Source organism: Aeromonas sp. XH (assembly GCF_033348475.1).
Classification (GTDB): Bacteria; Pseudomonadota; Gammaproteobacteria; order Enterobacterales; family Aeromonadaceae; genus Aeromonas; species Aeromonas sanarellii.
In genome coordinates this window covers 2,095,464-2,153,134 of sequence record NZ_CP137630.1, presented here as the reverse complement: position 1 = coordinate 2,153,134, position 57,671 = coordinate 2,095,464, and the positions used below count along the sequence as shown (strand labels likewise).

General features: G+C 62.8%; 45 protein-coding genes and 1 other annotated feature (2 of these 46 cut by a window edge). Of the genes, 16 read left to right on the top strand and 29 right to left on the bottom strand.

Annotation, left to right across the window (positions count from 1 at the left end; all coding sequences use genetic code 11):
- On the bottom strand, positions 1-474 hold the 5' portion of the coding sequence (locus R2B70_RS10000; RefSeq protein WP_318163301.1) for an START domain-containing protein. 186 nt of this gene lie to the left of the window's left edge; only the first 474 of its 660 coding nucleotides appear in the window; its start codon is at positions 472-474; its stop codon lies off the left edge, out of view.
- 174 nt (positions 475-648) lie between these two features.
- Between R2B70_RS10000 and R2B70_RS09995 the strand changes: the two genes are divergently transcribed.
- Entirely contained in the window at positions 649-1,230 is a 582-nt protein-coding gene (locus tag R2B70_RS09995) for a Maf family protein (protein WP_216990267.1), read from the top strand.
- 58 nt (positions 1,231-1,288) lie between these two features.
- Here R2B70_RS09995 and rluC read toward each other — a convergent pair whose 3' ends face one another.
- Positions 1,289-2,233: a 23S rRNA pseudouridine(955/2504/2580) synthase RluC gene (rluC, locus tag R2B70_RS09990; RefSeq protein ID WP_318163300.1), complete on the bottom strand. Its 945-nt coding sequence runs from the start codon at positions 2,231-2,233 to the stop codon at positions 1,289-1,291.
- A gap of 414 nt (positions 2,234-2,647) precedes the next feature.
- Here rluC and rne point away from each other — a divergent pair, with 414 nt between their 5' ends.
- The gene (gene rne / locus R2B70_RS09985) at positions 2,648-5,809 is read left to right on the top strand and encodes a ribonuclease E (RefSeq protein WP_318163299.1); all 3,162 of its coding nucleotides are present in this window, start codon (positions 2,648-2,650) and stop codon (positions 5,807-5,809) included.
- 778 nt (positions 5,810-6,587) lie between these two features.
- Here rne and R2B70_RS09980 read toward each other — a convergent pair.
- The 4 genes from R2B70_RS09980 to apbC form a co-directional block, all read right to left on the bottom strand.
- Complete coding sequence (locus R2B70_RS09980; protein WP_209792311.1) at positions 6,588-8,060, bottom strand: inorganic phosphate transporter; 1,473 nt, start codon at positions 8,058-8,060, stop codon at positions 6,588-6,590.
- A 305-nt stretch (positions 8,061-8,365) separates the two neighbouring features.
- Entirely contained in the window at positions 8,366-8,947 is a 582-nt protein-coding gene (gene dcd / locus R2B70_RS09975) for a dCTP deaminase (RefSeq protein WP_010674732.1), read from the bottom strand.
- Positions 8,948-9,010: 63 nt separating this feature from the next.
- Positions 9,011-9,655: a uridine kinase gene (gene udk / locus R2B70_RS09970; RefSeq protein ID WP_042076317.1), complete on the bottom strand. Its 645-nt coding sequence runs from the start codon at positions 9,653-9,655 to the stop codon at positions 9,011-9,013.
- A gap of 108 nt (positions 9,656-9,763) precedes the next feature.
- Complete coding sequence (apbC, locus tag R2B70_RS09965; protein WP_042076319.1) at positions 9,764-10,846, bottom strand: iron-sulfur cluster carrier protein ApbC; 1,083 nt, start codon at positions 10,844-10,846, stop codon at positions 9,764-9,766.
- 185 nt (positions 10,847-11,031) lie between these two features.
- Between apbC and metG the strand changes: the two genes are divergently transcribed.
- A complete protein-coding gene (gene metG, locus R2B70_RS09960; protein ID WP_318163298.1) occupies positions 11,032-13,065 on the top strand; it encodes a methionine--tRNA ligase in 2,034 nt (677 codons plus the stop codon).
- Positions 13,066-13,140: 75 nt separating this feature from the next.
- Here metG and R2B70_RS09955 read toward each other — a convergent pair whose 3' ends face one another.
- Together R2B70_RS09955 and R2B70_RS09950 are read right to left on the bottom strand one after the other, a co-directional pair.
- Complete coding sequence (locus tag R2B70_RS09955) at positions 13,141-13,881, bottom strand: CHAD domain-containing protein (protein ID WP_318163297.1); 741 nt, start codon at positions 13,879-13,881, stop codon at positions 13,141-13,143.
- 9 nt (positions 13,882-13,890) lie between these two features.
- Positions 13,891-14,163, bottom strand: coding sequence for an acylphosphatase (locus R2B70_RS09950; RefSeq protein ID WP_042076323.1), 273 nt, complete (start codon positions 14,161-14,163; stop codon positions 13,891-13,893).
- 85 nt (positions 14,164-14,248) lie between these two features.
- Between R2B70_RS09950 and R2B70_RS09945 the strand changes: the two genes are divergently transcribed.
- Positions 14,249-15,679: a methyl-accepting chemotaxis protein gene (locus tag R2B70_RS09945; protein WP_318163296.1), complete on the top strand. Its 1,431-nt coding sequence runs from the start codon at positions 14,249-14,251 to the stop codon at positions 15,677-15,679.
- 199 nt (positions 15,680-15,878) lie between these two features.
- Entirely contained in the window at positions 15,879-17,072 is a 1,194-nt protein-coding gene (locus R2B70_RS09940) for a class I SAM-dependent methyltransferase (protein WP_209792296.1), read from the top strand.
- A gap of 72 nt (positions 17,073-17,144) precedes the next feature.
- Here R2B70_RS09940 and R2B70_RS09935 read toward each other — a convergent pair whose 3' ends face one another.
- Positions 17,145-17,789 carry a glutathione S-transferase family protein gene (locus R2B70_RS09935; RefSeq protein WP_318163295.1) on the bottom strand — a complete coding sequence of 215 codons (645 nt, stop codon included), beginning with the start codon at positions 17,787-17,789 and terminating at the stop codon, positions 17,145-17,147.
- A gap of 268 nt (positions 17,790-18,057) precedes the next feature.
- Here R2B70_RS09935 and selD point away from each other — a divergent pair, with 268 nt between their 5' ends.
- Genes selD through R2B70_RS09920 form a run of 3 tightly spaced genes read left to right on the top strand, consistent with a single transcriptional unit; the run spans position 18,058 to position 20,860 of the window.
- Complete coding sequence (gene selD, locus R2B70_RS09930; RefSeq protein WP_219144240.1) at positions 18,058-19,095, top strand: selenide, water dikinase SelD; 1,038 nt, start codon at positions 18,058-18,060, stop codon at positions 19,093-19,095.
- On the top strand, positions 19,092-20,222 hold the full coding sequence (gene mnmH, locus R2B70_RS09925) for a tRNA 2-selenouridine(34) synthase MnmH (RefSeq protein ID WP_216990260.1): 1,131 nt from the start codon (positions 19,092-19,094) through the stop codon (positions 20,220-20,222). The genes selD and mnmH overlap by 4 nt, the downstream gene beginning before the upstream one ends.
- A complete protein-coding gene (locus R2B70_RS09920) occupies positions 20,216-20,860 on the top strand; it encodes an MBL fold metallo-hydrolase (RefSeq protein ID WP_318163294.1) in 645 nt (214 codons plus the stop codon). The genes mnmH and R2B70_RS09920 overlap by 7 nt, the downstream gene beginning before the upstream one ends.
- Here R2B70_RS09920 and R2B70_RS09915 read toward each other — a convergent pair.
- The 8 genes from R2B70_RS09915 to R2B70_RS09880 form a co-directional block, all read right to left on the bottom strand.
- Entirely contained in the window at positions 20,836-21,852 is a 1,017-nt protein-coding gene (locus R2B70_RS09915; RefSeq protein WP_042075996.1) for an HD domain-containing phosphohydrolase, read from the bottom strand. The two genes, R2B70_RS09920 and R2B70_RS09915, sit on opposite strands and share 25 nt — an antisense overlap.
- Complete coding sequence (locus R2B70_RS09910; RefSeq protein ID WP_318163293.1) at positions 21,849-25,019, bottom strand: response regulator; 3,171 nt, start codon at positions 25,017-25,019, stop codon at positions 21,849-21,851. Before R2B70_RS09910 ends, R2B70_RS09915 begins: the two co-directional genes overlap by 4 nt.
- Before the next feature lie 204 nt (positions 25,020-25,223).
- Positions 25,224-25,511 carry a 50S ribosomal protein L25 gene (rplY, locus tag R2B70_RS09905; RefSeq protein WP_041205748.1) on the bottom strand — a complete coding sequence of 96 codons (288 nt, stop codon included), beginning with the start codon at positions 25,509-25,511 and terminating at the stop codon, positions 25,224-25,226.
- Positions 25,512-25,674: 163 nt separating this feature from the next.
- The gene (locus R2B70_RS09900) at positions 25,675-26,502 is read right to left on the bottom strand and encodes a hypothetical protein (RefSeq protein ID WP_318163292.1); all 828 of its coding nucleotides are present in this window, start codon (positions 26,500-26,502) and stop codon (positions 25,675-25,677) included.
- 69 nt (positions 26,503-26,571) lie between these two features.
- Positions 26,572-30,471 carry an ATP-dependent RNA helicase HrpA gene (gene hrpA / locus R2B70_RS09895; protein WP_318163291.1) on the bottom strand — a complete coding sequence of 1,300 codons (3,900 nt, stop codon included), beginning with the start codon at positions 30,469-30,471 and terminating at the stop codon, positions 26,572-26,574.
- 190 nt (positions 30,472-30,661) lie between these two features.
- A complete protein-coding gene (locus tag R2B70_RS09890; protein WP_042077777.1) occupies positions 30,662-31,084 on the bottom strand; it encodes a CBS domain-containing protein in 423 nt (140 codons plus the stop codon).
- 83 nt (positions 31,085-31,167) lie between these two features.
- A complete protein-coding gene (locus tag R2B70_RS09885; RefSeq protein ID WP_042077776.1) occupies positions 31,168-32,238 on the bottom strand; it encodes a helix-turn-helix transcriptional regulator in 1,071 nt (356 codons plus the stop codon).
- A 397-nt stretch (positions 32,239-32,635) separates the two neighbouring features.
- A complete protein-coding gene (locus R2B70_RS09880; protein ID WP_318163290.1) occupies positions 32,636-33,529 on the bottom strand; it encodes a LysR family transcriptional regulator in 894 nt (297 codons plus the stop codon).
- Positions 33,530-33,622: 93 nt separating this feature from the next.
- Between R2B70_RS09880 and R2B70_RS09875 the strand changes: the two genes are divergently transcribed.
- Together R2B70_RS09875 and ycaC are read left to right on the top strand one after the other, a co-directional pair.
- The gene (locus R2B70_RS09875) at positions 33,623-34,489 is read left to right on the top strand and encodes a pirin family protein (RefSeq protein ID WP_318163289.1); all 867 of its coding nucleotides are present in this window, start codon (positions 33,623-33,625) and stop codon (positions 34,487-34,489) included.
- Between the two features lie 235 nt (positions 34,490-34,724).
- A complete protein-coding gene (gene ycaC, locus R2B70_RS09870; RefSeq protein ID WP_042077773.1) occupies positions 34,725-35,351 on the top strand; it encodes an isochorismate family cysteine hydrolase YcaC in 627 nt (208 codons plus the stop codon).
- Positions 35,352-35,806: 455 nt separating this feature from the next.
- Here the strand turns inward: ycaC and R2B70_RS09865 are convergent, their stop codons facing one another.
- The 4 genes from R2B70_RS09865 to R2B70_RS09850 form a co-directional block, all read right to left on the bottom strand.
- Positions 35,807-36,136 (bottom strand): YbaB/EbfC family nucleoid-associated protein, encoded by a 330-nt coding sequence (locus R2B70_RS09865; RefSeq protein ID WP_042077772.1) that lies wholly within the window; start codon positions 36,134-36,136, stop codon positions 35,807-35,809.
- A 125-nt stretch (positions 36,137-36,261) separates the two neighbouring features.
- Positions 36,262-38,772, bottom strand: coding sequence for a DNA polymerase III subunit gamma/tau (gene dnaX, locus R2B70_RS09860; protein ID WP_318163288.1), 2,511 nt, complete (start codon positions 38,770-38,772; stop codon positions 36,262-36,264).
- 173 nt (positions 38,773-38,945) lie between these two features.
- Complete coding sequence (apt, locus tag R2B70_RS09855; protein WP_318163287.1) at positions 38,946-39,491, bottom strand: adenine phosphoribosyltransferase; 546 nt, start codon at positions 39,489-39,491, stop codon at positions 38,946-38,948.
- A gap of 133 nt (positions 39,492-39,624) precedes the next feature.
- Positions 39,625-40,002, bottom strand: coding sequence for a YbaN family protein (locus R2B70_RS09850; protein WP_209792277.1), 378 nt, complete (start codon positions 40,000-40,002; stop codon positions 39,625-39,627).
- Positions 40,003-40,179: 177 nt separating this feature from the next.
- Here R2B70_RS09850 and dusC point away from each other — a divergent pair, with 177 nt between their 5' ends.
- Entirely contained in the window at positions 40,180-41,124 is a 945-nt protein-coding gene (gene dusC / locus R2B70_RS09845) for a tRNA dihydrouridine(16) synthase DusC (protein ID WP_318163286.1), read from the top strand.
- A 96-nt stretch (positions 41,125-41,220) separates the two neighbouring features.
- A complete protein-coding gene (locus R2B70_RS09840) occupies positions 41,221-41,589 on the top strand; it encodes a TraR/DksA family transcriptional regulator (protein WP_042077763.1) in 369 nt (122 codons plus the stop codon).
- A gap of 154 nt (positions 41,590-41,743) precedes the next feature.
- Here the strand turns inward: R2B70_RS09840 and R2B70_RS09835 are convergent, their stop codons facing one another.
- Entirely contained in the window at positions 41,744-42,415 is a 672-nt protein-coding gene (locus R2B70_RS09835; RefSeq protein WP_318163285.1) for a response regulator transcription factor, read from the bottom strand.
- A 173-nt stretch (positions 42,416-42,588) separates the two neighbouring features.
- Between R2B70_RS09835 and R2B70_RS09830 the strand changes: the two genes are divergently transcribed.
- The gene (locus tag R2B70_RS09830; RefSeq protein ID WP_318163284.1) at positions 42,589-42,915 is read left to right on the top strand and encodes a PilZ domain-containing protein; all 327 of its coding nucleotides are present in this window, start codon (positions 42,589-42,591) and stop codon (positions 42,913-42,915) included.
- 88 nt (positions 42,916-43,003) lie between these two features.
- Positions 43,004-47,566, top strand: coding sequence for a beta strand repeat-containing protein (locus R2B70_RS09825; protein WP_318163283.1), 4,563 nt, complete (start codon positions 43,004-43,006; stop codon positions 47,564-47,566).
- A gap of 266 nt (positions 47,567-47,832) precedes the next feature.
- On the opposite strand, the gene rnd is transcribed toward R2B70_RS09825, so the two are convergent.
- From rnd to R2B70_RS09790, 7 genes are all read right to left on the bottom strand, one after another.
- On the bottom strand, positions 47,833-48,945 hold the full coding sequence (gene rnd, locus R2B70_RS09820) for a ribonuclease D (RefSeq protein WP_209792269.1): 1,113 nt from the start codon (positions 48,943-48,945) through the stop codon (positions 47,833-47,835).
- A gap of 98 nt (positions 48,946-49,043) precedes the next feature.
- Entirely contained in the window at positions 49,044-50,720 is a 1,677-nt protein-coding gene (gene fadD, locus R2B70_RS09815; protein ID WP_318163340.1) for a long-chain-fatty-acid--CoA ligase FadD, read from the bottom strand.
- Between the two features lie 196 nt (positions 50,721-50,916).
- Complete coding sequence (locus R2B70_RS09810) at positions 50,917-51,759, bottom strand: alpha/beta hydrolase (RefSeq protein WP_318163282.1); 843 nt, start codon at positions 51,757-51,759, stop codon at positions 50,917-50,919.
- Positions 51,759-52,271 carry a Slp family lipoprotein gene (locus R2B70_RS09805; protein ID WP_042078700.1) on the bottom strand — a complete coding sequence of 171 codons (513 nt, stop codon included), beginning with the start codon at positions 52,269-52,271 and terminating at the stop codon, positions 51,759-51,761. Before R2B70_RS09805 ends, R2B70_RS09810 begins: the two co-directional genes overlap by 1 nt.
- 67 nt (positions 52,272-52,338) lie before the next feature.
- On the bottom strand, positions 52,339-53,040 hold the full coding sequence (tsaB, locus tag R2B70_RS09800; protein WP_042078703.1) for a tRNA (adenosine(37)-N6)-threonylcarbamoyltransferase complex dimerization subunit type 1 TsaB: 702 nt from the start codon (positions 53,038-53,040) through the stop codon (positions 52,339-52,341).
- Between the two features lie 95 nt (positions 53,041-53,135).
- Entirely contained in the window at positions 53,136-55,046 is a 1,911-nt protein-coding gene (locus R2B70_RS09795; RefSeq protein WP_318163281.1) for an ATP-dependent DNA helicase, read from the bottom strand.
- Between the two features lie 67 nt (positions 55,047-55,113).
- On the bottom strand, positions 55,114-55,362 hold the full coding sequence (locus R2B70_RS09790; protein ID WP_042078705.1) for a hypothetical protein: 249 nt from the start codon (positions 55,360-55,362) through the stop codon (positions 55,114-55,116).
- 190 nt (positions 55,363-55,552) lie between these two features.
- Positions 55,553-55,677, top strand: a sequence feature (His leader region).
- Positions 55,678-55,706: 29 nt separating this feature from the next.
- Between R2B70_RS09790 and hisG the strand changes: the two genes are divergently transcribed.
- Positions 55,707-56,603, top strand: a complete 897-nt coding sequence (gene hisG / locus R2B70_RS09785) for an ATP phosphoribosyltransferase (RefSeq protein ID WP_209792259.1) — start codon at positions 55,707-55,709, stop codon at positions 56,601-56,603.
- Between the two features lie 12 nt (positions 56,604-56,615).
- Positions 56,616-57,671, top strand: the 5' portion of a protein-coding gene (gene hisD, locus R2B70_RS09780) for a histidinol dehydrogenase (protein WP_318163280.1). It continues 243 nt past the right edge of the window; the window shows 1,056 of its 1,299 coding nt (coding positions 1-1,056); the start codon lies at positions 56,616-56,618; the stop codon falls past the right edge of the window.

Genomic DNA, 57,671 nt, shown 5'->3' with positions numbered 1-57,671 from the left:
CAGGGTGGTGCCATCCGGCCTGGGCTGCGCCTCCCACCGACCCGAGCTTTCCTGGATCCGGAATCGCCCGGCCCGCACTGGCAGCGCATTGGGCTCGGCCCAGACCTCGAGCGTCAGCCCGCAATCGGCTCCCCTGCTCAGATGGGAACGGGTGATCAACTCCCTGTCCTGAACCGGCCAGGGGGCAGACAATCGGGTGTACACCAGATCATCGTCGGGACCGGACCTTGCCAGCAACCTGACTTCGCGGCTTCGGGGCAGCCACTCCTGGTGGCGCGCCGTGTTGCGCAGCACCTTCAGCAGCGCGGCGGGATCCGCATTGACCTGCATCTCCAGACGCAGCGCCAGAAAGGGCGACGGAGGTCGAGCCTGAGTCCAGAGCAGGATCCCCTCCTTCCCCGGCCGTAATTGCCACCCCTCCCCCCAGCCTGCGAAGGAAAGCAGCATCAGGGCCAGCACCGCGTATCTTGCCATCTCTCTCGGCCTCATCGTATCGCTCTATGTCATTGTCAGCCGCCGGGACGCCTGCTTCCAGCCCGGCTCCTAAGTCGCCCACTCAGAGGCAGGCAGATGATCGACGCAATTTGCGCAGCCCTGTTCGCACGGATAGAATCAAGCAATTGATTTATAAATGGATATCATCAGAAGATGCAAACGCCCTTGATCCTCGCCTCCACCTCTCGCTATCGCAAGGCGCTGCTGGAAAAACTTGGCCTGCGGTTTCAGTGTGCCTCACCCGAGGTGGACGAGACCCCTCGACCCGGGGAAACGGCAGACACCCTGGTCCGCCGGCTGGCCCATGCCAAGGCGAGCGCCATAGCACGTCAGCATGATCAGGGGTTGATCATCGGATCGGATCAGGTGTGTGTCTGCGACGGGCGCATTCTCGGCAAGCCTGGCACGGTGGAGAATGCGGTGGCGCAGTTGATGCTGGCCCAGGGCAGGAGCGTCACCTTTCATACCGGGTTGTGTGTCGTCAATGCCGCCAACGGCCATGTCGAGCAGCTCGTCGAACCCTTTACCGTGCATTTTCGCTCCCTCGGCGAGGCCGCCATCCGCCGCTATGTGGAAGCCGAACGTCCTCTGGATTGTGCCGGCAGCTTCAAGTGCGAAGGGATGGGCATAGTGCTGTTCAAGGCCTTGGAGGGGCGCGATCCCAACGCCCTTGTCGGTCTTCCCCTCATCGGCCTGATCGACCTGCTGGCATTGCATGGACTTCATCTGCCTTGAGACAAGGGCTGTACCAACGATGAAAAACGGGAGCCAAGGCTCCCGTTTTTCATTCGTGTCAGCGTGGCAGCTTGGCGAGGAACGCCTCAAGCTCCGGTGACAATGGCGCTTCCACCTGCATCTCCCGATCATCCACCGGGTGCGTGAAAGTAAGCTTCCAGGCGTGCAGGAACAGTCGTTTCAGACCCTGGGTCCGCATCTTTTCATCGAACGCGGCCTCACCGTACTTGTCATCGCAGGCGATGGGGTGGCCGGCGTGCTGGGTATGCACCCGGATCTGATGGGTCCGGCCGGTGATCGGGCTGCACTCCACCAGGGTCGCCTCGGCAAACGGGCGGGCAATCCGGAAACGGGTCTCGGAAGGCTTGCCATCGCTGCTGACCCGCACCACCCGCTCGCCGGATTGCAGATCGTTCTTGCGCAGCGGCGCATTGACCACCTTGACGTGGGGTTGCCACTGGCCACGCACCAGCGCCAGGTACTGCTTGCGCATGGTCTTGACCCGCAGTTGCTCGTGCAGGCTGCGCAGGGCACTGCGCTTCTTGGCGACCAGCAGCACGCCGGAGGTGTCGCGATCGAGCCGGTGTACCAGCTCCAGGAAACGGGCCTCCGGGCGCAGGGCGCGCAGCCCCTCGATGACGCCAAAGCTCAAGCCGCTGCCACCGTGCACCGCCATGCCGGACGGCTTGTTCAGCACTATCATGGCGTCGTCTTCAAACAGGATCTGGCTCTCCAGACGCTGGATGCTGCCGAGGTTGGCGGAGGGCAATTCGTTCTTCTCGGCGACGCGCACGGGGGGCACGCGCACCTCGTCGCCGGCACAGAGCTTGTATTCCGGTTTGATGCGCTTCTTGTTGACGCGCACCTCCCCTTTGCGAAGGATGCGATAGATCAGGCTCTTGGGGACGCCCTTTAACTGAGTCTTGAGAAAATTGTCGATGCGCTGCCCGTCATGCTCAGCTTCGATGGTGAGCAGCTGCACTTGTTGATGTATCTGTGTCATGGCGCGGATTTTAACACCGCCGACAGCCCTTGGCTGCATGCTTTGTTAAAAAATGGCGTCTTGCTATAAAAGTGATTTAAATGGGATAATAAACAAGGTTTTGTCATTGTGTTCAAGCCTTGTACTAAGTGGCCAAAATGTATGCCACCCAATCCCGAAACACCGTGTATACAAGAACATGACGGTTCCCGGGTGCGAGGTACAACGCATGGAGAACGCAAACAGAGCCGATGTAAATTGTCTCCACACCGGTATCCTTAATTCACGCCCTCTCGAGATGGCTGAACCAGAGTGCCCTTAGTTTGCGCCTCATGCATACCCCAACCGGGAGGTTGTCCAAGCATGCTGAAGACCCGAGGCCGGCGCCGGCAGGATCCTGTGGAGGAATCAAAATGACAAAATAATGAGAACTCAATGAAAAGAATGCTAATCAACGCGACTCAGGAAGAGGAGTTGCGCGTAGCGCTGGTTGACGGACAACAGCTCTACGATTTGGATATTGAAAGTCCGGGGCATGAGCAGAAAAAAGCGAACATTTACAAGGGCAAAATCACCCGCGTAGAACCCAGTCTCGAAGCTGCTTTTGTCGACTATGGCGCCGAGCGCCACGGTTTCCTGCCGTTGAAGGAAATCGCCCGCAATTACTTCCCCTCCGGTTACTCCTATCAGGGTCGTCCCAACATCAAAGAAGTGGTCCGTGAAGGCCAGGAAGTGATCGTCCAGATCGACAAGGAAGAGCGTGGCACCAAGGGTGCGGCCCTCACCACCTTTATCAGTCTGGCCGGCAGCTACCTGGTGCTGATGCCGAACAACCCCCGTGCCGGCGGCATCTCCCGTCGCATCGAGGGTGACGAGCGGACCGAGTTGAAGGAAGCCCTGAGCGGTCTGACCGTGCCGGACGGCATGGGCCTCATCGTGCGTACCGCCGGTGTAGGCAAGTCTCCGGAAGAGCTGGAGTGGGATCTGAACGTCCTGCTCAACCACTGGGACTCCATCCACAAGGCGTCACAACAACGTTCCGCCCCGGTGTTGATCCACCAGGAGAGCAACGTCATCGTGCGCGCCATCCGTGACTACCTGCGTCGCGATGTGGGCGAGATCCTGATCGACAATCCGGTCATCTTCGAACGCGCCAAGTCGCATATCGAGCTGGTCCGTCCCGACTTCCTCAATCGCGTGAAGCTGTACAAGGGTGATGTCGCCCTGTTCAACCACTTCCAGATCGAGAGCCAGATCGAATCGGCCTTCCAGCGCGAGGTGCGTCTGCCCTCCGGTGGCAGCATCGTCATCGATCCGACCGAGGCCCTGACCTCCATCGATATCAACTCCTCCCGCGCCACCAAGGGCGGCGATATCGAAGAGACCGCGCTGCAGACCAACCTGGAAGCGGCCGACGAGATTGCCCGTCAACTGCGCCTGCGCGACCTGGGTGGCCTGATTGTCATCGACTTCATCGACATGACCCCGGTGCGCCATCAGCGCGAAGTGGAAAACCGTCTGCGTGAAGCCGTGCACCAGGACCGCGCCCGCATCCAGCTGGGCCGGATCTCCCGCTTCGGTCTGCTGGAGATGTCTCGCCAGCGCCTGCGCCCCTCCCTCAACGAGTCCAGCAGCCATATCTGCCCCCGTTGCCAAGGCCAGGGGGTCATCCGTGACAACGAATCCCTCGCCCTCTCCATCCTGCGTCTCATCGAAGAAGAGGCCATGAAGGACAACACCGAGCAGGTTCACGCTCAGGTGCCGGTCGATGTGGCCGCCTATCTGCTCAACGAGAAGCGTACCTCCATCGCCAATCTGGAACAGCGCAATGATGTGCGTGTCTACATCATTCCGAACCAGCATCTGGAAACCCCGCACTACGAAGTGACCCGCATCCGTCAGAACGAGATCCCGGAAGCGGCCAGCTACGAGCTCAAGACCGAGATCGCCAAGCCGGTCTATCAGCCTCGCCAGGCGCAGGTGATCGAACGCGAACAGCCGCTGTTGCAGGGCTTCGCACCGGCTCCTCAGCCGGTCGCCCCCGTCGCCGCCCCGACGCCTGTTGCGGCTCCCGCTCCGGTTGCAGAACAAACCGGCTTCTTTGGCAAGCTGGCCAAGGCCTTCTCCGGTCTGTTCGGCTCCTCCACCGAGGCTGCTCCGGCCGAGACCAAGGCTCCTGCCGAGAAACCGGCCGCCCAGCGCGACGCGCGCAAGGACGAAGGCCATCGCCATCAGCGCGATGAGTCCCGCAGCCGTGGTCAGCGTGGCCGTCGCGACGACAACCGCGGCAGTCGCAATGCCGAGGCCGGCGAGAAGCGTGAAGGCGCAGCCAGCCGCGAGAGCGGTGATCGCAATCGCCGTCCGCGCAAAGAGCGTGAGCCTCGTCAAGAGCGGGAACCGCGCCAGGAACGGGAAGCCCGTGGTGAAGTGCGCAGCGAACAGCGCATGGAACGTGAGCCCCGCGAGCCTCGTCAGGAGCGTGAACCTCGCGCCCCGCGCCCGGCCCGTGAGCCGCGCGCTCCCCGTGAACCCCGTGCCGAGGTCGTGGTTGAGGCGGTAGAGACCCAAGCTGCTATTGCCGCCGTCGATGCCGAACCGCACCAGGAGAAAGAGCAGAAGGTGGCCGAGCGCCGCGAACGTCGTCAGCTGCGCAAGCAGATCCGCGTCGATGTCGCCGCAACCGACTCCCCTGCCCTGCCGGTTGACGAGCAGGCAGGCGATATCGCCGTGGTGCAAGCCGCAACCGTCGAGCAGCAGGACGAGCAGGGTGAAGGCCAGCGCCGTTCCCGTCGCACGCCTCGCAGCCAGCGAATCGAAGGCCAGCGTCGCAAGCGCATCAACGAAGATGCACGCGGTCAGCGTGACGACGAGCCTCAGGGCGAGGTGCAACTCACCACCGCCGCCCAGGCGGATGCGGCCCAGGTCAATGTGGAAGAGCCCGCCGTGCCTGTCGTCACCATTCCGAGCGCGGAAGCCGTGGCTGCAGCGCTGCAAGCCTCTGCCGCCCTGACCGAGCACGTGGTTGCCGAGGCCATTGCCGAAGAAGCTGCCGAGCAGGCACAAGCCGCCTTGGCCGCCAAACCTGTCACCGAGACTGCCGAGCGGGCGGTTGAACCGGCAGCCGTAGTCGCAGTAGCTGCGGTCGAAGAAGCAGCTGACGTCGTGACTGCCGAACCCGTGGTTGCCGACGTGGTGGTCCAGGCCGATGAGGCCCAGCCCAGTGCTGCCGTCGTTGCCGAACCCGTGATGAACGAGGTCGTCGCCGAGGTGGAAGCGGCCCCCGCAGTTACCGCCGAGCCGGTGGCCCCAGTTGTAGCAGCCGAGGCCGAAGTCGTCACAACCCCCGAGGTTGTGGTGGCCCAGCCTGCGCCCGTTGCCGTACCTGCGGCCAAGACCCTGAGCAAGGGTGCCGGCGTGCTGGCCCGTGCTCGCATGGCCTCTGCCCCCATGGCAACACCGGCGGCCGCCCCAGCACCGGCGCCTCGCGCACCGGTTGAATACGAACCTCTGGTGCGCAGCGCAGTGACGACCTCTGGTCGTCACGGTGGCAGCACCGCGGCCAGCAACGTGGCAACCAGCCCGGCCGGTCGCCCCTGAGCGGACTCGCTAACCTGATCAAAGGGCCACACACTGTGTGGCTCTTTTTTTGCGCGCCGATCTGTCTCTCCCTGTCCCCCCTTTATCATGGTGATGGCGCCCGCTCTCAATACCAGGGCGAGTGCCAGCGTTGTCGACGATCCCGACTTGCCCTTCTGACAGAGTCGCGAAGAAGCCCTCGGTACCCCGCATCCTCTGATTGCACTCTCACCCTGGATATCCTACTCGACACTCCTGAGCCCCCGTGCTTATCCCACTGACCCAGCTTGACCATCCATGGCCCGGCAGAGGTCCAGGTCAAATGCCCGAACCATATGCCGGCAGCCCTCTTTATCTCCTCTGTATGGGCGTCTTGGCTGTCCATCCAGGCCCCTGGATACGATATGTCCGCCCCCTCCATCTACTGAACGTGTCACCTCCCCGGCTTTCGAGTCGGCCAAGGTTTGCCAGGGTTGCAAAACAGGGGTTGACCATGGACAAGAGGAGTAATGGAGTGTAGATATGGTTTATTAAGAGTTTAGTTTGATGGCATACAAATACCCATCAGGAGGTCGCAACAACAGGGGTCAAGTACACAGCCATCACTTTCTTGCAAGGATCCGACGTCACTGGGTCGCTCACCGGCAGAATGTCGTGCCAAGGATCGGCGGCTAAAGCCTGGGCAGCCACCTGTCCGGCTCGAGGAACGCTGCTAGTCCTCCCCATCTGGCTAATCCCCTTTCTTGACCCAAGAAAAAAGGGCCCGTAGGCCCTTCTTATTCGAGAGAATGCTTGGCGGTCAGCCGCCAAACAGATGGTTGCTCAGCAGGAACAGACCGCCGGAGAGCAGCATGGTCAGCGGCAGCGTCAGCACCCAGGCCAGCAGTATGGTCTTGATGGTCTGGGTCTGCAGGCCCGACTTGTTTGCCACCATGGTCCCCGCCACCGCGGAGGAGAGGATATGGGTGGTGGAGACCGGCATGCCGGTCAAGCTGGCCACGCCGATGGAGGCGGCGGCGGTGATCTGGGCGGCGATCCCCTGGCTGTAGGTCATGCCGGAGGAACCGATCTTCTCGCCTACCGTGTAGACGATACGGCGCCAGCCCACCATGGTACCGCAGCCCAGGGCCAGGGCGATGGAGACAATGACCCAGGTCGGTGCATATTCGGCGGTCGCAGTCAGATCCTTGCGCCATTTGGCGAGATCGGTCAGCTCCTTGGCCGGCAGCGGCAGCTTGGAGACCTTGCGCGCGGTGTCGTCGATGCACAGCAGCAGGCGACGCACCTCGCGGCGATCGACCAGGCTCATCTCCTCGTAGGTGCGCACCTGGCCGAGACGATTGTCGAGGGTGGCCATGGCCTGCAGGGCCTCACCGGCCTCACAGTGGGTCATCAGCTCTTCCTGGGCCTGGGCCGGTACGCTGAAGTTCACCAGGTGGGAGACCTGCTCATGGTTGCGCTGGTAGATTTCCATGATGCGCTGGTTGGCATCCTGGGTACGGTCCAGATCGTAGGAGCGGCTGTTCATGTCCAGAGCAAAATAGGCGGGGGCCATGCAGATCAGCACCAGCATCACCAGACCAATGCCCTTCTGGCCGTCGTTGGAGCCGTGCACGAAGCTCACGCCCATGGCGGAGGCCACCAGGGTCAGACGTGCCCAGAACGGCGGATGCTTCTTGCCGTCCACCAGCAGGCGCTCTTCAGGGGTCTTGTGGATCTTGCTGCCCAGCCAGACTCGCTTCATGGCGAACAGCAGCAGGGCGGCGATAATGAAGCCCACGGTGGGAGAAATAATGAGAGAGAGCATGATGTCGATGGCTTTGCCGACGTTGATGCCCTCTTTCAGAGGTTGATGGCTGATCAGGGCATAGGCACCGCCCACCCCCAGGATGGAACCGATCAGGGTGTGCGAGCTGGACGCCGGAATGCCGAAGTACCAGGTCCCCAGGTTCCAGACGATGGCTGAAAACAGCAGGGAGAAGACCATGATCAGGCCCTGGGTGGAATCCATGCCGAGCAGCAGATCGATGGGCAGCAGATGAACGATGGCATAGGCCACCCCCAGTCCACCCAGCATGACACCGGCAAAATTGAACAACCCGGAAGCCACTACCGCCATATGGGCCGGCATCGCCTTGGTATAGATAACCGTTGCTACCGCGTTGGCGGTATCGTGAAAGCCGTTGATGAACTCATAGGCCAGCACAAAAAAAACGGCCAATACCAAACCGATTGACCACCACAAACCCAAACCACTAAACATTTCAAACATAAAAACGAACCTGTTTATGAGTTGCGGCGGATTATGCCAGAAGGCTCGATGCGCCATACCCGTTGTTGAAATATTTCAGTAAGAAAAAAAAAGGGCATTCCGTCAAAAAATGTCTTAGACCCTGACGGAATGAGACTTGTCATCGATTAATTAAAGCCCGTGGCAACCCGGTGAACGAGGTTCAAACAGGGCTATCAGTGGCAGCCCTCCCATGCCTGAACGCCGCTTCATACCTCCCGTCACCTGCCACAGGGTGAGAAAAAGGGTGCCGCGGCACCCTCCTTATATAAGCAATGGCGTCAAGCTCAGTCCTGGTTGATCCGGCTGGCCACCGCCCCTTGCTGGCTCTTGTACTTGGCATTCTCCCGCTTGTTGTACGGGCGAGCCGCGGTGCCGGAGAGCATCTCGAAGTTCAGCGCCCCTATCTTCATCTTGGGGCGCAGGGCCAGGGGCAACTTGCCGCCGTTGTAGAACTCCAGCACGATGCGGCCGGACCAGCCCGGATCGATGCGGTGCGCGGTGACGTGCACCATGAGGCCCAGGCGGGCCAGGGAGGAGCGACCATCCAGCCAGCCGACGATATCCGCCGGCAGGGTCACGGATTCATAGGTCACCGCCAGTGCCAGCTGACCCGGGTGCAGATAGAAGGCTTCGCCGTCCGGCACGTGGATCTCCTCGCTCATCACCCGCTCGATGGCATCGGCCATCTCGGCACTGGTACCCCCGAGGTCGATATAAGGCGCGGTATGATCGCGAAACACCCGAAACTCGTTGCCCAGCAGCACGTCGACGCTGACGCCGCTGATCCGCTCAACACCGGGCCGCGGCTCGATGACGATCTTGCCTTCATCCAGATGCCGTTCGATATCGGTATCACAAAGACGCATTCTGCGACTCTCCTGACAAATGATTCATTTAAAAAAGCCGGGCATCACCCGGCTTGTTTTCTCTCAACCAATCAGCATGTGGCGGATACGCGCCTTGAGCATGTCGATGGCGATGCGGTTCTTGCCGCCACGGGGCACGATCACGTCGGCATACTGCTTGGACGGGTCGATGAACTGCATGAACATGGGACGCACCGTCTTCTGATACTGCTTGAGCACGGAGTCCATGGTACGGCCGCGCTCCTGCACGTCGCGCACCAGGCGGCGCAGCAGACAGATGTCGAGGGGGGTGTCCATGAAGATGGAGGCATCCATCAACTCGCGCAACCGGCTGTCGGTCAGCAGCAGTATCCCTTCCAGAATGATGACGCGGCGCGGCGCGAAGACGGTGACGTCACTCATCCGCGTGTGCTCGGTATAGGAGTACTGGGGGATATTGACCGCCTCCCCCTGCATCAGCTGGGTCAGATGCTCAACCAGCAGATCGTGATCCAGGGCATTGGGGTGGTCATAGTTGGTCTTGACCCGCTCTTCCATGGTCAGGTGGGTCTGATCACGGTAGTAGCAATCCTCGGTGATCACACCAATCTGACCCGCCCCCAGCTCGGCCACCAGCTCTTCATAGATGGTTTGGGCGATAAGACTCTTGCCGGAAGCGGATGCACCAGCAATACCGATGATCACACAGGAATGTTGAGTATCAGACATTGAAAATACCTAAAGAGAAGAGCACTGGGGATTGTTTAAACCGATCCATTATATGAAAAAGGGTGGGCCATGCCCACCCCAAATCCGCCTGTGACGGCCGACAGCCGATTATTCGTCCAGCGCCACCGTGTAGAGCGGGGTCGCAATCGGTTTACCGCTGAAATAGAGCTCGGCCCCCACCCGGCGGGCCAGTTTCAGATAGGCCTGTGCCAGCTCTCCGTCCGGCGCCCCGAACACGGTTGGACAACCGTCGTCCATGTGCTGGCGAATGTCGATGTGCAGCGGCAGCTGGCCAAGCAGCGCCACTTGATACTGCTCTGCCATCTTCTTGCCGCCACCGGTGCCGAACAGCGCCTCGTGATGACCGCAGGCACTGCAGACGTGGTAGCTCATGTTCTCGACAATGCCGAGCACGGGCACCTGGACCTTGTTGAACATGGCGATCCCCTTGCGGGCATCCGCCAGCGCCACGTCCTGGGGCGTGGTGACGATCACGGCGGCCGTGGTCGGCACCTGCTGGGCCAGGGTCAGCTGAATGTCACCGGTGCCGGGTGGCATGTCCACCACCAGGTAATCCACCTCACCCCAGCGGGTCTCATGCAGGATCTGCCCGAGCGCCTTACTCGCCATGGGGCCGCGCCAGATGGTGGCATCCTGCTCGGCCACCAGATAACCGATGCTGTTGCTCTTGAGGCCGCACGCCATCACGGGCTCCATCAGCTTGCCATCGAAACTGACGGGACGCTCCTTGAGGGTCCCGGTCATGGTCGGAATGGAGGGGCCATAGATGTCCGCATCCAGGATGGCGACCCGCGCCCCCTCCTTTTGCAGCGCCAGCGCCAGGTTAACCGCGGTGGTGGACTTGCCCACCCCCCCCTTGCCGGAAGCGACCACCAGGATGTTGCGAATGCCTTGCACCGCCGCGAGCTGCTGGGCGCGCGGCATGCTGGCCACGTCGATCTCCCCCGTCCAGTCGATGCGGGTCGCGCCCGTGGCGCTGCGCAGCCGCGCATCGAAGGCGGCTTTTATCTCGTCAAACAGGGATTGGCCGGCAAAGGGCAGCACCAGCTTGATGGTCAGGGTCTGCCCCTGATGCGCTATGGTGCGCACAAAACCGGCTGCCACCAGATCCTTGCCCCATCCGGCCGGCTTAAATTCGGCCAGGATCAGTTTTACTGAATCAATCACCATTAACTCCCCATTATGTTGTCGTTATGCTGAGGTGAACGGTTACCGCACACAAATCAGTGGCTTGCCGACGTTCCAGCGATGCCGCCGGCCTGTGCCCTGCGGGCCACAACCCTAGGCAGGCCGCCCCCAATTCGGGTAACATGCTCGGCACTGTATCATCCCAACAGGCACATAAAGAACGTATTATGGCAACTGATCCTCGTAGAATGCTGGTAACCTGCGCCCTCCCCTATGCCAACGGCTCCATCCATCTTGGCCACATGCTGGAACACATCCAGGCCGATATCTGGGTTCGTTATCAGCGAATGCGTGGCCATCAGGTGCATTTCGTCTGCGCCGACGACGCCCACGGTACCCCCATCATGCTCAAGGCGCAGCAGATGGGGATCACCCCGGAGGCGATGATCGCGGCGGTCTCCGAGGAGCATCAGAGCGACTTCGCCGGCTTCAACATCAGCTTCGACAACTACCACTCCACCCACAGCGACGAGAACCGCGAGCTGGCGGGCGTGATCTATGGCCGTCTCAAAGAGTCCGGCAAGATCAAGATCCGCACCATCTCCCAGCTGTTCGATCCGGAAAAGTCCATGTTCCTGCCGGATCGCTTCGTCAAGGGCACCTGTCCCAAGTGCAAGTCCCCCGACCAGTACGGTGACAACTGCGACAGCTGTGGTGCCACCTACAGCCCGACCGAGCTCATCGACCCGAAATCCGCCGTCTCCGGCGCAACCCCGGTGATGAAGGACTCCGAGCACTACTTCTTCGACCTGCCCCAGTTCGAAGCCTGGCTCGCCGACTGGGTGCGCGGCTCCGGCGCCATCCAGGAAGAGATGGCCAACAAGATGCAGGAGTGGTTCGAGAGCGGCCTGCAGCAGTGGGACATCACCCGCGACGCCCCCTACTTCGGCTTCGAAATTCCCGGGGCGCCGGGCAAGTACTTCTATGTCTGGCTGGATGCCCCCATCGGCTACATGGCCTCGTTCAAGAACCTGTGCAACAAGCGCGGCGACATCGACTTCGACAGCTACTGGAAGGCGGACTCCGACGCCGAGCTCTACCACTTCATCGGCAAGGACATCGCCTACTTCCACTGCCTGTTCTGGCCGGCCATGCTGGAAGGCGCGAACTTCCGCAAGCCGACCAAGGTCAACGTGCACGGCTACGTGACCGTCAACGGCGCCAAGATGTCCAAGTCCAAGGGCACCTTCATCAAGGCATCCACCTATCTCAAGCACCTGGATCCGGAGTGCCTGCGCTACTACTACGCCGCCAAGCTCAACAGCCGCATCGACGATCTGGATCTCAACCTGGAAGACTTCGTGCAACGGGTCAACGCCGACGTGGTCAACAAGCTGGTCAATCTGGCTTCCCGCAACGCCGGCTTTATCGCCAAGCGCTTTGACGGCAAGCTGGCGGCCACCTGCGCCGAACCCGAGCTCTATAGCGAGTTCGCCAACGCCAGCGCCGCCATCGCGGAAGCCTACGAGAGCCGCGAGTTCAGCCGCGCCATCCGCGAGATCATGGCGCTGGCCGACAAGGCGAACCGTTACGTGGACGACAAGGCCCCCTGGGTCATCGCCAAGCAGGAAGGCGCAGACGCCGAACTGCAAGCGGTCTGCTCCGTCGGCATCAACCTGTTCAGGGTGCTGATGGCCTACCTCAAGCCGGTCATGCCCGAGCTCGCCGAGCGCGCCGAGGCCTTCCTCGGCGAGACCCTGACCTGGGACGGCATCGCCGCCCCCCTGGTCGACCACACCGTCGCCCCCTTCAAGGCGCTCTTCTCCCGCATCGAGCCGGCCAAGATTGATGCCATGATCGAGGCCTCCAAGGAAGATCTCGCCAAGGAGCAGGCGCCGAAGGTGACCGGTCCCCTGGCGGACGACCCCATCAGCGACACCATCGCCTACGAGGACTTCGCCAAGATTGACCTGCGGGTGGCGCTGATCAAGAAGGCCGAAGCAGTGCCGGAAGCGGAGAAGCTCCTGAAGTTGCAGCTCGACATCGGGGGCGAGACCCGCCAGGTGTTCGCCGGCATCAAGTCCGCCTACAATCCCGAAGACCTGGAAGGCAAGCTGACCGTGATGGTCGCCAACCTGGCACCGCGCAAGATGCGTTTCGGCATGTCCGAGGGCATGGTGCTAGCGGCAGGCCCGGGCGGCAAGGATCTCTGGATCCTGGAGCCCCAGGACGGTGCCCAGCCGGGCATGCGCGTCAAGTAAGGGCAAGCCCCGCAGAAGAGAGAGGCCGATGGCCTCTCTTTTTTTGCATTCCTTTTTATCAGCCGCGCCGGCGAACTACCCCTGGCGCAGCAACGCCATCCTGAGCCCCACCAGCTCCGCCTGCTGGCAATCGAGCTGGCGCAGCTGGCAGCGCATCGCCTCTTCCAGGGCTCGCCTCCGCTTGCCACGCCCCTTCTGATCCCCCAGACGCCTGAGCCATTGCCGCGTATCCTGCAACTGGCCCAGCCTGTCCTGCCACTCCACCAGCATGGGCAGCCAGGCCGGATCTCCCTCCCCTTGCCCGATCAGCAGCTCCACCCCATAGCGGATCTGCTTGAGCACCAGCCGCAGCCTGTGCCAGTGGCGCAGCCGCGCCTTGCGACCGTCAGAAGAGGACAATCCGGGCGCCGCCAGGGCATCGGCCAGGCTGAGCGCCAGATGCAGCTGAAAGAGCGGCAAGGGATCCACCCCAGCGGGCACCTCCTCCAGCCTCGCCAACCAGCGCGCCAGGCGTCCCGCCAGCCCGGGCACCCTGGTGGGCACCTGCTCCTGGTGGGAGGGGCCGCCAAAATGTGCCGCATAGACCTGGGCATCGCGCAGGGCGGAGAGCCGTCCCACCGCGCGGCTCAACCGCGACTCCAGCTCAGGGGCGTGGATGAGGGGCCGCCACAGGGCGAGCAGGGCCAGCAGACGGCGGGCCGCAATCCGGTAGGCATGCACCTCGTCCGCCCCGACCCGCTGGCGCAGGGCCTGCGTGGCCGCCCCGTACTGTTCGATGAGCCGGCGGGCCTGCTCGACCCCCAGTGTCGTCATCATCCGCCCCGCTCAGTTGGTATGAAAACCTGACCCGGTAGGAGGCAGCGCGTTGGCGCACTCCATCCTGGTCACGGTGGCGGTGCGGGGTCCGTGCTCCAGCCAGCCCAGCATCATCTGCACCTTCTGTTCAGGTCCGGCGATCAGGATCTCCACAGACCCATCCTCCAGGTTGTAGGCATGACCCCGCAACCCCAGCTGCAGCGCCCGCTCCCGGGTGAAGTAGCGAAACCCCACCCCCTGAACCTGGCCCCACACCCGAACGACAAACGATTGCTCTCCCATTTATCACACCTTTCCCTTAAGTAATTTTTCCCCGGGGCGATAATGAACGCGACACTCTCCTCCCCTTGCAGGACGCAATATCATTATGAAAGAAGTTAAATTCCGGTGGGTTGACCGTTATCTCATTCACCTCACGATCAGCGAGAAATTTCTCATCACCTTCTGGTGTCCCCTGTTGTTCATCGCCTTCCTCACCTGGTACCTGCTGGCCGACAGCCATGATCAACAGATGCAGCTCAGGCTGGATCAGCTCAAGCAGCGGGTCGAGACCACGGCCCAGCTGGTGAGCCAGCAACCGACCCTAACCCTGCCTGCGGATCTCGTCCTGACGCCGACCGCCACGGCCGGCCTGAACCAGCAGGGAGAGCTCTATCACTACGGCGTCAGCGCGGGTCAGGCCGGCTTCGTGACCGGCACCCTGGACACCGCCCGCTACTCCATGTGGGATGGTCAGGGCAGCACCCTCACCATCATCGCCGTGCTGGCCGCCCTGCTGGCTCTCATCACCCACTATCTGATGACCTTCGTCTCCGGGGCGCTCTACTCCACCAACAAGGCGCTGCAGACGGTGGCGGGCGGTGATCTCACCTTCCGCCTCAACTTCTTCCCGGTACGGGACGAGTTCTCCATCCTGGCGGGCAGCATCGACAAGTTCACCGATCGCCAGCACAAGATAGTACAACTGGTGGAAGAGTCCGCCGAGGCGCTCACCCTGGCGGCGGACGAGTTTCGCGAGCACGCCAGCGATGGCGAGACCCAGGCCCGCGCCCAGCGCCAGCACATGGACTCCCTGGCCGCCGCCATGGAGCAGATGTCCGCCGCCATTCGCGAGGTGGCCCGCAATGCCAATGACACCCTGCAACAGACCCGCCAGTCCAGCGAGGAGGCCGCCAACGGGGCAGCGCGGGTCTCACGCACCATCAACGCCATCGCCACCCTGGCCGACGAGATAGGCAACGCCTCCGGCGCCGTGGAGCGGCTGACCCAGAACGCCAACCGCATCAACGAAGTGGTCAATGTCATCAACGCCATCTCCCAGCAGACCAACCTGCTGGCCCTCAACGCCGCCATCGAGGCCGCCCGTGCCGGCGAGCAGGGTCGCGGCTTTGCGGTAGTGGCGGACGAGGTGCGCACCCTCGCCAGCCGCACCCAGCAGGCGACCGTGGAGATCCAGCAGATGATCGAGGAGCTGCAGGCCGGCACCGGTGCCCTGAACGACATCATGGAGAAGACGGTGGGCCGCGCCGCCAGCAGCCAGCAGCTCATCACCGAGGTAGGGCTCGACATCGACAAACTCAGCAGCCACAGCGACGCCGTGCTGGAGATGAGCACCCAGATCGCCACCTCGAGCGAAGAGCAGAGCTCGGTGGCCGAGGAGATCACCCGCAACCTGGACAGGGTACGCCAGGAGGCGTGCCAGGTGGAGGAGTCCGCCAGTGCCGCCGTGGCCGGCACCACAGGCCTCAAGGGCACGGCCAGCGAGCTCGGTCGGGCACTGACCGGCCTGCGGATCTGATCCTCGCCATCCCCACGGGCCATCTTGCAGATGGTCCGTGTTTTTTCGGGGTTCCGTTGGCCTGAAACAGCACGATTTTGCCCGCCCCTGGATGCAACCCCTCCCACTGAGGCCACTTATCGCTGCGGTGCGGCTTGCACCCAAACCCTGACAACCCCTACTATATGCCCCCTTCTGTTCCTAGCATCGGCAACTACCCATGAGCGCTTCCATCTATCTCGTCAAAGGCCGCGAAAAATCCCTGCTGCGCCGCCACCCCTGGATCTTCTCCAAGGGCATAGAGCGGGTTCAGGGCAACCCCATCGACGGTGACACCGTCGAGATCTTCACGAACGATGGCAAGTGGCTCGCCCGCGGCGCCTGGTCCGGCAGCTCCCAGATCCGCGCCAGGGTCTGGACCTTCGACAAGGACGAGACCGTCGATCTGGACTTCTTTATCCGCCGGCTGAAATACGCTCAGGAGTCCCGGGATCCGCTGATCAAGCGTCAGGGCCTCACCGGCTATCGTCTGTGCGCCGCCGAGTCCGACGGCCTGCCGGGCCTGACCATAGACCGCTACGCCGATTTTCTGGTGTGCCAGATCCTCTCCGCCGGCGCCGAGTTCCAGCGCGAACTCATCACCCAGGCCCTGCGCACCCTCTACCCCGAGTGCAGCATCTACGAGCGTTCCGACGTGGCGGTGCGCAAGAAGGAGGGGCTCAAAGAGCGCACCGGCGTCATCCATGGCGAGACCCCGACCGAGCCCGTGGTCATCGAGGAGAACGGCGGCGTCAAGATCCTGGTGGACATCCGCAACGGCCACAAGACCGGTTTCTATCTGGATCAACGTGACAACCGTCAGGCGGCCGCCAAGTACACCGAGGGCAAGCGGGTGCTCAACTGCTTCTGCTACACCGGCGGTTTCGGCGTCTACGCCCTCAAGGGGGGCGCCAAGGAAGTGGTCAACGTGGATCTCTCCCAGAATGCGCTGGACATCGCCCGCCAGAACGCCGAACTGAACGGCCTGGACGTCACCAAGGCCCAGTTCATCCGCCACGACGTGTTCAAGCTGCTGCGGGAATACCGCGACAAGGGCGAGAAGTTCGACGTCATCGTGCTGGATCCGCCGAAGTTTGCCGAGAGCAAGGCCCAGTTGCTGGGGGCCTGCCGCGGTTACAAGGACATCAACATGCTGGCGTTCCAGCTGCTGGCGCCGGGCGGCGTGTTGCTCACCTACTCCTGCTCCGGCCTGATGGAGCAGAGCCTGTTCCAGAAGATAGTGGCCGATGCGGCGCTCGATGCCGGTCGCGATGCCCAGATCCTGGAGCTCTTGTCCCAGGCCTCGGATCACCCCATCGGCACCGCCTACCCGGAAGGCTTCTACCTCAAGGGCTTGGTGGTCCGCGCCCGCTGATCATCCAAGGCACAGACATATTGATCACACAGGCCCGCATCGCGGGCCTGTTTTTTATCGGGGCTTGGTGCCTCAGTCCCGCGCGGGGGCACCCAGAGGAAAGTAGTGGCGATAGGGCCTCGCCTCGTCCACCACCCGGGCGATGGCAGGACGGGCCAGCAGGCGGGCGCGATAGGCGCGAAGCCCGGCGCAGGCAGGCGGGATCTCGTGGGCCCAGTCGGCATAGAAGAGCGAGGGGGCGGCGGCGCAGTCGGCCAGGGTGAACGCCTCTCCCGCCGCCCAAGTCCGCCCGGCGAGGCGCTCATCCAGCCAGGGGTAGATCTTGTCCAGCATCTCGCGGGCCTGGGCCACCCCGTAACCGTCGCGCTCGGTGGCCGGGCGCATCCTGTCCAGCACCACCTTCTGCATCGGCGTCATCACATAGTTGTCGAACAGGCGATCCAGCATGTGCACCTCGATCCCCTCCTCCCCCTCGGGCACCAGGCAGTGGGGGCCGGGATGACGGTACTGGAGATACTCGATGATGGTGCTGCTCTCGAGCAGGGTGCGCTCCCCGTCCACCAGCACGGGGAAGCGCTTGAGGGGCCAGAGGAGCGCGAGCTCGGCCTTCACCGTCGCGGACTCCAGGTTGAGGTAATCGAAGGCGATGTCATTCTCGTAGAGGCCGATCAGCACCTTCTGGCTGTAGGACGAGAAGGGATGGGCGTAGAGTTTCATCGGGATCACTCCTTGTATGGGGATGTCCTGACCAGTCTATTCCCAACCGGGCGCCTCTGCCGGGCCCCTCTCTTCACGTCTCTGGCACGGGCAGCGGACTCCCCACACGCTTTGTGGCATAATGCGGCGTTTCGTGATCCCGCCCGGCCCTCCTAGGCCTGGTCCTGCGGCTCCTCGGCCCTGTCCGGGATCACTACTGTCGTGGACCATGAGTGTGGTCGCACCCCGGGGTGCGAGCCGACACCAGCTTGAACCAAGAGGGGTATGTATGCCTGCCATTCGTCTCACCCAGTACAGCCACGGCGCCGGCTGTGGTTGCAAAATCTCCCCCAGGGTGCTCGACACCATCTTGAAGAGCCAGATCCCGGGCTTTGACGATCCCACCCTGATCGTCGGCAACAGCAGCAAGGATGACGCCGCCGTGGTGGACATCGGCAACGGCCAGGGCATCGTCTCCACCACCGACTTCTTCATGCCCATCGTCGATGATCCCTTTACCTTCGGCCGCATCGCCGCCACCAACGCCATCAGCGACATCTATGCCATGGGCGGCAAACCCATCGTCGCCATCGCCATCCTCGGCTGGCCCATCAACACGCTGGCGCCCGAGATTGCCCAGCAGGTGATCGACGGTGGCCGCCAGGTGTGCCACGAGGCGGGCATTTCGCTCGCCGGCGGCCACAGCATCGACGCCCCCGAGCCCATCTTCGGCTTGGCGGTGACCGGCATAGTGCCGCTCGATGCCATCAAGCAGAACGACACCGCCCGGGTGGGCGACACCCTCTATCTGACCAAGCCCCTTGGCATCGGCATCCTCACCACGGCCCAGAAGAAGGGCAAGCTCAAACCCGAGCACGAGCAGCTGGCCCCAGAGGCCATGTGCACCCTCAACAAGATTGGCCAGCGCTTCGCGGCCCTGCCCGGGGTCCACGCCATGACGGACGTGACCGGTTTTGGCCTGGCGGGCCACCTGCTGGAGATGTGCGAAGGCTCAGGGGTTTGCGCCCGCCTCGACTTCAAGGCGCTGCCGCTGCTGCCCGAGGTGGATCACTACCTGAGGGAAGGCTGCGTGCCGGGCGGCACCCTGCGCAACCACGACTCCTACGGCCACAAGCTGGATACCATGGATGAGCGCACCCGCAACATACTGTGCGATCCCCAGACCAGCGGCGGCCTGCTGGTGGCGGTGGGCTCCCAGAGCGAGGCCGAGCTGCTGGCCATCGCGCGGGAGGAAGGGCTCTCCCTCACCCCTGTCGGGGCAATGAAGCCGCTGGAAGGCACGCGCTTTATCGAGGTTGTCCAATGAGTGCACTGCCGCTCGAAACGAACCTGGCGCGCATCTTCCTCGAGGATGTTCCGCTCATCGATCTGCGCGCCCCCGTCGAGTTCAATGAGGGGGCCTTCCCCAATGCCGTCAGCCTGCCGCTGATGACGGACGAGGAGCGTGCCCGGGTCGGTACCTGCTACAAGCAGCAGGGTCAGGCCGCCGCCATCGCGCTGGGTCACCGGCTGGTGGGGGGCGAGGTGCGCGCCGCGCGCATCGAGGGATGGCTGGCCCAGCTGCGCCAGCAGCCAGATGCCCTGCTCTATTGCTTCCGTGGCGGCCTGCGCTCCCAGACGGTGCAGCAGTGGCTGGCCGAGGCCGGCGTCACCCGTCCCCGGGTGGATGGCGGCTACAAGGAGCTGCGTCGCTTCCTCATCGACACCCAGGCGAGCGCCTCGACCGAGTGTCGCTGGACGGTGCTGACCGGCATGACCGGCTCCGGCAAGACCCACATGCTTGGCCACATTGCCCAGGCGGTGGATCTGGAGGGGCACGCCCATCACAGGGGCTCCTCCTTTGGCCAGCTGCCGGGGGGCCAGCCCAGCAACATCAACTTCGAGAACCGGATCGCCATCGAACTGCTCAAGCGCCGCCACCGGGGGGAGACGCATTTCGTGGTGGAGGACGAGAGCCGCCTCATCGGTCGCTGCGCCCTGCCGCTGAACCTCTATGAGGCCATGTGCCGGGCGCCCCTGGTGGTGGTGGAGGTGTCACAAGATGAACGCGCCGAGCAGATCCGCATCGATTATGTGCAGGATCTCTGGCAGCGCTACCTGGCAATGTATGGCCAGGAGGCGGGCTGGCCGCTCTTTGCCGGCTACCTCACCGACGCCATGGCCCGGCTCAAGCGCCGGCTCGGGGACAAGGACCACCGCGAGCTGGATGGCTTGTTGCAGGCCGCCCTCACCGAGCAGGCCGAAAGCGGGGAGACCACACTGCACCTCGCCTGGATCCGCCTTCTGCTGACCCGCTACTATGACCCCATGTACCGCTATCAGCTGGACAACAAGCGCGAGCGGATCCGGTTTCGCGGCGACAAAGAGGCCTGCCTCGCCTTCTTCGCCGAGCAGCACGCCCTTCAGACCCATCAGGAGAGTCCCACATGTTGAAGTTCGAGGTGATCCCCGTCACCCAGTTCGCCCAGAATTGTTCCCTCATCTGGTGTGACGAGACCCGCCAGGCGGCGCTGATCGATCCCGGTGGCGAGGCGGACAAGCTGCTGGCCGCCATCGCCAGGCACGAGTTGCGGCTGGTGAAGATCATCCTGACCCATGGCCACCTGGATCACGTGGGGGCCGCCGCCGAGCTGCGCACTCGTACCGGCGTCAGCATTGTCGGCCCCCACCGGGAAGATGCCTTCTGGCTCGACATCCTGCCCCAGCAGAGCCAGATGTTCGGCTTTGCCCATACCCCGGCCTTCACCCCGGATGGCTGGCTCGCCCAGGGGGACAAGGTTCAGCTTGGAAATTGCGAGCTGGAGGTCTATTTCTGCCCGGGCCACACCTCGGGTCATGTCGTGCTGCTCAGCCAGGCCGAGCGCCTGGCCTGGGTGGGGGACGTGCTCTTTGCCGGCAGCATAGGCCGTACCGACTTCCCGCGCGGAGATCATGCCACCCTGATCCGCTCGATCACCGAGACCCTGCTGCCGCTCGGGGATGACATCGTCTTCATCCCGGGCCATGGTCCCAGCTCCACCTTCGGTCGCGAGAAGGCCAGCAATCCCTATCTGACAGCGCCCATCTGGTAATCCCCCCGCGCCTCGCGGGCATCCCATTGAGCCTTGAGGCGCAAGATCTCCGGCATGATCTCGAGAAAACGGGCGAGCAGCCGGGGATCGAAGTGCTGGCCGGCCCCATCACGCATGGTCGCCAGCACCCTGTCCAGAGGCCAGGGCTCCTTGTAGGGGCGGCGCACGCTCAGGGCGTCAAACACATCGGCAATGGCCACGATCCGCGACGCCTCGGGGATCCCCTCGCCGGTCTCGCCGGCGGGATAACCCGAGCCGTCCCATTTCTCGTGGTGATGCAGGGCAATTTCCGCCGCCATGCGAAAGATGGGGGCATCGGATCGCCTCAGGATCTCGTAACCGATGCGCGGGTGACTGCGCATGATGACCCACTCCTCCTCGGTGAGGGGACCGGGCTTCTTGAGGATGTGATCGGGGATACCAATCTTGCCCATGTCGTGCATGGGGGCCGCCAGCTCCAGCAACTCCGACTGCTCCGGACTCCAGCCCGCCGCATCGGCCAGGGCCCGGGCGTAAGCGGCCATGCGCCAGATATGCACACCGGTGTCGGTGTCGTTGTAGTGACCCGCCTCGCTCAGCATGACGATGGCGGTGCGATAGCTGCACTCGAGCTGATCGAGGCGCACCAGGGAGAGGTGATTGCGCACCCGGGCACGCACCGTGCTCGGGCAGACCGGCTTGTAGATGTAATCCACCCCGCCCGCCTCAAACCCCTGGCTCTCGCTGTCTGCGTTGTCGCTCGCGGTGATAAAGAGTACCGGGATCCCGGCGTGGGCCGGATCGGCCTTGAGCCGGCGGCACACCTCGTAGCCATCCATGTCGGGCATGCGCACATCAAGCAGGATCAGGGCCGGCTCGTGGCGCCCCACGGCGGCCAGCCCCTCCTCTCCTCCCTTGGCAAAGAAGAGGTTGTACTCCTCCTTGAGGATTTGCCGCAGCAGCCCAAGGTTGCTCGGCTCGTCGTCGATGATCAGCACTCGCGGTCGATTCATGGCGCAGGTTCCTCCCGATCCTCCAGATAATCCTCCAGCTTGCGGGTGGCGAACGGGATATCGAACAGCTCCAGGGCCGCACTTATCTCGCTCACCAGCTCGCAAGGCAGGTAACTCCTGGCCTGACTCAGCGCCGGCTCAATCAGCTCCAGATCCTCGCTCACCAGGGCCTGATGCAGGGCGTGCAGGCAGACCTCCCGCGCTTCCCCCTGGGCCAGCGGGGAGCTGACAGCGCCCGGCTCGCGCCCGGCATAGGTATCGATGGCGTGTTGTGCCTGCTCCAGCGCCTCGAGGAAGGGGGCGATGAGCTGACTGGTGTCGCCCCCCTGCTCGATGGCCTCGTTCAGCTCGGCGCTGATGCGCGCCACATCCGTGAGCGACAGACTGCCCGCCACCCCCTTAATCTTGTGCGTCAGGCTTGCGGCCGCATCGGTCTCGTGCTGGGCGATATAGTCCGGCAACACGGTGCCGACCGTCATGTAGTCATCGCGGAAACGGCGCAGGTACTTGAGATAGACCGAGGCTTCACCCCAGTTGCGAAGTCCGGTATCGATATCGATGCCGGCCACCGGCTCCTGGGCGCGTGGCTCGTCGCTCACGGTGAGCGGCAGGACACAGTCCGGCAGATAGCGCAGCAAGGTCGCGATGAGCTGCTCCACATCGAGCGGCTTGGCGATGAAGTCGTTCATGCCAGAGGCCAGCGCCGCTTCGCGCTGATCCTTGAATACCCCGGCGGTGAGTGCCAGCACGGGAGTCTCTCCGCGTCCCGGCAGCTGACGCAGGCGACGGGTCGCCTCGTAGCCATCCATCACCGGCATCTGCACATCCATGAGCACCAGATCGATGCGCCGTGCCGGATCGGCGAGACAAGCCAGGGCCCGCTCCCCGTCGATGGCGGTGATCACCTCGGCCCCCTCCCGTTGCAGCAAGCGGGTCGCCACCTCCAGGTTGATGTCGCTGTCATCGACCAGCAGGACATGCACGCCCGGCAGGCGCAGACGGCGCTGGCCACTCTCAAGCGGCTCCACGTGCTCGCGCTTCTCGTGGATGAGGCGTGCCACCGCGTTGTAAAGACTGGAGCCGGTCACCGGTTTGTGCAGCACCAGATCCACCTGCTCCGAGCCGGGGCAGTGCATCAGCTCATCCTGGGAGTAGGCGGTCGCCATGATGATGATGGGTGAACGCTCCTGCCGCTCGAAGGCGCGGCGAATGGCCAGGCAGGTCTCGAGTCCGTCCATGCCCGGCATGATCCAGTCGAGCAGGATCACATCGAAACGCTCCCCCTGGCGCAGCAGATGGTGCAGCGCCTGCTCACCGGACTCCACCACCCGTGACTGCCAACCGAGGGAACCCACCGTCATCGACAGGGCGTCACGGGTCACCTGATTGTCGTCGGCGATGAGCAGCGAGATGTGCTGCAGACGCTCGTTCAGGGCCTCGGGCCGCTCCACCTGCTCCAGCCGGACGCGGAACCAGAACTCGCTCCCCTTGCCCAGTTCGCTGGTGACGCCGATATCCCCCCCCATCAGGTTCACCAGGCGGCGACTGATGGTCAGACCGAGCCCGGTCCCTCCGAAACGGCGGCTGGTGGAGGAGTCTGCCTGGGAGAAAGCATTGAAAATATTGGCCTGCTGCTCGGGGGGAATGCCGATCCCGGTGTCGCGCACCCGAAACAGCAAGGTGGCCATGCCCTCTTGCTCGGCTTCCAGCTCGACCTTGACCTCCACCTCCCCGCGCTCGGTAAACTTGATGGCATTGCCGGTCAGGTTGAGCAGCACCTGCTCGAGGCGCAGGGCGTCCCCGATCAGATGGGAGACCTGCTCGGGAGCGCTGCTCACCACCAGTTCCAGGTGCTTCTGGCCAACGCAGGTGGACATGATGGCCGCCACGTGATCGAGCACCTCTTCCAGACTGAATGGCACCCGCTCAAGCTCGAGCCGGCCCGACTCAATCTTGGAAAAATCGAGAATGTCGTTGATGATCCCGAGCAGCGCCTGCCCGGCCTGGTGGATTTTGCGCACCAGGACATGCTGGCCATCGTCGAGCCCTCCCTGCTCGAGCAGGTAAGTCAGCCCCATGATGGCGTTCATGGGGGTGCGGATCTCGTGGCTCATGTTGGCGATGAAATCCCCTTTGACCTGTGCCAGCCTGGCTGCCTCCTGCTGGGCCAGCTGCTCCCTGTGCCTGCTGCGCACCAATGCGGCCACCCCGGCACCAAACAACAGCAGCAGCATCGCGCAAGTGGCCGAGATGATCCCCCAGATGTGAGTGCGAATGGCCAGCAGCTCGCTGCGCGGCACCAGGGAAGCGGCTTTCCAGATCAGCTGATCATGATTCTGTGCCGGGTACAGAGTGGTCCAGCTCCACAGTCCGTCGGCAGACTCCATCTGGCCGTTTGATGCGCCCCACAACGCCTGCCAGGCCTGGGGGGACGTGTGCTTCAGGGTGAGATCCGGACGTTCGAGCATGAAGCCCCATTCCTGGGATGGGTCCGGGCTGTGCAGCCAATATCCGTCCTGGTTGAACAGCATGGTGTGATCGGCCGCCTTGCCGCTGCTGTCGGCAAACTCCTTGAGCATACGGGCGGCCTGCACGTTGATAAGCAGCAGACCAAGATCTCGTCCCCCAAGGCGCATACGTTTGGCAATGCGGATCATGGGGTTGAAGGGGCGTTCGATCACGCCGTGTTCAACGTTGAGATCGAGCGGCGAGACGTAGACCCGCTCCCAGGGCAGCGCCATGGCGTCGCGAAAATAGTAACGTTCCCCCTTGTTCTGCAACTGGTCGTCCGTCACACGCCACACACGCTGTCCCTGACGATCGATGCGCACCAACTCCATGCCATCCGGGGCAAGCCAACGCACCTGGGCATAGTCGGGATTACGGTTCATCAGGATGGTGAACTGGACGGCCAAGGTGTCACGGTCATTGCGACCCGCCGCCTCGAGCAGAATGGGCTCTTCCGACATGCTGCGCACATGACGCAGCGGCACCGCCAGCTCGCCGTCAAGGCGGCCGCTGGCAAGCGCCAGGAAGGTGCTCTCATCGCTGCGAACGCGGTAGAGCTCGCGCTCGATCAGTGCATTGCCCAGCAGATAGCCCCCCGCCAGGACCAACAGCAGAATAGGTGAAAACAGCAGGAAATATGTCCGTACGATTCCCTTCATAACGGTCAACATCACCCCGAAAAATGGATTTGTTCGAGCACCTTGTGGACATCAGAGCATCACAACACGTGACCTGCTGTCAATCATGCCTACAAGTAAAGACCAATAGTGCTGTTTGAGTATTTTATTTTCCCGGCAAAAATGCTGTAAAAACAAAGAGGCCACCCGATTGGGTGGCCTCTTCACAGGAACATTCGTTGTCGATTAGACGCGAACGAAGTCCAGGTGAACCAGCTTGTAGCGAACCGGGTGACGCTGGATAGCCTTCACGTTCACTTTCACTTCTTCGCCGTTGATGACCAGGGTCAGCTCGGAGGAGTAGAACTCCGGCTTCTCTTGGGCCAGGATCAGCTTCTTGTGGTCCAGGGTAACGGACACGGCTTCTTTGCCTGCACCGTAAACGATGGCAGGAACTTGGTCAGCATGACGCAGGCGGCGGCTCGCACCTTTCCCCAGGTCAGAACGGACTTCAGCTTGGAATACGAAAGACATAGTAAGTATCTCTTTTAGATGAATGTATGGTGTTGACTGCGACCGGTCAGCACCTCGCAAAACGAGCGCGAATACTAGCACGGGCCCGGGGTGGATACAAGGGACGAACCGCTTGCCATCGCACTGGCGGATGCCGAGGCTCTCCCCTGCCCCGACGCGCCCCTCAGCGCCCCTGCTCTAGGCGGGCAAACTGCTGCTGGCGCTGGGCCGGGCTCAGGGCCTCAAACTGCGCCAAGGTCTCCGCTTTCGGGCAATAGAGTCGCTGGCCGGTCTGCACCCGGATCCCCTTGCCCATGGCGGGACGGTTCTCCGCCACCAGCGCCAGCAGATAGCTGTAGGTGTCGGATCCGCTACCCGCCTGTGCCTGCAACTGGCTCGCGATACGCCAGAGTGTCTCCCCCGCCGCCACCTGATGACAGACCCGCCCATCCCCCCCTGCCGCCGTGGCGGAGAGGGTCAGGATGGCGCCCTCTGGCGACGGGCTGGCTGCGGCAAGCTCCACGCTCCCGCCCGCCCCGGACAGTGACGGCACCGCCAGCCTGGCCAGCGAGGGCTCCCCCTGCGCCATCCGGCCTCTGCCCGTCATGGCACCAGGCAAGGAGAACTCGGCAATAAAGGCACTGGCCCCCGGCGCCTCGAAGGAGGGTTGATACAGTGCGGCCGCAGTCGGTTGCGATTGATGGGGGGCCATGCCATAGGCCATCTCGTCGATGCGCTTGAGCCTGGCCAGGTAGGCCTTGGAGAGCTGGGCCTCCCCCTCGAACAGATCGAAGGGGGGCACCAGACGGGCGGGAAAGAGGATCTGCCAGCGGCCGTTCTTCTTTTTCTGCTCCAGCGGCGGGAACTGATTGCCCCGCCAGGCGGCGAAGATGGGCGGCACGGCGCGGTGCACCGGATAGAACTCCGGGTTGAGCTGCACCCAGGTTTGCTCCGCAATGGGCTGGTAACCGCTGATATTGACCAGCGCCACCCCCAACCAGATCCCCAGCATATGATGGCCTCCCTTCCCTTCAAGCCTTCTCTGTTCTTATTCTATCCAATAAAACAGATAGATAGCAGCTTAGCACTGGGCGATGGCGCTCTGCACCCGTTTATCCGAGATGGGGTACGGCGTCCCCAGCTGCTGGGCGAAGAAGGAAACTCTCAGCTCCTCTATCATCCAGCGGATATTGGCCACCTCGGGTGGCATCGGCTGGGATTTGGGGATCTTGGCCAGCAGCGCCTTGTACTCCGACTCCACGCTCTGCACCTTGAGCATGTAGACCCGATCCCGGTTGGGATCGATGGCAAGCTTCTCCAGACGCCGCTCGATGGCCCTCAGGTAGCGCAAGAGATCCGGCAGCCGCTGCCAGCCGGTCTCGGTGACGAAGCCTTTGTGGATGAGCTTGTCCAGCTGCAGCTGGATGTCCGACATGGCAAAGGCGGTATCGAGCTGCATCTTGCCCTTGAGCCGTTTCTTGATCTCATGGGACAGCGTCAGCACGGCTTCCACCTGCTTGGCAACCTCCACCACGGCGTCGTTGAGCTCGGCGCGGACATACTCCTTGAGCGCCTCGAAACCGGCCTCGTCCCAGGCCATGCCGCCGTGCTGCTCGATGAGCTTGTCACAGCCGCAGGCAATGCAGTCATCGATAAGCTCGGCCACCTTGCCAAAGGGGTTGAAATAGAGGCCCAGCTTGGCCTTGTTGGGCAGTTTCTCCTGCAGATACTTGATGGGGGACGGCACGTTGAGCAGCACCAGCCGGCGCTGGCCCGCCCACATCAGCTGCTGTTGCACCACCGGACTCTCCACCAGCTGGATGGCGACTGAATCCTTCTGATCCACCAGGGCCGGATAGGCTTTCACCTCGAAGCCGCCGCGCTTCTGGCTGTACTCCTGGGGCAACTCGCCAAAGCTCCAGAGGGTGAGGCCGGACTGCTCGATGTCGTCGTCCGCCACCTGGGACAGGGTTTCCTGCACCTTGCCACGCAGGGACTCTTTCAATGCCTCCAGGTTCTTGCCTTCCGCCACCTTCTTGTGTTTATCGTCCACCACCCGGAAGGTGAGTTTCAGGTGATCGGGCACCGCAGCCCAATCCCAGGATTCGCGGGGTACGGTCACGCCTGTCATGCGGCGCAGCTGACGCTCCATCTCGTCCAAGAGCGGCCCCTGCTCGGGATTGATGCTGGCAAGCAGCGCATCGGCGTAGTTGGGGGCCGGCACGAAGTTTTTGCGCATGGGCTTTGGCATCGACTTGATGAGGGCCACCAAGAGCTCGTGGCGTAGCCCGGGAATTAGCCACTCGAAGCCTTTCACCTCCACCTGGTTCAGGAGCGGCAGCGGAATATGGAGCGTCACGCCATCCGCCGCCTCCCCCGGCTCGAACTGATAGGTCAACTTGAGCTTGAGACGCCCCTGCTGCCAGAAGTTCGGGTAGTCGAGATCGCTGATGTGGGCCGCGTCCCCCTTCATCAACATCTCTTTCTCGAAGTTGAGCAGCTCGGGATCCTGCTTTTGCGCCTCCTTCCACCACTTGTCGAAGTGACGGGCGGAGATGACCTCCTCCGGCAGGCGGGCATCGTAGAAGCGGAACAAGTCCTCGTCATCCACCAGGATGTCGCGACGACGGGACTTGTGCTCCAGCGCCTCCACCTCGGCCAGGAGCTTGCGGTTGCCTTCGAAGAAGCGGTGGCGGGTCTCGAAATCCCCCTCCACCAGGGCGCGACGGATAAACAGCTCACGACACAGGGCCGGATCGATGCGGCTGAAGTTGATGGTGCGCTCGGCAACCAGGGTCAGGCCATAGAGGGTCACCTTCTCCTTGGCCATCACGGCGCCGTTTTTCTTCGACCAGTGGGGGTCGCTGTGGTGCAGCTTGATGAGGTGGCCCGCCAGCGGCTCCACCCACTCGGGTTCAATCCTGGCGTTGATGCGAGCGTAGAGGCGCGAAGTCTCCACCAATTCTGCGGCCATCACCCACTTGGGCGGCTTCTTGAACAGACCCGAGGCCGGGAAGAGGTGGAAGCGGCCGTTGCGGGCCCCGAGGAACTCGGGCTTCTCCAGATCCTTGTTGCCGATATGGCTCAAGAGGCCGGTCAGCAGGGCGCAGTGCACCGTCTTGAAGTCCGCCGGTTCATGGTTGGCTTTAAAACCCAGCTCCTTGACCGTCTGACGCAGCTGGAAGTGGATGTCCTGCCACTCGCGCACCCGCAGGTAGGAGAGAAACTCCTTCTGGCACAGGCGGCGGAACGGGTTGCTGCCGAGCAGATCCTGCTGCTCTTTCAGGTAGTTCCACAGATTCACGAAGGCGAGGAAGTCGGAATCCTTGTCTTCGAAGCGTCTGTGCTGCTCATCGGCGGCCTGCTTCTTCTCCATGGGCCGCTCGCGGGGGTCCTGAATGCTGAGGGCGGCGGTGATCACCATCACCTCGCTCAGGCAGCCGGTCTGCGCCGCGCTGATCACCATCTTCGCCAGACGGGGATCAAGGGGGATGCGCGAGAGCTGGCGACCGGTCTCTGTCAGCTGCAACTTGGCCTCGCGATCGCCCGCGGCGGGCAGCTCGCGCACTGCCTCCAGCTCTTTCAAGAGGGTCAGGCCGTCCTTGATATGGCGCGACTCCGGCGGCTCGACGAAGGGGAAGGCCTCCATGTTGCCAAGGCCGAGCGCCAGCATCTGCAGGATGACCGAAGCCAGGTTGGTGCGCAGGATCTCGGGGTCGGTGAAGGCGGGACGGCCGTTGAAATCCTCCTCCGAGTAGAGGCGGATGCAAATCCCGTCCGCCACCCGGCCGCAACGCCCTTTACGCTGGTTCGCGCTCGCCTGGGAGACCGGCTCGATGGGCAGGCGCTGCACCTTGGTGCGCCAGGAGTAGCGGCTGATGCGGGCGGTGCCCGGATCGATCACGTAACGAATGCCCGGTACCGTCAGCGAGGTCTCCGCCACGTTGGTGGCGAGCACGATGCGCCGCCCGGCGTGGGGCTGGAATACCTTGTTCTGCTCGGCGTTGGAGAGGCGGGCATAAAGCGGCAGCACCTCGGTGTCGCGCAGGTTGAGCCTGCGCAGGGCATCGGCGGTATCGCGGATCTCCCGCTCGCCGTTCATGAAGACAAGGATGTCTCCTAAACCTTCTCTAGCCAGCTCTTCCACCGCATCGAAGATCCCCTGCAGCTCGTCGCGCTCCTCCAGCCCCTCACTTTTATCACTGGTGAGCGGACGGTAGCGCACCTCCACCGGGTAGGTGCGACCGGAGACCTCGATCACCGGCGCCTTGTTGAAGTGGCGGGAGAAACGCTGTGGGTCTATGGTGGCCGAGGTGATGATCACCTTGAGATCCGGGCGCTTGGGCAGCAGTTGTTTCAAGTAGCCCAGGATGAAGTCGATGTTGAGGCTGCGCTCGTGGGCCTCGTCGATGATGATGGTGTCGTACTGGGTCAGCATCCGGTCGTTCTGGATCTCCGCCAGCAGGATACCGTCGGTCATCAGCTTGATGTGGGTCTGCTCGCTCACCTGATCGGTAAAGCGCACCTTGTAGCCCACGTAGTGTCCGAGTTCGGACTCCATCTCTTCGGCGATGCGGGCCGCCACGGTGCGGGCCGCGAGGCGGCGCGGCTGGGTGTGGCCGATAAAGCCCTTGACCCCGCGCCCGAGCGCCAGGCAGATCTTGGGGATCTGGGTGGTCTTGCCCGAGCCGGTTTCCCCGGCGATGATCACCACCTGATGGTCCTGAATGGCCTTGGCGATCTCCGCCTGCTTCTGGCTCACCGGCAGGTTGTCCGGATAGGTGACCCTGGGGACGCCCGCCAGACGTGACTGATAGCGCGCCTGGGCCGCATCCAGCTCGGCGGCTATGGTCTCAAGCACCTGGCCTTGCTTGGCTTCCGGCAACTTCTTGACGCCGTGCAGACGGCTGGAGAGACGGCGGGCGTCGAGGTTCATGCAGGCGGTTAAGCGGCGGCGCAGCGCCTCGATAGAGAGAGACAAGGTACGAATTCCTTAAAAGAGTGCCCGGCAAGGGGGCCATATCGACAAGCTGGGAGCGATCCTAAAGAGCGAGGCCGGAGGGTGCAAGCCTTAAAGCGGCGCACCAGGGCATGAACCGGAGCCCTCATGACAACCACGGATGAAAAGAGCAGGCCGGGGCCTGCTCATGAATGCCGTGACACGGGGAGCGTCAGACTCTGGCCTGGTGCACGAAGCAGGTGCCGAGCTGGGCATGGATGGCCTGCATCACGTTGTGGCGATTGATCACCCCGAGCAGGCGCCCCTCCTCCACCACCGGATAGATCTTGGGTTTCTGCCCCATCATCATCTCGGCCAGATCCAGAATGCTGGTGTCGGGGCCCACCGCCAGCACCTCCTTGCGCATCACATCCTTGACCTGGGCCACCTGTTCACAGTGGTAGGCCTCTTTGAGCATGACGGCGATGCAATCCTGCTCGGATACCCAACCAATCAGATGCCCCCGGCTGTCCACCACGGGGCCGCCCAGCTGATGGCTGTTGAGAAATTTCTCCACCGCCGCCTGCACCATCATCTCCGCGCTGAAGGTGATGGGCTTGGTCTGCATGTAGTCCTTTGCCTTGAGTGATTCCATGACGCTTTCCCCCAACAGGCCTCCCGAGGGGAGGCAAGAGCCGGGCACTATGTCCGGCTCACTCCAAGCATAGCGCGCACGGATCAGGAGATGGATTGCAGCAACAGCAGCAGCTCGTTCTGGCTGTGGCAGTCGGTCTTCTTGAAGACGCCCTTGAGGGTGGAACGCACGGTTTCCACCTTGACCCCGCGCAGTTCGGCGATGTCGTTGCTGCTGTACCCCTTGCTCATCAGCACCAGCAGCTCCTTCTCGCCGATGGTGAGCGGATAGAGGCTGGCCAGCGCCTCGATGTCGGGGTTGAAGGAGTGCTCGGGGTCGCGCAGCACCACCTCCACATAACGCTCGAAACGGCTGAGGCCGCTCATCAGGGTGCACTGGATCAGCAGCGGCCTGAGGTTGGCCTGGCGGGGAATGGACATATAGGCGCTTGCCCCCGGCAGCAAATAGGCAAATCCGTTGAGGATCTCCTTGAGCTGGCGCTGCTGCTCTTTATTTTGCAAAGAGAAAATGCCATTGATGGCGCGCAGTTCCACATTTTCATCGGCAATGCGGTTGAATGCCACATTGGAATAATGGATATGTCCCTTGTCATCTATGATGGCGCTGGGCTTATTATGATTTTTTACCAGCTGCTGCAACTGGTAGTTCTGGGTTTCCAGGGCCAGCAGATTCCAATAATGGTGGCTCCAGGCGGCAAGACCGGAATAGATCTCCGACAGCGACATGAGCTCCCGGCTGCTGAAGTCATCCTGGGAGGCACCGCGATAGCTGCACAGGCTGCTAAGACCCCTTCCCTTCACCCGGCAGACGCCACCGGCCGCAAACTGGGCGCCGAAGCTTGCCAGCAGACCCACCGAGCTGGAGATGGTGTTGGCGCTGACGATCCCCTGACAGCCCTTGTCCAGATAATGATTGAACCACACATCCTGGCGATGGTGCTGTACATAAAACTGTTGCTGGGCCTCGCTCAACCCGCTGGAAAAGAGCTTTATTCCGTCGCTCTTGTCATCGTCCCGCAATAAAAACAGGGACGAGCTGCAGGAGACGTCCGCGCGAAATTGGTCCACCACCAGCTTAATGTCAGAATCATTAATACCGCACTCGTATAACTGGCTGATATAGGGCGATATCCTTTCTTTCTCTAATGCCTTCACACCCGAACTCCTAATTCTTATTTTTATTGAAGTGGCATCTTACTCTGCAATGAGAAACTCGAAAAGTAGTCAAATGAATAAAGCCTTTATGACTAATTCATTAATGGTTATGTATAAAGTCAGGCCGATGAAAAGCATGAAAAAAACCAAATCCCGGCTCAGGTTTATCCGGGTTCTGGTCGCTTTTCACAATGTTTTTGATGTAGTGGTGCCCTCTTCCTTTCGGACACCCGTGGTCACCAGGAGCCGGAACCACGAGAGTGATCCGTGCAGCCCGCCCCGTCCGCCCGCATCCTGACAGCCCCTGACCCTGATGACTGTCCGGCGCGGCGGCGCGATACCGCTCATCAACACAGCGCCTGATGGCACCAGACTGATGATGGACAAGAATAACGCTTCAATCGAACCACCTTCGCAGGGCCAGCGTGGCGAGATCGACAAAGGCACGCAATCCGGGGGACATGAAGCGCTGCCTTGGGTAGACGATATGGATGGGGTCGATCTTCCCATGCCATTGGGGGAGGACAGCCACCAGTCTCCCCTCGTCGCAGGCCTGGCGACACAGGTAGGACGGCAAGAGTGCCACCCCCTCAGCGGCCAGGACCATGGTCATGATCAAGCCGACATCGTTGATCAGCGTCTGCCGTGACAGAGAGACGGTCAGGCTGTTGGCGGCCTCGTCCTGAAGGTCCCAGGCCTCTTTGCCCAATGGGGTGAACTGCAGGCAGGCATGCTGTCGCAGCGCCTGCGGGGCATCGAGCGCCGGCGCACTGGCGAGGTAATCCGGGCTCGCAAACAGTGCCCAGCGCGCAACGCCCACCGGCCTGGCGATCAGCGTCGAGTCCTTGAGTGGGCCGGTACGGATGGCGACATCGACGCCTTCTGCGACCAGATCCACGTAGCGGTTCATCAACACCAGTTCCACATCGACCTTTGGCCACTGGCTGCGCATCTGCCCCAGGAGCGACGACAGTATCTGGTCGCCGATATCAACGGGCGCCGTGATCCGCAGCAACCCGCAGGGCTCCTCCCGCGACTCGGTCACGGCGGCCTCGGCATCGAACACATGCGCCAGCCCGGTCGAGGCGTGGTCGAAATAGATCTGTCCGGCCTCGGTCAGATGCAGGCGACGGGTCGTCCGCTGCAAGAGCGTGACGCCCAGGCGCTTCTCCAGCATGGCCACCCGATGGCTGACCGTTGAGGTCGGCAACCCCAGCAGACGCGCAGCGGCACTGAAACTGCCGGCTTGCACGACCTTGACGAATACAACGACCTGATTGAAGTCCATCATCCAACTCAATAGAAAGTGTTTTCTGATTTAACCACCTAGTTGGACAGATGACCACTTCCTACACTGTTTCCATCGCTTCATGGAGACACCGAGATGAAAGAACTGGCATTTATCAAGCGCAGCAACGGACGACACTGGGTGGGTGACGGCTTCCCCGTCAGGAGCATCTTCTCCTACAACGACATCGCCGAGGAGATGTCCCCCTTCCTGCTGATGGACTACGCGGGCCCGGCTACTTTCCCGGCCACATCCCATCGGCTCGGGGTCGGCCAGCATCCTCATCGCGGGTTCGAAACGGTGACCATCGTCTATGAAGGCGGCGTCTCGCACAGAGACTCCTCGGGGGGCGGCGGCACCATAGGACCGGGGGATGTGCAGTGGATGACGGCCGCGTCCGGCCTTATCCACGAGGAGTACCACAGCCCGGACTTTGCCAGGACGGGTGGCGCCTTCGAGATGGTGCAGCTGTGGGTGAACCTGCCCGCCCGTGACAAGATGACGGCCCCTGGCTACCAGGGCATCACCGCAGGAGAGATCCCTCGGGTGGCCTTGCCGGATGGCGCTGGCGAAGCGCGCATCATCGCCGGGCGCTTCGGCGAGACAGCTGGCCCTGCCCGCACCTTTACCCCGATGAACGTCTGGGACACGCGCCTGAACGCCCACCACAGGGTCACGATCCCCTTGCCGGAAGGGCACACCACCGCCTTGTTCGTGCTCAAAGGGGCTATCCGTCTTGGCGACCGCCACCCGGTCCGCACCGCCGAACTGGCAGTCATGGAGCGCCGCGGCACGGAACTGGTGATGGAGGTCGAGGAGGAGACGACGTTGCTGCTACTCAATGGCGCCCCCCTCAATGAACCCATCGTCGGTCACGGTCCCTTCGTCATGAATACCCAGGAAGAGATCGTGCAGGCCATCAATGATTACAACAGCGGCCGTTTCGGCCAGATCGGACGCTGAACCCAAAGTCAGGCAACAGGCGCACAGTGAACAGCCCGGCCCATGTCGGCGGCGCCGGATCCGGCCACGCCGGGATGGCACAGGGCATCACACTGGCTCCCGTGCTGGCTGGCCTGCTCCCCCTGGATAGCCCGGTGGAGGCGGTCGAACGACAAGGCACCAATCGTCCTGCAACAACCACGAAGTGCTGGATCCCCAGCGTGAATGTCCTGACCAACAAACCTGGAGAAAAGTCATGAACAAGCCCTACGTCAAACTCGACAAGCACAACGCTGCCGTGCTGCTGGTGGATCACCAGGCCGGCCTCTCCTCCCTGGTGCGCGACATCGAGCCGGACAAGTTTCGCAACAATGTCCTGGCGCTGGCCGCGACGGCCAAGTATTTCCAGCTGCCCACCATACTGACCACCAGTTTCGAAAACGGGCCCAACGGCCCATTGATGACGGAGCTCAAGGAGACCTTCCCGGATGCCCCTTACATTGCCCGCCCCGGGCAGATCAACGCCTGGGACAACGAGGAGTTCGTCAAGGCAGTCAAGGCCACCGGCAAGAAACAGCTGATCATCGCCGGCATCGTCACCGAGGTGTGCGTGGCCTTCCCGGCCCTGTCCGCACTCGAGGAGGGGTACGAGGTGTTTGTCATCACCGATGCCTCGGGAACGTTCAACGAGATCACTCGTCACTCGGCCTGGGATCGCATGTCATCCGCCGGGGCGCAGCTGATGACCTGGTTTGGCGCCGCCTGTGAACTGCACCGCGACTGGCGCAACGATGTGGAAGGCCTGGGCACCCTGTTCGCCAACCACATCCCCGACTATCGCAATCTGATCAACAGCTACACCACCGTCCAGAGCAGCAAGTAATACACACCGGCCCCGGGAATCCGGGGCCTTTTCTTTTACTGGTGCCACATCTGGGCTATATGCCCCCTTTCTCCCGAGCATATCAATGCGTCAGGCTGCTGCTCTAGCGTATGGAATAGATCCGTCGTTCATGGTGACGTGCGCCCCATCAGATGGGTACTCGTGAGCGGGGCGGCAATATTCTCTCGATCAGGTGAGCCAGATGCGCCTAAAACCCGCAGCAAGCCTGATAATGCGGGGATGCCGGCTGGCTGCAAGGCATAGCACTAGGCCCTGCCACACGGACAGCTGCGACGCAGCGCATTCGGGAATGGGGACTTCGCCTTGTCCAGACAGGCCCGGCACAATAGTGGGCTGGGTGAAGGAAAAACAAAACGCAGCTGACAGGGTAGGAACCCTATCAGCTGCGCCCTAGCCATGGATCAGGACATCCAGATTTGAAAGGCGTTCAGCCCTCAGAACGGCATCTTGAAGCCCGGGGGCAATTGCATGCCGCCGGTCAGCTCGCTCATCTTGCTCTTGTTCTGCTCTTCCACCCGGCGCACGGCGTCGTTGACGGCGGCGGCGACCAGATCTTCCAGCATCTCCTTGTCATCTTCCATCAGGCTGGGATCGATCTCGATGCGGCGCACGCTGTGGCTGCCTGCCATGGTCACCTTGACCATGCCGGCGCCGGCTTCGCCGACCACTTCCATCTGGGCCAGCTGCTCCTGCATCTTCTGCATGCGCTCTTGCATCTGCTGGGCCTGTTTCATCAGGTTACCCATTCCACCTTTACCAAACATAGATCGTCTCTCGTCTTGAAATCCGGCATCCAGCGCCGGGCTGTGGGTTCATCTGCCCTAAGTGGGGGCAGCCAAAAGGCTTTTCAACGGGGATCCAGACCCCGGCGCGGTTTTTTGACCGCGCGTCAACGACTCAGGGGCTCGATGCTCTCGGGATGGAGCACGGCGCCGAATCGTTGCTGCAAAAACTGTACGTTGGGATCGGCCGCCAGATCCCGGCTCACCTGCTCACGGACCCCGAGATAGAGACGGTGCTCAATCTCGAGCGGCGTCTCCCGCTCGGGATCCGTGCCCAGGGTCACCTCGATGCGCACCCTGCCCCCCAATGCCGGGCCTATGATCTCGGCCAGATCGGCGCGGGCCTTGTCGCTCACCAGATGACGCTGCTCTGGCTTGAGAACGAGGGAGACCAGCTCCCCCTGCTGGCTCATCACCGAGTTGATGGCGAGCTGGCGCAGCCGGCCCCCTACCCCGGTACGGGCGATCAGCTCGGCCCAGGGATCGCCGCAGTTGACCAGGAGAGAGGACGGGATCAGACGGGATACCTCCCCCGCCTCCTCCGGCTGATCGTCATTTTCCAGCGCGTCCCAGTCGATGGTCTCCATCACCGGGACGGCGGGTTCCGGCCTGCTCACAGCCTCCTGAGGCACGGCCACGGGAGGCGAGAGCGGCGCAGTCGACGGTGCCGTGGCCCGCCGGCTGACGTCAGCGTCCAGATCCCAGGGCGGCAGGTCCTGCTCCGGGGGAGCCATGGTCACAATGGCAGGATGAGGGGCCGGTGCAGCCCGCTCCGGCAGCGGGGCGCTGGCGAACCCGTCGCTGAAACCTTGATTCAGATACTCTTCGTAGTCACTGCCGCTCTCTTCATAGGCATCGAGGGGCGGCAGGTCGTCATACCCCAGGGCGGGCGCTTGCCCCTGACTATCCGGTCGCGCCACAGGTAGTTCGGCAACCAGGGTCGAGGGGACGGCGGCTTGCACACCAGGCGCAGGTTTTGCCACTGCCAGCGGCTTGGGGGTCGTCCGGGCGGGCGCGGCGCCCGCGCTCTGCTCGCCGCGCAGGCGACTGCGCAGCAGATTGCGCTTGCCCAGCAGGCTCTGCATGCTGGAGGCCGCCGAAGGCGCCGCCTCGGGCTCCTGGGCTGGTTCGGGAGCAGGGCCATCATGGGAAGAATGCGACGATTCGGGCTCGCAGGCCTCCTTTGCGGCAGCCAGGTCGTCCGGCCTCGCCTCAGGCGCCATGGACTGCACCTCGTACCCCATTTGCTCTGCGGCTTGCAGCAGTTCGCTCTGCTCGGCAAAGAGGCTCGCATTGGGCTCATCGTCACCGGGTGCCGGTTCATCGGCCTGCAACTCAGGCATGGGTCCGCTCGCCGCCATGGCTGCGGGTTCGCTCGCACCGATCGCCCTGGTCCCCTGATGCGGGGCTGGCTCAGCCCCTTGAGGCTTTCCCGGCGGGATAGAACCAGTCTCCCTCCCCACCGCAGAGGAGGTGACCTGCCCTGCCATGGAAGGGGGCAGGGCCGTCAGATTGGCGGGGTGCAGTACCTCGCGGCGCGGCGAAAAGGCCAGCATCCGCAGGCAGGTCATCTCCAGTGCGGTGCGCCCGTCGGGCGCCCAGGGCAGATCCTTGCGTCCGCCGAGCACGATCTGGTAGCAGAGCTGTACCTCTTCCGGGCTCATGGCCTGGGCGAGCTGCAACAGGGCATCGGCATCCGCACCCTGCTCCTGCACGCTGGCGGGCAGCAATTGGGCCATGGCGACGCGGTGCAGCAAGGCTTCCAGCTCGGCGTGAAGCTGATCAAAATCCGGCCCCAGGGTGGCGATTTCGGTGATCTTGGCCATGGTGGCCGGGGCGTCCTGGCGGAGCACCGCCTCCAGCAGCTGGTGCAGGTGGTGATGATCGAGTGTCCCCAGCATGGCGAGCACGGCGTCGAGCCGCACGCTGCCGTTGCCGTGGGCCAGCGCCTGATCCGTCAGGCTCAGGGCGTCGCGCATGCTGCCGTCGGCCGCCTTGGCCAACGCCAGCAAGGCGCGCGGCTCGAACGGCTGGCCTTCCCTGTCCAGCACCCACTCCAGCTGCTTGGCGATCTGGGTCTGATCCAGGCTCTTGAGGTGAAACTGCAGGCAGCGCGACAAGATGGTGATGGGGAGCTTCTGCGGATCCGTGGTGGCCAGCAGGAACTTCACATAGGGGGGCGGCTCTTCCAGGGTTTTGAGCAGCGCATTGAAGCTGTGGCGCGACAGCATGTGCACCTCGTCGATGAGGTACACCTTGAAGCGGCCGCGGGCCGGGCGGTACTGCACGTTGTCCAGCAGTTCGCGGGTATCTTCCACCTTGGTGCGGGAGGCCGCATCGATCTCCAGCAGATCGACGAAATTGCCCTGATCGATTTCGCGGCAGGTGTCGCATACGCCGCACGGATGGCTGCTGATCCCCTGCTCGCAGTTGAGGCTCTTGGCCAGGATCCGGGCTATGGTGGTCTTGCCGACACCGCGGGTGCCGCTCAGCAGGTAGGCGTGATGCAGCCGTCCCTGATCCAGGGCATTGGTCAAGGCAGTCAGCACATGCTGCTGGCCAACCACTTGTTCAAACGTATGGGGGCGCCATTTGCGCGCCAGAACCTGATAGCTCATAGATCTCGATGCTGGAAAACGAGGCATTGAGGCAGGATGCTAACACAAATGGCGGGAGGGCTGTATGGACTATCGGCCGCCTTGGGAGGGATCGCTTGAATTTCAAACCGGTGCCCATTCAGGCACCGGTCTGAGGCTGGCGGCAGGTTGACGAGGCCCGCCTGCCAGGGGGGTTACTCGCCCGCGAGTTCCACCAGGGAGATCACCTTGACGCCGGCGGCCGTCAGGCGAGCCTCGCCACCGAGGGACGGCAGGGAGATGATGAAGGCGGCATCGACCACCTCACCGCCGGCACGGCGGATGAGCTTGACGGTGGCATCGACGGTGCCGCCGGTGGCCAGCAGATCGTCCACTACCAGCACCTTGTCACCGGGCACGATGGCATCGGTGTGCAACTGCAGGGTATCGGTGCCGTACTCGAGGGCGTAGGACTCCTCGATGACGCTGCGGGGCAGCTTGCCAGGCTTGCGCACCGGCACAAAACCCAGCCCCATGGCGTAGGCGACCGGGGCGCCGAAGATGAAGCCGCGGGCCTCGGTACCGACGATCTTGGTGATCCCTTGATCACGGTAATGATCGGCCAGCAGATCGATGGTGGCCTTGAAGGCCTCGGCATTCTCGATCAGGCTGGTGATGTCGCGAAACAGGATGCCCGGCTTCGGGTAGTCGGGAATGGTCTTGATGCTCGCTTCGATAAACTTCAGGGTATCCGGATTCATTATTTGACCGCTTATTTTTTTGAGCCCAGCTATGGCGGCACATAGGATCTCCGCCTGGGGGCAATAAAAAGGCCCGTCACGCAAAAATGACGAGCCGACTCCATAGCATTATTGCCGCGATAGCTTAGGGATTTCACTTCTTCATTGCAACCGGCTCCAGCACAGGCAGACGCATCAACCAGGTGAGCAGGATCACCATTATGACAACGAGCAACCACCTCACCCAGGGCAGCGGTACCACCAGGAGCGACACCGAGAACGAGATCAGGATGAAGACGACCGCCCGACGTCTGGCATGACGGCGAATGCCGCGATACTGCTGCCAGTCGAGGATGGGGGGGCCGAACCAGGGGTGAGCCAGCATCCAGCGGTGAAACCGGGGGGAGGATCGGGCAAAGAGGGCCGCCGCCAGCAGCATGAAGGGCGTCGTCGGCAGCAGGGGCAGGACTATCCCGACTATCCCGGTGGCGAAGGCAAGCCAGCCCAAGGCCATCAGACACCAGCGTTTCATGGGTACTCCTCTGAATGCATCTCTGCCTTTAGCCTAACAGAGTTGGCCCGGAAGCTGACAGACTGGCCCAGGCGGCGGCCGTCGATTGGGTTCATCGAGTGGGCAGACGGCTGACAATCCCGGCCATTGCCACTACAATCTGCGCTCTTTTTTCTCCCCTTGTCTTCGGAAGCAGCTATGCGCGTTATTTTGGCCCCCATGCAGGGGGTCCTGGATCACCTGATGCGGGAAGTGCTCACCTCCGTCAACGATTACGACCTCTGCGTCAGCGAATTCATCCGGGTGGTCGATCAGCTGCTGCCCGCCAAGGTCTTCCATCGTCTCTGCCCCGAGCTCAGACAGGATGGCAAGACCCGCGCCGGCACCCCGGTACGGGTGCAGCTGCTGGGCCAGCACCCGGAATGGCTCGCCGAAAACGCAGTGCGCGCCATCGAGCTCGGCTCCCCCGGGGTCGATCTCAACTTCGGCTGCCCCGCCCCCACGGTCAACAAGAGCAAGGGGGGCGCCGTGCTGCTCAAGGAGCCCGAAACCGTCTATCGCATCGTCAAGGCGGTACGGGACGCGGTGCCCGCCCACCTGCCGGTCAGTGCCAAGATCCGCCTGGGTTATGATGACAAGGAGCTCTATCTGGACAACGCCCAGGCCGTCTATCAGGGAGGGGCCAACGAGCTGGCAGTCCATGCCCGTACCAAGCGCGAAGGCTACAAGGCCCCGGCCCACTGGGAGTACGTGGACGCCATTCGCCGCGCCCTGCCCATTCCCGTCACCGCCAACGGCGAGATCTGGGATCACCAGGATGCCCTGACCTGCGCCCGGGTCTCCGGCTGCGACGCCCTCATGGTCGGGCGCGGTGCCATCTCGCTGCCCAACCTGGCCAACGTGATGAAGACGGGGTGCCCCCACATGAGCTGGGCCGAGGTACTGCAGCTAATGGTGACCTACACCGAGCAGGATCTGGCGAGCGAGAAGGCCGACTACTATCCCAGCCGGATCAAGCAGTGGTTCAGCTATCTCAAGCGTGAATATCCCCAGGCTGCCGTACTTTTCCAGGAGATTCGTCTGCACAAAGAGACAGGACCTATCCGGGACGCCTTGCTGCAAGCCGCGAAAACTGTGAGCTAACCCACTTTTACTTGACTCATGTCATCTTGATAAACCGCGGGTTTCCCTATACTGGCCGAGTTTTATCACTCGTCTTTGGGGGCTGCTGTGTGTGAAGTGACGCAAGCCCGGTTGGCCGAATGGCATGAGCGCCTGCTGACCGATTGGGCACAAACAAGAGAAGAGCTGATAGGCCAGCTCAAGGCCTGTCGACGTGACGACTGGGCACAGAAGGTGGCATCCTGCGAGCGGGATCAGCTGGTGGACCTGACCGGTCGCCTCGATCTGCCCAAGGTGGAGCAGAGCGTGGCGCGCCTCAAGCGCATCGACGCCGCGCTTTGCCAGATGGAGCTGGGGCTCTATGGCCTCTGCTCCGATTGCGAGGAGCCGCTCATCGTCGAACAGCTCGATCAGGATCCCAGCCTGCAGCGCTGTCCGCGCTGTGAAGCCCGCTATCGCAAGGGATTCCACGCCCACGAACTCTGATGGGCCTTCCCCTGCCCATTGCCATCCATGCCCTCCCCCTCTTGCCAAGGCCATAGCTGACTCTCCACCCGACAAGGGCCCCCGGCCCCTTCATCACGCGGGCCCCGGTGGCCTGCGGCAAGATCATCGCAGCCTTGGGAGGCCGACAGGCGTTTCAGGTCTGGGATCCTTGCTCTGTCAGCGCATGCTTCTGTGCATAGGCATAGAGGCCCATTCGATTGCGAATGCCCAGCTTGGCGTAAATGGATGTCAGGTGATTGCGCAGGGTGTGCTCACTGATGTTGAGGCGCCGCGCGATCTCGAGGGTATTGGCATCGACGCCCAGGGTAATGGCCGCGATGGTCAGTCTCTCCTTGCGGGTCAGCCGCGCTATCTTCGCCTGCTCGGCGTGGTGAGCCCCCTTCTCCCTCGCGATGGCCATCAGGATCCGCTCGGTGGCGGCGCGATCGACCCAGTACTCGCCCCCGTGCACCTTGCGGATGGCCTTGTACAGCACCTCCACCGGTTCCCACTTGCTGATGGCGCCGCAGGCCCCGGCCAATACCGCTCTCTCCTGCAGTTCGGTGCCCTGCGCAGTGGCGATCACCAGCACGCGCACGTGGGTATCGCACAGCAGGGGCGGAATTTGGTCGATGCCGTTGCGGCCATCCAGATCGAACAGGACGACACACGTCTTGCCCGGTACCATCCACTGCACGGCCTCGACGGGATCGGCAACGCAAGCGATGACGTCCATCTCGTTGGGCTGTGCGTTAATGGCCCCGCGCAACCCCCATGCGACTATCGGCAAGTCGCAGATCACGATGACATTGATTCTGGTATCCATACCCCGCCCCCTACGCCTACGACAACGTGACAGGCATCCTGCCTGACAATGGTCCCCTCTCAAATTAGTTGAAATATCCTGGTTTTGTCCTGGGTCGACCGACACTTTGTCCCACATAAATCGGTCTGATTCTTCCATTTTTCATCTTCCCCTTCTGGCCTAGGCTAATCGGCATGACAACGCCCACACATATCCATGCTCGCCAGCATGAGCGCATCAGGACGGTGATACCTGTCCGGCTCTCGGGCCAGACAGGGTTCACCCGGGACATCAGCATCGGGGGCTGCTACCTGCAACTCGAGGAGGCCGCCACGCCTGAGAAAGAAGGGCGTGACGTCTGCTTTGATCTCGAGCCGGGGGTGACGCACGGTGCCATGAAGATCCGGTGTTGCGGGCAGATAGTGCGGCAAGACCGGGACGGCCCTCTCACCGGTATGGCCATCAAAATCAAAGACCTGCAACTGCTGGTGAAGGAGATCCCCGACAGTTGCACCAAATGAAGAGTTGCTCGGTGCAAGAGCAGATGGCCAGGACGGCGATCTTGTCTCCATACCGAATCATCTTCCCGCTTTCTGAAGGAGCAGACCCATGGCTGACATCAGCGGCACCAATAAAAACGACTCTCTCTTTGGCGGCACAGGAGCCGACCTCATAGATGGAGGCAATGGCAGTGACATGCTCGACGGCGGCAGCGGGAGCGACACCCTGCTGGGCGGCAACGGCGAGGATACCCTCTACGGCGGGCTCGGGGACGATACCCTCTCCGGCGGCAACGGCCAGGACCTCGTCTATGGCGGATCCGGCAACGACGTCATCGGGACATCGCTTGTCAACAGCGAGAACGGTAACGACGTCATCTACGGCGACGGCTGGGATGACTACCGGCAGCAGAGCCGAGCCCTCGCCGGCAGCGACACCATCTACGGCGGCAATGGCTCGGAGACCATCTATGGCGACAACGGCGATGGCCATGCAAGTGGCGGCAACGACTATATCTATGCCGGCAACGGCAACGACACCGTCTACGGTGAAGGCGGTGACGATACCCTCCAGGGCGGCAATGGCGCCGATCTGCTGAGCGGTGGCAGCGGCAATGACCTCTTCGTCTACCAGAGCGCGATGGAATCCAATAGTGGCGGGATGGATACTATCCGTGACTTTTCCGGTGTGCATGACGCCAACCCGGACAACGACAAGATCGACCTGCGCCCGTTGCTGGGTTCCACCGACCTCAAGTGGGGAGGCACCACTTCCCTGATCAACGGTGTCTGGTACGAGCAGAACGCCGGGCAGAATGCCACCTACGTCAAGGCCGATACCAACGGCGACGGCCAGGCCGATCTGGTGATCAAACTCGACGGTCTCAAGGACCTGAGCAACACCGACTTCCTCGGTGTGCAGAACAACGGCCCCACCATCACCTCCAACGGGGGCGGCAGTTCGGCTGCTCTGGCCATCGACGAAAACACCACTGTGGTCACCACAGTGACGGCCAGTGACCCGGACTTCGGTGCGCTGCTGACCTACACCATAGTCGGTGGCGCCGATGCAGGACTCTTCACCATAAATCCCAACACCGGCGTCCTGTCGTTTGTCAACGCGCCCAACCGGGAAAGCCCGGGCGACAGCAACGGCGACAGCACCTATGAAGTGGTGGTACGCGTCTCCGATGGCAGTGCCTTCGACGAGCAGGCTTTCACCATCGCCATCAACGATGTCGACGAGTTCGATGTCACTACCCCGACCGACACCAACGCCGCCACCAATGCCGTCGACGAGAACATCGCCATCGGCTCCCTGGTCGGCGTCACCGCCTTTGCCAGCGACGCCGACGCCACCACCAATGCCGTCACCTACAGCCTGTCCGGCAATCCCGGCGGCCTGTTTGCCATCGATCCCGCCACCGGCGTGGTCACCGTTGCCGCCGCCATCGACCGTGAAGCCCTCGGTGCCAGCGTGAATATCGAGGTCACTGCCACCAGTGCCGATGGCTCCAGCAAGGCGCAGACCTTCACCATCGTCATCAACGATGTCGACGAGTTCGATGTCACTACCCCGACCGACACCAACGCCGCCACCAATGCCGTCGACGAGAACATCGCCATCGGCTCCCTGGTCGGCGTCACCGCCTTTGCCAGCGACGCCGACGCCACCACCAATGCCGTCACCTACAGCCTGTCCGGCAATCCCGGCGGCCTGTTTGCCATCGATCCCGCCACCGGCGTGGTCACCGTCGCCGCCGCCATCGACCGTGAAGCCCTCGGTGCCAGCGTGAATATCGAGGTCACTGCCACCAGTGCCGATGGCTCCAGCAAGGCGCAGACCTTCACCATCGCCATCAACGATGTCGACGAGTTCGATGTCACTACCCCGACCGACACCAACGCCGCCGCCAATGCCGTCGACGAGAACATCGCCATCGGCTCCCTGGTCGGCGTCACCGCCTTTGCCAGCGACGCCGACGCCACCACCAATGCCGTCACCTACAGCCTGTCCGGCAATCCCGGCGGCCTGTTTGCCATCGATCCCGCCACCGGCGTGGTCACCGTCGCCGCCGCCATCGACCGTGAAGCCCTCGGTGCCAGCGTGAATATCGAGGTCACTGCCACCAGTGCCGATGGCTCCAGCAAGGCGCAGACCTTCACCATCGTCATCAACGATGTCGACGAGTTCGATGTCACTACCCCGACCGACACCAACGCCGCCACCAATGCCGTCGATGAGAACATCGCCATCGGCTCCCTGGTCGGCGTCACCGCCTTTGCCAGCGACGCCGACGCCACCACCAATGCCGTCACCTACAGCCTGTCCGGCAATCCCGGCGGCCTGTTTGCCATCGATCCCGCCACCGGCGTGGTCACCGTTGCCGCCGCCATCGACCGTGAAGCCCTCGGTGCCAGCGTGAATATCGAGGTCACTGCCACCAGTGCCGATGGCTCCAGCAAGGCGCAGACCTTCACCATCGCCATCAACGATGTCGACGAGTTCGATGTCACTACCCCGACCGACACCAACGCCGCCGCCAATGCCGTCGACGAGAACATCGCCATCGGCTCCCTGGTCGGCGTCACCGCCTTTGCCAGCGACGCCGACGCCACCACCAATGCCGTCACCTACAGCCTGTCCGGCAATCCCGGCGGCCTGTTTGCCATCGATCCCGCCACCGGCGTGGTCACCGTCGCCGCCGCCATCGACCGTGAAGCCCTCGGTGCCAGCGTGAATATCGAGGTCACTGCCACCAGTGCCGATGGCTCCAGCAAGGCGCAGACCTTCACCATCGTCATCAACGATGTCGACGAGTTCGATGTCACTACCCCGACCGACACCAACGCCGCCGCCAATGCCGTCGACGAGAACATCGCCATCGGCTCCCTGGTCGGCGTCACCGCCTTTGCCAGCGACGCCGACGCCACCACCAATGCCGTCACCTACAGCCTGTCCGGCAATCCCGGCGGCCTGTTTGCCATCGATCCCGCCACCGGCGTGGTCACCGTTGCCGCCGCCATCGACCGCGAAGCCCTCGGTGCCAGCGTGAATATCGAGGTCACTGCCACCAGTGCCGATGGCTCCAGCAAGGCGCAGACTTTCACCATCGCCATCAACGATGTCAACGACAACCCGGTGCTTGGCCCGAACGATAGCAATGTTGCCAGCAACTCGGTGGCCGAGAACGCCGCCATTGGTACCCAAGTGGGAATCACTGCCTCCGCCAGTGATGCCGACGCCGGCGGCCAGGCCATCACCTACTCGCTGAGCAACGATGCCGATGGCCGCTTCACCATCAACAGCAGCACTGGGGTGGTCACAGTGGCCGCAGCGCTCGATTACGAGACCGCCACCAACCACAGCATTACCGTGCGGGCCACCAGCGCCGACGGGTCCAGCAACAGCACATCCTTCACCATAGGCGTGACCGATGTGGGCGAGCCACCGACCACCACAGCCGACAGCGTGATCACCAGCATTGCGCTGGGCACCGCCATCCTGATCCCGGAGTGGTCGCTGCTGCTGAACGACAGCAGCAATGGAGACGGCTTGCTGGATGTAACCAATGTCGGTAGCGCCTCAGACGGAACAGTCACTCATTCTGCCGGCTTGGGAAGCAGCGGCAGCGTCAGCTTCATCGACAGTACCCCTGCCGGGGGCTCATTCAGCTATGCGGCCACCGATGGCACGCTGACTGGCGCTGCGGCAACCGTATCCATACTCCGAGACGGCTTGGGCAGCCTGGATGGCACGGAGGGTAACGAAATACTGATCGGTAGCAACAGCGCCAGCGAGACCCTGGTCGGCGGCCAGGGCAACGACGTGCTGCTCGGCGGCAGCAGCAACGGCGATATCTACCGTTTCGGTCTCGCCGATGGCTCGGACATAGTCCGGGACAGTGGCGGCAACAACGACGCCCTGCTGATCAACACCAGTTCACCGACAGACAGCACGGCACTGTCCGCCCTCCACGTCGAGCGGGTCGGCAGCCATCTGCTGCTCGACATCAGTGACACCCATATCACAGTTCAGGATCAGTTTGCCGGCGCACAGGTGGAGACCCTCACCTTCAGCAATGGCGGCACCATCCATGGCTACACGCTGGGTACCGCAGCCTACACCTTGGTCGCCGACAACGGCACGCCGCTGGACGGCAGCAACGGCGACAACGATCTGATCGCCTCCTCCTCGGGCGCGGAAACCCTGAACGGCCTGAACAAGAACGACCTGCTGTTTGGCAACAGCGGGACGGACATCCTCAATGGAGGCGGCGGCAACGACCTGCTGCTCGCGGGCGGAGACAACGACGTGCTGAGTGGTGGAGATGGCAATGACGTGCTGGGCGGCGGAGCGGGCGCCGACCGCTTCGTGTTCGCCCAGACGGGGGTGAGCCACTTAGACTCGATCATCGACTACAACTTCTCCGAAGGTGACAGCATCGACCTATCGGACCTGCTGGATGCTAATTTCACCGCAGGGAGCCAAGAGTCGGATTTTGTTCGCCTGACGCAGTCAGGCAACTCGGTTACCGTGCAGGTGGATACCAACGGCGCCAGCGGCGGCGCCAACTTCGTGGACGTAGCGTCGCTTGCCAATTACGGCACCAGCGGTAGCGACGTCGTGAAGCTCCTGTTCGAGGGGAGTGACCATCTGCTGAGCATATAGCGGCACCATCGGGGGAGTCAGAATATAGTGCTGACGAATTCCACCAGTGACCCACTGACGGTCGATGGGAGTAATACAGCAACCAACTTATAGGCTGACGCTGACCAAGCACAGGTTGAACACCGTATAAATACTCAGCATTTAGCTGAACGATACTGCGGGGGGACCGGCTTCCAGGATCTGGTCCTGTTGCAGGGCATCCTGATAAGCAAAAGCCCTGGCCGCACACGCAGCCAGGGCTTTCGTCATAGGGGCACCAAAGGCCGCTACTGCGCCAGCAGGTGGCCCACCAGCTCATGGCGCCAGCCTTGCAGCAGCATGGGCTTGTCCGCCCGGGCCCGCTCCTCGGCGCTCATGCGCCAGCTCCAGGTGAAGTACTGGTGAATGATCTTCTTGCTCGCGACCAGCTCAGGGGGGATGTTGCTGGCCTTGGCCTTCTCCTCCACCATGGCCTTGATGCGCTTGAGCTCGGCCTTGTACTGGGGATAATCCACCAGCCGGCGGATGGGCTCGGGCCAGCCTTCGGGGTCGCTCTGCTGGGCGGCCGCGACTATGTCCAGCATCCGCTTGCCGTGGATCTTGATCTCGATGGGGGCCAGCCCCAGCTCGTTGAGATCCCGCAGCGAGGTTGGCCTGCGCTCCGCCACCTTGAACAGGTGCAGCTCTTTGACCACGAAGTTGAGGGCGAGATCTCGACGCACCGCCTCCTGCTGGCGCCAGGCGGCCAGCTCCCGCAGGATGGCCAGCTCGCGGCGGCCCAGTTGCCAGGCGTTGACGATCTCGAGGTAGGCCTGACGGGGATCACTGCCCTGGGTCTTGCGGGCGGAGTGGTTCTGGCACTCCTGCTCGAACCAGGCAAACTTGCCGCTCTCGCGAAGCCTGGCCATCACCTTGTCGTAGAGGGGCAGCAGATAGAAGACATCCGCCGCGGCATATTCCAGCTGACGAGGGGTGAGCGGACGAGCCAGCCAGTCGGTGCGAGCCTGATCCTTCTCAAGCTCGACCCCGAGGAATTCGTTGACCAGGGCGCCAAAGCCGACCGAGACGCCATGGCCCAGGAAGGCCGCCGCCAGCTGGGTGTCGTGCATCTGGTTCGGCAGATGACCCGCCTGATGCTGGATAAGCTCCAGATCCTCGCCGGAGGCGTGCAAAATGGCGATCTGCCCTGCCCGGCCTAGGCGCTGCCACAAAGCGGAGAGATCGAGCGTCAGGGGATCCAGCAGGGCGAGGCGCTCGCCGTCATAGATCTGGAACAGACCGAGCTGGGGATAGTAGGTACGGGTGCGAACGAATTCGGTATCGATGGCCAGGGGAACGTCGGCCAGGGAAGCGAGATACTGATCCAGTTCGGCTTGCTGTGAAATGAGTTGATATTGCATCGTTGCCTGCACGTTGGTCGGACCCAGAAAGAAAAAACCGTGGATGCCCCACGGTTTTGCATAACGACAGCGCGTGACTGCAGAGCAGTGCATGCCGGTTACTGCTTGGCAATCTCCTCGTCGCGCAGCACGCGGCGCAGGATCTTGCCCACGTTGGTCTTGGGAAGTTCGTCGCGAAATTCTACCAGTTTCGGCACCTTATAGGCAGTCAGATGTTTGCGGCAGTGGGCAATTATCTCGTTCTCTGCAAGCGCCGCATCTTTCTTGACCACGAAGATCTTAACCTGCTCGCCGGAGACCGGGTTCGGCACGCCGACGGCGGCCACTTCCAGCACCTTGGGGTGGAGCGCCACCACGTCTTCGATCTCGTTCGGATAGACGTTGAAGCCGGAGACCAGGATCATGTCCTTCTTGCGATCCACGATCTTGAAGAAGCCCTGCTCGTCGCACACCGCGATGTCGCCGGTGCAGAGCCAGCCATCCTGCATCACCTCGGCGGTGGCCTCCGGGCGCTGCCAGTAGCCGGTCATCACCTGGGGGCCGCGTACCTGCATCTCGCCGGGGGTGCCGCTCTGGGTGACGAGGTTCCCCTCGTCATCCACCAGCCGGATCTCGGTGGAGCAGACCGGCAGGCCGATGGAGCCGTTGTAATCCACCAGATCGTAGGGGCAGACGCTCACCAGGGGGGAGCACTCGGTCAGGCCATAGCCTTCCAGCAGCGGGGTGCGGGTCAGCGCCTTCCACTGCTCGGCCACCGCCCGCTGCACCGCCATGCCGCCGCCTATGGTGAGCTTGAGCTTGGCAAAATCCATGCCCTTGAACTCGTCGTTGTTGACCAGCGCGTTGAACAGGGTGTTGACCCCGGTGATGCAGGTGAAAGGGTACTTCTTGATCTCCTTGACGAAGCCCGGGATGTCGCGGGGATTGCTGATGAGCAGGTTATAGCCACCCAGGCGCATGAACAGCAGGCAGTTCACGGTGAGGGCGAAGACATGGTAGAGCGGCAGCGCCGTGACCACGAACTCCTTGCCGCGCTCCAGCACGGGACCGTAAACGCCGAGGCACTGCTCCACGTTCGCAATCATGTTGCGGTGGGTCAGCATGGCCCCCTTGGAGAGACCCGTGGTGCCGCCGGTGTATTGCAGGAAAGCGATGTCCTGGTTGCTGATCTCCGGCTTGATGTACTGCAGATAGCGCCCCTTGGCGAGCGCCTGGCGCATGGTGCTCGCATGGGGCAGGTTGTATTTGGGCACCAGCTTCTTGACGTATTTCACCACGAAGTTGACCAAGGTCCCCTTGGCCAGGCCAAGGTTGTCCCCCATGCGGGTCAAGATCACGTGCTTGACCGGGGTGTCGTAGACCACCTTCTCCAGGGTATGGGCGAAGTTGGAGACGATGACGATGGCCTTGGCGCCGGAGTCGTTGAGCTGGTGCTCCAGCTCGCGCGGGGTATAGAGGGGGTTGACGTTGACCACAGTCATGCCGGCCCGCAGTATGCCGAACACGGCGATGGGGTATTGCAGCAGGTTCGGCATCATCACCGCCACCCTGTCGCCCTTGCCGAGCTTGAGCTCGTTCTGCAGATAGGCGGCAAAGGCACGGGACTGCTCCTCCAGCCGGCGATAGGTAATGGTCTGCCCCATGTTGACGAAGGCGGGCTGGTCGGCAAACTGGGTCACCGACTCTTCAAACATCTCGACCAGGGAGCCGTATTGGTCTGGATTGATCTCGGCGGGCACCCCTTCTGGATAACGCTTCAGCCAGACTCTTTCCACGAACTTCTCCTGCATAACTCGCACCTGTGCGCTCACTGTGTTGCCTCCGTCCCTGTCACATCCATTTCAATCAGTTGTTTTAAGCTCATGCTCTAATGCCGCACATATTTACATAAGGCAACATCGATTAACAGTGAATTAACAACGGGAAGTGTGAGGGAGAAAGCAAACCTGACATGATTCAAAGCCGGCGATCCTACCGGATTTGACTGAACTTTTCGATATAAACGGCGGTTTGTGCCGAATTTTCCATGTGGAAATGGTGATTTCCCGCCACCTGCACCATTTCAATCTGGCCAAAGAGCGGCCCCCGCAACTGCCATTGCGCCAGCAGCCCGGGGAAACCCTGTTCCCCCCGGATGAACAGCACGGGACAGGCGATGGCCCGGATCAGCGCCTGGGCCTGCCCTTCGCTCATGCGCAGCGGCGAGAGATCCCGCAGCCTGGGGTCGCTGCGCCAATGCCAGCGCCCTTCCCGCTCCTCCAACTGACGCTCACAGATAAGGCGCGCCGCCGCCGGGGAGATGTCAGCCACCTTGCAGCGGGCCGCCACCGCCTCGTCGAGGGAGGCAAACCCACCGGACGCGCGCTCGCGAGTACGACTGCGATTGAGAATGGCGCGGCGCAGTTGCCCGGGCACCTCTTCGTCGGGCTGGCTCAGCGGCCCTAGCCCCTCCAGCAGGATGAGGCGCGCCACCTGCTCGGGAAAGACCCCGGCATAGGCGCTGGCGATCAGCGCTCCCAGGGAGTGCCCCAGCAGGATGAAGCGCGACCAGCCTGCGGCCTGCACGATCTGGTGGAGATCGTCCAGCCAGTCAACGAAGACATAGGGGGTCACCTTGTGATCCGAGTGGCCGTGCCCCGGCAGATCGAGACAGACGAGGTGAAATGCCTCAAGATGAGGCGCCAGGGGCAGAAAGCTGGCGCCGTTGTCGAGCCAGCCGTGCAGGGCTACGAGCAGCGGCCTGCCCTGCCGACCGTTGTCCAGCAGGGCGATGCGCCGCCCGTCCGCCAGGGTGATGAAGCGCTCTGTCATCATCACCAGCGGGAGTAGTGGCGCCTTGGCCAGAAGGGATCATAGAAGGGGTCGTAGAAGTAGGGATCCACGTAGCGGATCTCCACCTCCTTCACCGGTGGCCACAGCTTGCTGGCGGTCACCTTGAGCACGGAGAAACGATACTTGTGCTCCCCTATCTGGCTGTCCACCGGCTTGTCCAGGGTGCCGAGCACCGTCAGGCTGCGCCCCTTGGCGTAGAGCGTCGGATCCACAAAACCCTTCATGACGGCGAGGAAGCGCCCCGGGCTCTGCTCGGTCTGGGTCGGCACCCCGTTGGCCTTGAGCGGCAGATAGACCACCTCCACCACGCTCTGATCCTGTTCGTTGTGCACCGCCGAGATGACCCCGCTCCAGCGCGCAGGCTTGCCCTCCATCCCCTGCAGGGCGGGTTGATAGGCCACCAGCTGGTTTTCCGGCTCATAGACCAGCTCCCTGGGCACCGAGCTGCAGCCCGCCAGCAGCAGCCCCGCCAACATGATCACGGATTTCATCATTCGCCTCTCCTTATCCGCGTCGTCCACCTTCACTCACTGGCATCGAGTCGCGGCTCGCCGTTGGATGTCACTCGCGACCCGGCAGTTTCTTCCAGGTCACCTTGTCGCGTAGATATACCGGTGTGGCCTGCTCCACCGGCACCGCCTCCCCCGCCAGCCAAGCTCTGCTTGCCAGGGGCAGCATGTCGAGCGCCGCCGGGAAGCGCACCTGGCTCGTCACCAGGACCTCGGCCAGATCGTCGAGCGTCTCACCATAGGTCTCAAAGCCGGTGCCGACACAGGCAACACGCCCGTTCAGCGTGCCACGGGCCTCAACCAGTGCGCCTGGGTGGCTTACCACCTCCTCCCCCACCAGTTGCATCGTGTCGCCCTGCCACTCGTAGTGGCCGAAGTAGACCTCGTCCATGCGCGCATCGATGGCGGCCAGCACCCGCTCGGCCCCTTCCAGACGGTGAGCCCCCTGAGCCATGGCCGCCAGGGTGGAGATGCCGATGAGCGGCACGCCGGCCCCAAAGGCAAGCCCCTGGGCCACGCTGATCCCGATCCGCACCCCGGTGAAGGAGCCCGGTCCCCGCCCGAAGGCGATGGCGTCGAGTTGCTCCAACGATAGACCGGCGTCGGCTAACACAGCCTGAACCATGGGCAGGATCTTGCGGGTGTGATCCCGCGGCGCCTCCTCCCAGCGGGAGAACACCTTGTCGCCCACCATGAGCGCAGCGGAGCAGGCCTCGGTGGCAGTATCAACGGCCAGGATCTTCAACTCATCCATTTTTTTTATTCTCTTCACATCAATCAGTTAAATCGTCAGCATGGCCTTGGCCTGCCGTCATGCACTGGCCGGGACGAGTTCCCGGCACGGTGGACTCACTCCCGTGGTCCGAAAAATTCTCCCAGGCTCGCCAGTTCCCGGGTCCTTGGGATGGCGGGCAGGCTCTTGATGAAGGTGGCGCCGTAGGGCTTGTTGACCACCCGGGGATCACAGATAACAAGAACCCCGTGATCACTGCGATCACGGATGAGCCGCCCCACCCCCTGTTTGAGCGCAATCACCGCCTTGGGCAGTTGAAGTTCGGCGAAGGGATCTCCCCCCTTGAGCCTGCAATCCTCCACCCGCGCCTTGAGCTGGGGATCATCCGGGCTCGCAAAGGGCAGCTTGTCGATGATAACACAGGACAATGCGGCCCCCCGCACGTCTATCCCCTCCCAGAAGCTGCTGGTGGCCACCAGCACGGCGCGGCCGTTCTCCACGAAGGTCTTGAGCAGCCGCTGCTTGTTGTCCTCCCCCTGCAACAAGACGGTGCGACCTATCTCCCGGCGCAGCACCTCGGCCACCTGCCGCATCACCTGATGACTGGTGCAGAGGAAGAAACAGCCCCCCGGCGTCTTGTTGATGAGCGGGATCATCAGGGTGGCCAGCTGCTCCCCCCGCCCGAAGGCATTGGGCTCGGGCAAGAAACGAGGCACGCACAGCCGCGCCTGCTCGGCATAATCGAACGGGCTGTCGAGGATGAGCTCGGCACTGCCGGCCAGCCCCATCTCGGCCACAAAGTGATCGAAGCGATTGTCCACCGTCAGGGTGGCGGAGGTGAAGATCCAGGCCACCTCGGGGCGAAGGACCTCGGCGCCAAAGCGCTCGGCCACCGAGAGCGGGGTGAGGCTCAGGGTGAAGTGCAGACGCGAACAGTCGTACCAGTAGGAGAAACCGGTCTGGTTGATGGCCAGCACCTCCCCAAGCCGGGTGCGCAGCTCGCTGATGCGCTCGAAACAGTGGTCGAGCTGCTCGCCACGCCCGAGCGCCAGTTTCAGCACCTCGTAGCAGAGCCCGAGCGCGTCGTTGAGGCGAGCCAGCGCCTGGGCCCAGAGCGGCTGGCGCAGCAGGTCTCGGGTGTTGCCGCGCCCCCCCTCCACGCCGAAGGCCAGACGCAGATCCTGGCTGGCGATGGCGAGCCGGTCCGCCGCCTTGCCGAGCTGGGCCATGTCGTGAGCCTCGGCCCGATAGGCCAACTGGATGTCCTGAGCCAGATCCTGGATGGTGCGGCTGCCCACCGACTTGCCGAAATAGTTGCTGGCGATCTCGGGCAGCTGGTGCGCCTCGTCGAACACATAGACCTGCGCCTCGGGCACCAGCTCGCCAAAACCGGTGTCTTTCACCGCCATGTCGGCGAAGAAGAGGTGATGGTTGATCACCACCACCTGGGCCTCCATGGCGCGGCGGCGGGCCACCACCAGATGGCAGTCGTCATAGTAGGGACAGTCGCGGCCCAGGCAGTTCTCGTTGGTGCTGGTGACATGGGGGAGGAGCTCGGCATTCTCCTGCAGCCCCGGAATGTCCCCCACATCGCCATTGTCCGTGGTGGTGGACCAGGACTTCACCTTGACCAGATCATTGAGCACGTCGGGCTTTTGCAGGTGGGATTCGGCGAGCAGGCGGTTCATCCGCTCGATGCACAGGTAGTTGCTGCGCCCCTTGAGCAGGGCCACAGGCCGCGTGTAGTCGAGCGCCCCCGTGATGGTGGGGAGATCCCGGTAGAAGAGCTGCTCCTGCAGGTTCTTGGAGCCCGTGCTGATGACGATCCGCTTGCCGGACTCCAGCGCCGGCACCAGGTAGGCGTAGGTCTTGCCGGTGCCCGTGCCCGCCTCCACCAGCAGGCGACCACCATGCCGGATGGCGCGCGCCACCGCCTCGGCCATCTCCAGTTGCGGCGCGCGGGCCTTGAAGCCATCGATGTGGCGGGCCAGAGGGCCGTCTGGCTTGAACAGGGTCTGGATGGTCAAAGGCGTGTCCCGCAGCAAAAGCGGGCATTATGCCAAAAGCGCGGCGAAAGCGGGACTGATAATGCGTTCAGACGAAGAGATCGATCTGGTGATCGGGGTCCGGCTTGTGATCATCTTCCTGCACCTTAGGCTGATCACGCCGCTCCGGATGATACCCCTGCTGGCGCGGCTGGCCGCCACCGCCGCCATTCTCGGTGCCTATCTTGCGCAGCTGATGCTTCTGGCTGATCTGGGTCACCTCCCGCTTGATGTCGTCGGGGCTCGGCGTCGAGGGCGCGCGGGGCAAGATGGGGAATAACAGGTCCTGGCTGGGCATGATGTCGCCTCCTCTGGCTCTTCATCGTTTAGTTATCGACCAGAAAACCGTTTTCTCAACTTTAATCGTCCGGATCACATTTTTCGGTTGCTTTTTCCGTCAAGGCAGGTAGTTTAAATCGGGCGTCAACAACGACATCTGATTTGTAAAGGATTGATTACATCATGAAGTTCACCACCCTGAAGACTCATCACCACCATCATCATCCCGAATAGTCTTTCAGGAGGTTGACTGCTGGAAGACACTTAACTGGTGACTTCCAAAAGGACCGCAAGATTCATAAACCCTCGGAAGCACCCACTTCCGAGGGTTTTTTCGTTTTTGACTAGAAGGAAAATCGAGCAATGGAAACACAACGTTTGCGCATCGCCATGCAAAAGTCCGGCCGCCTGAGCCAGGACTCCCAGGCCCTGTTCAAGAGCTGCGGCCTCAAGATCAACCTGCGGGAGCAGCGCCTCATCGCCCATGTGGAGAACATGCCCATCGACATCCTGCGGGTGCGCGATGACGACATTCCGGGTCTGGTGATGGAAGGGGTGGTCGATCTCGGCATCATCGGCGAGAACGTGCTGGAAGAGGTGCAGCTCATCCGCGCCGCCCAGGGACTGCCAGCCGAGGTCAAGACCCTCAAACAGCTCGATTTTGGCGGCTGCCGCCTCTCTCTGGCCGTGCCGGACGACGTGGACTATCAAGGCCCTGCGAGCCTCGCCGGCAAGCGCATCGCCACCTCCTACCCCGGGCTGCTCAAGCGCTTCTTCGACGAGCAGGGCCTGGGCTTCAAGAGCGTGATGCTGGGGGGCTCGGTGGAAGTGGCGCCGCGCGCGGGCCTGGCCGATGCCATCTGCGATCTGGTCTCCACCGGCGCGACCCTGGAGGCCAACGGCCTGAAAGAGGTCGAGGTGATCTACCGCTCCAAGGCCGTGCTGGTCCAGGCCCCCAACCCCCTGAACGACGCCAAGCAGAGGCTCATCGACAAGCTGCTGCCCCGCATCCAGGGGATGCAGCAGGCCCGCGAGAGCAAGTACATCATGCTGCACGCCCCGAAAGACAAGCTCGACGCCATCACCTCCCTGCTGCCCGGTGCAGAGCGCCCCACCATCATGCAGCTCGCCGGCGAGACCAATCAGGTGGCGCTGCACGTCGTCTCCAGCGAAACCCTGTTCTGGGAGACCATGGAGCAACTCAAGGCCCTGGGGGCCAGCTCCATCCTGGTGCTGCCTATCGAAAAGATGATGGAATAAGGAAGCAACATCATGCAGACCCTGATCTGGAAGAGTCTCTCCCCCGCCCGGCAGGCCGAGGTGCTGACCCGCCCCGCCCTCGGCGACGAGGCCGACATCGGTGCCGTGGTGCGGGAGATCATCGCCTCCGTACGGGCCCAGGGCGATGAGGCGCTGCGCGAGCTCAGCCAGCGCTTCGAGCGCGCCCCCCGCGAGCAGTTGCGGGTGAGCGAGGCCGAGATAGACGCCGCCTGTGCCCGACTGGATGACGACATCAAGGGCGCCATCCTGACCGCCATCGCCAATATCCGCACCTTCCACGCCGCCCAGGTGCAGCCCGTCGTGCGGGTCGAGACCCAGCCCGGCGTCCTGTGCGAGCTGCGCACCCAGCCCATCGGCCGGGTCGGCCTCTACGTGCCGGGGGGCAGCGCTCCGCTCCCCTCCACCGTGATGATGCTGGCCATTCCGGCAAGCCTGGCCGGTTGTCGTGAGGTGGTGCTCTGCACCCCGTCGCCGGCCAGCGACGAGATCCTGTTCGCCGCCCGCGCCTGCGGCGTGCGCCAGGTGTTCGCCATCGGCGGTGCCCAGGCCATCGCCGCCATGGCCTATGGCACGCAGACGATCCCCAAGGTGGACAAGATCTTCGGCCCGGGCAACGCCTACGTGACCGAGGCCAAGGGCCAGGTCTCCCGCGACTGGCGCGGCGCCGCCATCGACATGCCCGCCGGCCCCTCCGAGGTGCTGGTGATCGCCGACGACAGTGCCAACCCGGCCTTCGTGGCGGCCGACCTGCTCTCCCAGGCCGAGCACGGCCCCGACAGTCAGGTGGTGCTGGTCACTACCTCTGCACCCCTGGCCGATGCCATCGGCAGCGAGATCCAGGCGCAACTCGCCGACCTCAGCCGCCGCGACATCGCCGAGCAAGCCCTGAAGGCAAGCCTGGTGATCCTCTGCGACAACCTGGAGGAGGCCTGCGCCATCTCCAACGCCTATGCCCCGGAACACCTCATCGTGCAGACCGAGGCGCCGAGGGCGCTGCTGGACAAGCTCGAGAATGCCGGCTCCATCTTCCTGGGTGCCTGGACGCCA

Coding starts and splice junctions, on each gene's coding strand:
- rne (WP_318163299.1), top strand. CDS start 2,648: ATGAAAAGAATGCTAATCAACGCGACTCAGGAAGAGGAGTTGCGCGTA.
- R2B70_RS09835 (WP_318163285.1), bottom strand. CDS start 42,415: ATGGATACCAGAATCAATGTCATCGTGATCTGCGACTTGCCGATAGTC.
- selD (WP_219144240.1), top strand. CDS start 18,058: ATGCCTGCCATTCGTCTCACCCAGTACAGCCACGGCGCCGGCTGTGGT.
- dusC (WP_318163286.1), top strand. CDS start 40,180: ATGCGCGTTATTTTGGCCCCCATGCAGGGGGTCCTGGATCACCTGATG.
- R2B70_RS09900 (WP_318163292.1), bottom strand. CDS start 26,502: ATGCTGGGGATCTGGTTGGGGGTGGCGCTGGTCAATATCAGCGGTTAC.
- R2B70_RS09955 (WP_318163297.1), bottom strand. CDS start 13,881: ATGATGACGACACTGGGGGTCGAGCAGGCCCGCCGGCTCATCGAACAG.
- apt (WP_318163287.1), bottom strand. CDS start 39,491: ATGAATCCGGATACCCTGAAGTTTATCGAAGCGAGCATCAAGACCATT.
- dnaX (WP_318163288.1), bottom strand. CDS start 38,772: ATGAGCTATCAGGTTCTGGCGCGCAAATGGCGCCCCCATACGTTTGAA.
- rnd (WP_209792269.1), bottom strand. CDS start 48,945: ATGCAATATCAACTCATTTCACAGCAAGCCGAACTGGATCAGTATCTC.
- R2B70_RS09910 (WP_318163293.1), bottom strand. CDS start 25,019: ATGAAGGGAATCGTACGGACATATTTCCTGCTGTTTTCACCTATTCTG.
- R2B70_RS09790 (WP_042078705.1), bottom strand. CDS start 55,362: ATGCCCAGCCAGGACCTGTTATTCCCCATCTTGCCCCGCGCGCCCTCG.
- ycaC (WP_042077773.1), top strand. CDS start 34,725: ATGAACAAGCCCTACGTCAAACTCGACAAGCACAACGCTGCCGTGCTG.
- metG (WP_318163298.1), top strand. CDS start 11,032: ATGGCAACTGATCCTCGTAGAATGCTGGTAACCTGCGCCCTCCCCTAT.
- hisG (WP_209792259.1), top strand. CDS start 55,707: ATGGAAACACAACGTTTGCGCATCGCCATGCAAAAGTCCGGCCGCCTG.
- R2B70_RS09810 (WP_318163282.1), bottom strand. CDS start 51,759: ATGATGACAGAGCGCTTCATCACCCTGGCGGACGGGCGGCGCATCGCC.
- R2B70_RS09865 (WP_042077772.1), bottom strand. CDS start 36,136: ATGTTTGGTAAAGGTGGAATGGGTAACCTGATGAAACAGGCCCAGCAG.
- R2B70_RS09880 (WP_318163290.1), bottom strand. CDS start 33,529: ATGATGGACTTCAATCAGGTCGTTGTATTCGTCAAGGTCGTGCAAGCC.
- tsaB (WP_042078703.1), bottom strand. CDS start 53,040: ATGGATGAGTTGAAGATCCTGGCCGTTGATACTGCCACCGAGGCCTGC.
- mnmH (WP_216990260.1), top strand. CDS start 19,092: ATGAGTGCACTGCCGCTCGAAACGAACCTGGCGCGCATCTTCCTCGAG.
- R2B70_RS09920 (WP_318163294.1), top strand. CDS start 20,216: ATGTTGAAGTTCGAGGTGATCCCCGTCACCCAGTTCGCCCAGAATTGT.
- R2B70_RS09915 (WP_042075996.1), bottom strand. CDS start 21,852: ATGAATCGACCGCGAGTGCTGATCATCGACGACGAGCCGAGCAACCTT.
- udk (WP_042076317.1), bottom strand. CDS start 9,655: ATGTCTGATACTCAACATTCCTGTGTGATCATCGGTATTGCTGGTGCA.
- R2B70_RS09995 (WP_216990267.1), top strand. CDS start 649: ATGCAAACGCCCTTGATCCTCGCCTCCACCTCTCGCTATCGCAAGGCG.
- R2B70_RS09950 (WP_042076323.1), bottom strand. CDS start 14,163: ATGGGAGAGCAATCGTTTGTCGTTCGGGTGTGGGGCCAGGTTCAGGGG.
- R2B70_RS09875 (WP_318163289.1), top strand. CDS start 33,623: ATGAAAGAACTGGCATTTATCAAGCGCAGCAACGGACGACACTGGGTG.
- rplY (WP_041205748.1), bottom strand. CDS start 25,511: ATGTCTTTCGTATTCCAAGCTGAAGTCCGTTCTGACCTGGGGAAAGGT.
- R2B70_RS09825 (WP_318163283.1), top strand. CDS start 43,004: ATGGCTGACATCAGCGGCACCAATAAAAACGACTCTCTCTTTGGCGGC.
- R2B70_RS09980 (WP_209792311.1), bottom strand. CDS start 8,060: ATGTTTGAAATGTTTAGTGGTTTGGGTTTGTGGTGGTCAATCGGTTTG.
- rluC (WP_318163300.1), bottom strand. CDS start 2,233: ATGACACAGATACATCAACAAGTGCAGCTGCTCACCATCGAAGCTGAG.
- R2B70_RS09890 (WP_042077777.1), bottom strand. CDS start 31,084: ATGGAATCACTCAAGGCAAAGGACTACATGCAGACCAAGCCCATCACC.
- R2B70_RS09850 (WP_209792277.1), bottom strand. CDS start 40,002: ATGAAACGCTGGTGTCTGATGGCCTTGGGCTGGCTTGCCTTCGCCACC.
- R2B70_RS09940 (WP_209792296.1), top strand. CDS start 15,879: ATGAGCGCTTCCATCTATCTCGTCAAAGGCCGCGAAAAATCCCTGCTG.
- R2B70_RS09830 (WP_318163284.1), top strand. CDS start 42,589: ATGACAACGCCCACACATATCCATGCTCGCCAGCATGAGCGCATCAGG.
- R2B70_RS09945 (WP_318163296.1), top strand. CDS start 14,249: ATGAAAGAAGTTAAATTCCGGTGGGTTGACCGTTATCTCATTCACCTC.
- R2B70_RS09935 (WP_318163295.1), bottom strand. CDS start 17,789: ATGAAACTCTACGCCCATCCCTTCTCGTCCTACAGCCAGAAGGTGCTG.
- dcd (WP_010674732.1), bottom strand. CDS start 8,947: ATGCGTCTTTGTGATACCGATATCGAACGGCATCTGGATGAAGGCAAG.
- R2B70_RS09805 (WP_042078700.1), bottom strand. CDS start 52,271: ATGATGAAATCCGTGATCATGTTGGCGGGGCTGCTGCTGGCGGGCTGC.
- apbC (WP_042076319.1), bottom strand. CDS start 10,846: ATGGTGATTGATTCAGTAAAACTGATCCTGGCCGAATTTAAGCCGGCC.